Source organism: Aeromonas sp. 600479, from assembly GCF_049175515.1.
Lineage (GTDB): Bacteria > Pseudomonadota > Gammaproteobacteria > Enterobacterales > Aeromonadaceae > Aeromonas > Aeromonas veronii_A.
Map to the genome: position 1 here is coordinate 228,027 of NZ_JAAKVF010000002.1, position 56,146 is coordinate 284,172.

At 59.5% G+C, this 56,146-nt stretch carries 55 protein-coding genes, 1 tRNA gene and 1 riboswitch (1 of these 57 running past the window's edge); of the genes, 39 read left to right on the top strand and 17 right to left on the bottom strand.

Going from position 1 to position 56,146, the window contains the following annotated elements; translation table 11 throughout:
• The 11 genes from napH to G5149_RS03815 form a co-directional block, all read left to right on the top strand.
• Positions 1-654: the 3' portion of a quinol dehydrogenase ferredoxin subunit NapH gene (napH, locus tag G5149_RS03765; RefSeq protein ID WP_421211640.1), read on the top strand. 222 nt of this gene lie to the left of the window's left edge; 654 of the gene's 876 nt are visible here — the last part of the coding sequence; the start codon falls outside the window, past its left edge; its stop codon occupies positions 652-654.
• Positions 654-1,109 (top strand): nitrate reductase cytochrome c-type subunit, encoded by a 456-nt coding sequence (locus G5149_RS03770; RefSeq protein WP_421211642.1) that lies wholly within the window; start codon positions 654-656, stop codon positions 1,107-1,109. The genes napH and G5149_RS03770 overlap by 1 nt, the downstream gene beginning before the upstream one ends.
• A gap of 11 nt (positions 1,110-1,120) precedes the next feature.
• A complete protein-coding gene (locus G5149_RS03775; protein WP_421211643.1) occupies positions 1,121-1,711 on the top strand; it encodes a cytochrome c3 family protein in 591 nt (196 codons plus the stop codon).
• A 241-nt stretch (positions 1,712-1,952) separates the two neighbouring features.
• On the top strand, positions 1,953-2,459 hold the full coding sequence (moaB, locus tag G5149_RS03780) for a molybdenum cofactor biosynthesis protein B (RefSeq protein ID WP_064340970.1): 507 nt from the start codon (positions 1,953-1,955) through the stop codon (positions 2,457-2,459).
• Between the two features lie 9 nt (positions 2,460-2,468).
• Positions 2,469-2,993: a cyclic pyranopterin monophosphate synthase MoaC gene (moaC, locus tag G5149_RS03785; RefSeq protein WP_139463724.1), complete on the top strand. Its 525-nt coding sequence runs from the start codon at positions 2,469-2,471 to the stop codon at positions 2,991-2,993.
• A complete protein-coding gene (moaD, locus tag G5149_RS03790; RefSeq protein ID WP_245131258.1) occupies positions 2,990-3,235 on the top strand; it encodes a molybdopterin synthase sulfur carrier subunit in 246 nt (81 codons plus the stop codon). The genes moaC and moaD overlap by 4 nt, the downstream gene beginning before the upstream one ends.
• Before the next feature lie 2 nt (positions 3,236-3,237).
• Complete coding sequence (gene moaE, locus G5149_RS03795; protein ID WP_042020353.1) at positions 3,238-3,711, top strand: molybdopterin synthase catalytic subunit MoaE; 474 nt, start codon at positions 3,238-3,240, stop codon at positions 3,709-3,711.
• An 87-nt stretch (positions 3,712-3,798) separates the two neighbouring features.
• Positions 3,799-4,527 (top strand): molybdate ABC transporter substrate-binding protein, encoded by a 729-nt coding sequence (gene modA, locus G5149_RS03800; protein WP_421211646.1) that lies wholly within the window; start codon positions 3,799-3,801, stop codon positions 4,525-4,527.
• Between the two features lie 111 nt (positions 4,528-4,638).
• Positions 4,639-5,319 (top strand): molybdate ABC transporter permease subunit, encoded by a 681-nt coding sequence (modB, locus tag G5149_RS03805; protein WP_005334429.1) that lies wholly within the window; start codon positions 4,639-4,641, stop codon positions 5,317-5,319.
• On the top strand, positions 5,316-6,416 hold the full coding sequence (modC, locus tag G5149_RS03810; protein WP_421211647.1) for a molybdenum ABC transporter ATP-binding protein: 1,101 nt from the start codon (positions 5,316-5,318) through the stop codon (positions 6,414-6,416). Before modB ends, modC begins: the two co-directional genes overlap by 4 nt.
• Before the next feature lie 91 nt (positions 6,417-6,507).
• The gene (locus G5149_RS03815; RefSeq protein WP_421211648.1) at positions 6,508-7,284 is read left to right on the top strand and encodes an alpha/beta fold hydrolase; all 777 of its coding nucleotides are present in this window, start codon (positions 6,508-6,510) and stop codon (positions 7,282-7,284) included.
• Positions 7,285-7,354: 70 nt separating this feature from the next.
• On the opposite strand, the gene moeB is transcribed toward G5149_RS03815, so the two are convergent.
• Both moeB and moeA read right to left on the bottom strand, forming a co-directional pair.
• Positions 7,355-8,110, bottom strand: a complete 756-nt coding sequence (moeB, locus tag G5149_RS03820; RefSeq protein ID WP_337072682.1) for a molybdopterin-synthase adenylyltransferase MoeB — start codon at positions 8,108-8,110, stop codon at positions 7,355-7,357.
• On the bottom strand, positions 8,107-9,333 hold the full coding sequence (moeA, locus tag G5149_RS03825; protein WP_421211650.1) for a molybdopterin molybdotransferase MoeA: 1,227 nt from the start codon (positions 9,331-9,333) through the stop codon (positions 8,107-8,109). Before moeA ends, moeB begins: the two co-directional genes overlap by 4 nt.
• A gap of 309 nt (positions 9,334-9,642) precedes the next feature.
• Between moeA and folE the strand changes: the two genes are divergently transcribed.
• Positions 9,643-10,299 carry a GTP cyclohydrolase I FolE gene (gene folE, locus G5149_RS03830; RefSeq protein WP_421211652.1) on the top strand — a complete coding sequence of 219 codons (657 nt, stop codon included), beginning with the start codon at positions 9,643-9,645 and terminating at the stop codon, positions 10,297-10,299.
• A 411-nt stretch (positions 10,300-10,710) separates the two neighbouring features.
• Positions 10,711-12,366, top strand: a complete 1,656-nt coding sequence (locus G5149_RS03835; RefSeq protein ID WP_421211654.1) for a methyl-accepting chemotaxis protein — start codon at positions 10,711-10,713, stop codon at positions 12,364-12,366.
• Between the two features lie 72 nt (positions 12,367-12,438).
• On the opposite strand, the gene G5149_RS03840 is transcribed toward G5149_RS03835, so the two are convergent.
• Complete coding sequence (locus G5149_RS03840) at positions 12,439-14,169, bottom strand: formate--tetrahydrofolate ligase (RefSeq protein ID WP_421211656.1); 1,731 nt, start codon at positions 14,167-14,169, stop codon at positions 12,439-12,441.
• Between the two features lie 67 nt (positions 14,170-14,236).
• Here G5149_RS03840 and G5149_RS03845 point away from each other — a divergent pair, with 67 nt between their 5' ends.
• Entirely contained in the window at positions 14,237-14,665 is a 429-nt protein-coding gene (locus tag G5149_RS03845) for a hypothetical protein (protein ID WP_118853584.1), read from the top strand.
• 58 nt (positions 14,666-14,723) lie between these two features.
• Here G5149_RS03845 and G5149_RS03850 read toward each other — a convergent pair whose 3' ends face one another.
• The gene (locus G5149_RS03850; protein ID WP_337072687.1) at positions 14,724-15,623 is read right to left on the bottom strand and encodes a LysR family transcriptional regulator; all 900 of its coding nucleotides are present in this window, start codon (positions 15,621-15,623) and stop codon (positions 14,724-14,726) included.
• A gap of 109 nt (positions 15,624-15,732) precedes the next feature.
• On the opposite strand from G5149_RS03850, the gene G5149_RS03855 reads away from it, so the two are divergent.
• From G5149_RS03855 to G5149_RS03870, 4 genes are all read left to right on the top strand, one after another.
• Complete coding sequence (locus G5149_RS03855) at positions 15,733-16,293, top strand: YceI family protein (RefSeq protein ID WP_005334411.1); 561 nt, start codon at positions 15,733-15,735, stop codon at positions 16,291-16,293.
• On the top strand, positions 16,293-17,030 hold the full coding sequence (locus G5149_RS03860) for a hypothetical protein (RefSeq protein ID WP_421211660.1): 738 nt from the start codon (positions 16,293-16,295) through the stop codon (positions 17,028-17,030). Before G5149_RS03855 ends, G5149_RS03860 begins: the two co-directional genes overlap by 1 nt.
• 182 nt (positions 17,031-17,212) lie before the next feature.
• Positions 17,213-18,337: an adenosylhomocysteinase gene (locus G5149_RS03865; RefSeq protein ID WP_421211662.1), complete on the top strand. Its 1,125-nt coding sequence runs from the start codon at positions 17,213-17,215 to the stop codon at positions 18,335-18,337.
• 76 nt (positions 18,338-18,413) lie between these two features.
• Positions 18,414-18,722 (top strand): SelT/SelW/SelH family protein, encoded by a 309-nt coding sequence (locus G5149_RS03870; RefSeq protein WP_421211664.1) that lies wholly within the window; start codon positions 18,414-18,416, stop codon positions 18,720-18,722.
• A 114-nt stretch (positions 18,723-18,836) separates the two neighbouring features.
• Here the strand turns inward: G5149_RS03870 and G5149_RS03875 are convergent, their stop codons facing one another.
• Both G5149_RS03875 and pepT read right to left on the bottom strand, forming a co-directional pair.
• A complete protein-coding gene (locus tag G5149_RS03875; RefSeq protein ID WP_421211666.1) occupies positions 18,837-20,546 on the bottom strand; it encodes a lysophospholipid acyltransferase family protein in 1,710 nt (569 codons plus the stop codon).
• 204 nt (positions 20,547-20,750) lie between these two features.
• Positions 20,751-21,974 (bottom strand): peptidase T, encoded by a 1,224-nt coding sequence (gene pepT / locus G5149_RS03880; RefSeq protein ID WP_216961791.1) that lies wholly within the window; start codon positions 21,972-21,974, stop codon positions 20,751-20,753.
• 1,014 nt (positions 21,975-22,988) lie between these two features.
• Between pepT and speA the strand changes: the two genes are divergently transcribed.
• Positions 22,989-24,890, top strand: coding sequence for a biosynthetic arginine decarboxylase (gene speA / locus G5149_RS03885; RefSeq protein ID WP_421211668.1), 1,902 nt, complete (start codon positions 22,989-22,991; stop codon positions 24,888-24,890).
• A gap of 271 nt (positions 24,891-25,161) precedes the next feature.
• Positions 25,162-25,350, top strand: coding sequence for a hypothetical protein (locus tag G5149_RS03890; RefSeq protein ID WP_005334402.1), 189 nt, complete (start codon positions 25,162-25,164; stop codon positions 25,348-25,350).
• Positions 25,351-25,430: 80 nt separating this feature from the next.
• Here the strand turns inward: G5149_RS03890 and G5149_RS03895 are convergent, their stop codons facing one another.
• From G5149_RS03895 to G5149_RS03905, 3 genes are all read right to left on the bottom strand, one after another.
• The gene (locus tag G5149_RS03895) at positions 25,431-25,718 is read right to left on the bottom strand and encodes a hypothetical protein (RefSeq protein ID WP_107685105.1); all 288 of its coding nucleotides are present in this window, start codon (positions 25,716-25,718) and stop codon (positions 25,431-25,433) included.
• 268 nt (positions 25,719-25,986) lie between these two features.
• Entirely contained in the window at positions 25,987-27,993 is a 2,007-nt protein-coding gene (locus G5149_RS03900; protein ID WP_236344458.1) for a methyl-accepting chemotaxis protein, read from the bottom strand.
• Positions 27,994-28,193: 200 nt separating this feature from the next.
• Positions 28,194-29,489 (bottom strand): amino acid permease, encoded by a 1,296-nt coding sequence (locus G5149_RS03905; RefSeq protein WP_021229327.1) that lies wholly within the window; start codon positions 29,487-29,489, stop codon positions 28,194-28,196.
• Positions 29,490-29,740: 251 nt separating this feature from the next.
• Here G5149_RS03905 and G5149_RS03910 point away from each other — a divergent pair, with 251 nt between their 5' ends.
• The 6 genes from G5149_RS03910 (at position 29,741) to G5149_RS03935 (ending at position 35,878) form a co-directional block, all read left to right on the top strand.
• Positions 29,741-30,124 (top strand): Rid family detoxifying hydrolase, encoded by a 384-nt coding sequence (locus G5149_RS03910; RefSeq protein WP_005344164.1) that lies wholly within the window; start codon positions 29,741-29,743, stop codon positions 30,122-30,124.
• Positions 30,125-30,146: 22 nt separating this feature from the next.
• A complete protein-coding gene (locus G5149_RS03915; RefSeq protein WP_236344456.1) occupies positions 30,147-31,436 on the top strand; it encodes a serine dehydratase subunit alpha family protein in 1,290 nt (429 codons plus the stop codon).
• Positions 31,437-31,500: 64 nt separating this feature from the next.
• On the top strand, positions 31,501-32,154 hold the full coding sequence (locus G5149_RS03920; protein ID WP_005334376.1) for a helix-turn-helix transcriptional regulator: 654 nt from the start codon (positions 31,501-31,503) through the stop codon (positions 32,152-32,154).
• Positions 32,155-32,308: 154 nt separating this feature from the next.
• Positions 32,309-32,896 (top strand): histidine phosphatase family protein, encoded by a 588-nt coding sequence (locus G5149_RS03925; protein WP_236344455.1) that lies wholly within the window; start codon positions 32,309-32,311, stop codon positions 32,894-32,896.
• Positions 32,897-33,046: 150 nt separating this feature from the next.
• A complete protein-coding gene (gene fabV, locus G5149_RS03930) occupies positions 33,047-34,240 on the top strand; it encodes an enoyl-ACP reductase FabV (RefSeq protein WP_236344453.1) in 1,194 nt (397 codons plus the stop codon).
• A 162-nt stretch (positions 34,241-34,402) separates the two neighbouring features.
• Positions 34,403-35,878: a YfcC family protein gene (locus G5149_RS03935; protein ID WP_236344451.1), complete on the top strand. Its 1,476-nt coding sequence runs from the start codon at positions 34,403-34,405 to the stop codon at positions 35,876-35,878.
• Positions 35,879-35,941: 63 nt separating this feature from the next.
• Here the strand turns inward: G5149_RS03935 and G5149_RS03940 are convergent, their stop codons facing one another.
• Positions 35,942-37,156, bottom strand: coding sequence for a pyridoxal phosphate-dependent aminotransferase (locus tag G5149_RS03940; RefSeq protein ID WP_042058000.1), 1,215 nt, complete (start codon positions 37,154-37,156; stop codon positions 35,942-35,944).
• A gap of 381 nt (positions 37,157-37,537) precedes the next feature.
• Here G5149_RS03940 and G5149_RS03945 point away from each other — a divergent pair, with 381 nt between their 5' ends.
• Both G5149_RS03945 and aqpZ read left to right on the top strand, forming a co-directional pair.
• Positions 37,538-37,750, top strand: a complete 213-nt coding sequence (locus G5149_RS03945; RefSeq protein WP_005334366.1) for a DUF1653 domain-containing protein — start codon at positions 37,538-37,540, stop codon at positions 37,748-37,750.
• A gap of 270 nt (positions 37,751-38,020) precedes the next feature.
• Positions 38,021-38,710, top strand: coding sequence for an aquaporin Z (aqpZ, locus tag G5149_RS03950; RefSeq protein WP_005334357.1), 690 nt, complete (start codon positions 38,021-38,023; stop codon positions 38,708-38,710).
• Positions 38,711-38,802: 92 nt separating this feature from the next.
• On the opposite strand, the gene G5149_RS03955 is transcribed toward aqpZ, so the two are convergent.
• Positions 38,803-39,552: a lytic transglycosylase domain-containing protein gene (locus G5149_RS03955; RefSeq protein ID WP_419772928.1), complete on the bottom strand. Its 750-nt coding sequence runs from the start codon at positions 39,550-39,552 to the stop codon at positions 38,803-38,805.
• Between the two features lie 324 nt (positions 39,553-39,876).
• On the opposite strand from G5149_RS03955, the gene G5149_RS03960 reads away from it, so the two are divergent.
• A complete protein-coding gene (locus G5149_RS03960) occupies positions 39,877-40,317 on the top strand; it encodes a GNAT family N-acetyltransferase (RefSeq protein WP_005344181.1) in 441 nt (146 codons plus the stop codon).
• A 5-nt stretch (positions 40,318-40,322) separates the two neighbouring features.
• On the opposite strand, the gene G5149_RS03965 is transcribed toward G5149_RS03960, so the two are convergent.
• Positions 40,323-40,865, bottom strand: coding sequence for a DUF1439 domain-containing protein (locus G5149_RS03965; RefSeq protein WP_005344183.1), 543 nt, complete (start codon positions 40,863-40,865; stop codon positions 40,323-40,325).
• Positions 40,866-40,960: 95 nt separating this feature from the next.
• On the opposite strand from G5149_RS03965, the gene cls reads away from it, so the two are divergent.
• On the top strand, positions 40,961-42,442 hold the full coding sequence (gene cls, locus G5149_RS03970) for a cardiolipin synthase (RefSeq protein WP_421211674.1): 1,482 nt from the start codon (positions 40,961-40,963) through the stop codon (positions 42,440-42,442).
• A gap of 107 nt (positions 42,443-42,549) precedes the next feature.
• Positions 42,550-43,812, top strand: coding sequence for a DUF945 family protein (locus G5149_RS03975; RefSeq protein WP_337072700.1), 1,263 nt, complete (start codon positions 42,550-42,552; stop codon positions 43,810-43,812).
• A gap of 79 nt (positions 43,813-43,891) precedes the next feature.
• Here G5149_RS03975 and purU read toward each other — a convergent pair whose 3' ends face one another.
• Positions 43,892-44,728, bottom strand: a complete 837-nt coding sequence (gene purU / locus G5149_RS03980) for a formyltetrahydrofolate deformylase (protein WP_115544112.1) — start codon at positions 44,726-44,728, stop codon at positions 43,892-43,894.
• Positions 44,729-44,992: 264 nt separating this feature from the next.
• Positions 44,993-45,149, top strand: a riboswitch (FMN riboswitch).
• Positions 45,150-45,253: 104 nt separating this feature from the next.
• Here purU and ribB point away from each other — a divergent pair.
• Together ribB and G5149_RS03990 are read left to right on the top strand one after the other, a co-directional pair.
• A complete protein-coding gene (gene ribB / locus G5149_RS03985; RefSeq protein WP_005344189.1) occupies positions 45,254-45,907 on the top strand; it encodes a 3,4-dihydroxy-2-butanone-4-phosphate synthase in 654 nt (217 codons plus the stop codon).
• Between the two features lie 226 nt (positions 45,908-46,133).
• Positions 46,134-46,376: an Lpp/OprI family alanine-zipper lipoprotein gene (locus tag G5149_RS03990; RefSeq protein WP_005334342.1), complete on the top strand. Its 243-nt coding sequence runs from the start codon at positions 46,134-46,136 to the stop codon at positions 46,374-46,376.
• A 156-nt stretch (positions 46,377-46,532) separates the two neighbouring features.
• Here G5149_RS03990 and G5149_RS03995 read toward each other — a convergent pair whose 3' ends face one another.
• Positions 46,533-47,381: a tetratricopeptide repeat protein gene (locus G5149_RS03995; protein ID WP_337072701.1), complete on the bottom strand. Its 849-nt coding sequence runs from the start codon at positions 47,379-47,381 to the stop codon at positions 46,533-46,535.
• Complete coding sequence (locus G5149_RS04000) at positions 47,378-48,100, bottom strand: 4'-phosphopantetheinyl transferase family protein (RefSeq protein ID WP_337072702.1); 723 nt, start codon at positions 48,098-48,100, stop codon at positions 47,378-47,380. The genes G5149_RS03995 and G5149_RS04000 overlap by 4 nt, the downstream gene beginning before the upstream one ends.
• A gap of 275 nt (positions 48,101-48,375) precedes the next feature.
• Here G5149_RS04000 and G5149_RS04005 point away from each other — a divergent pair, with 275 nt between their 5' ends.
• The 4 genes from G5149_RS04005 (at position 48,376) to G5149_RS04020 (ending at position 52,615) form a co-directional block, all read left to right on the top strand.
• A complete protein-coding gene (locus G5149_RS04005; protein WP_005334331.1) occupies positions 48,376-48,864 on the top strand; it encodes a C40 family peptidase in 489 nt (162 codons plus the stop codon).
• A 148-nt stretch (positions 48,865-49,012) separates the two neighbouring features.
• On the top strand, positions 49,013-49,984 hold the full coding sequence (rlmF, locus tag G5149_RS04010; protein WP_337072703.1) for a 23S rRNA (adenine(1618)-N(6))-methyltransferase RlmF: 972 nt from the start codon (positions 49,013-49,015) through the stop codon (positions 49,982-49,984).
• Positions 49,985-50,229: 245 nt separating this feature from the next.
• A complete protein-coding gene (locus G5149_RS04015) occupies positions 50,230-50,955 on the top strand; it encodes a MaoC family dehydratase (protein ID WP_337072704.1) in 726 nt (241 codons plus the stop codon).
• Positions 50,956-51,199: 244 nt separating this feature from the next.
• The gene (locus G5149_RS04020; RefSeq protein ID WP_337072705.1) at positions 51,200-52,615 is read left to right on the top strand and encodes a DASS family sodium-coupled anion symporter; all 1,416 of its coding nucleotides are present in this window, start codon (positions 51,200-51,202) and stop codon (positions 52,613-52,615) included.
• A 66-nt stretch (positions 52,616-52,681) separates the two neighbouring features.
• On the opposite strand, the gene G5149_RS04025 is transcribed toward G5149_RS04020, so the two are convergent.
• Together G5149_RS04025 and G5149_RS04030 are read right to left on the bottom strand one after the other, a co-directional pair.
• A complete protein-coding gene (locus G5149_RS04025; protein ID WP_323913161.1) occupies positions 52,682-53,671 on the bottom strand; it encodes a DUF481 domain-containing protein in 990 nt (329 codons plus the stop codon).
• 39 nt (positions 53,672-53,710) lie between these two features.
• Positions 53,711-54,667 carry a L,D-transpeptidase family protein gene (locus G5149_RS04030; protein ID WP_216979181.1) on the bottom strand — a complete coding sequence of 319 codons (957 nt, stop codon included), beginning with the start codon at positions 54,665-54,667 and terminating at the stop codon, positions 53,711-53,713.
• A gap of 391 nt (positions 54,668-55,058) precedes the next feature.
• Between G5149_RS04030 and G5149_RS04035 the strand changes: the two genes are divergently transcribed.
• A tRNA-Ser gene (locus tag G5149_RS04035) sits at positions 55,059-55,148 on the top strand.
• Positions 55,149-55,513: 365 nt separating this feature from the next.
• Positions 55,514-56,095 (top strand): DUF1349 domain-containing protein, encoded by a 582-nt coding sequence (locus tag G5149_RS04040; protein WP_421172007.1) that lies wholly within the window; start codon positions 55,514-55,516, stop codon positions 56,093-56,095.
• Positions 56,096-56,146: the final 51 nt, after the last annotated feature.

Below are 56,146 nucleotides of genomic sequence, written 5' to 3' on the forward strand. Positions count from 1 at the left end.
GGCCACTGGCCCCTCACCACCCTCTGGCTGGGTGCTGCCATTGTGTTGGCCGGTTACTGGCTGGTCGGGGGGAGGGTGTTCTGCTCCTGGGTCTGTCCGGTCAACCTCATCACGGATGCCGCAGCTTGGCTCAGGGGGCGACTTGGCCTCAAGGGCAATGGCCAGTTCAGCCGTGCGACCCGCTACTGGCTGCTGGCCATGGTGCTGGTGGTGCCAGCGGTGGTCGGGGTGATGGCGTGGGAGTTGGTCAATCCTGTGTCCTTGGCCATGCGCGGTCTGCTGTTTGGCATGGGGGCGGGCTGGGCTCTGCTGGTGGCGCTGTTCCTGTTCGATCTTTTCGTGGTTGAGCGGGGCTGGTGTGGTCATCTCTGTCCAGTGGGGGCTTTCTATGCCCTGGTCAATCGGGTCGGATTTATCAAGATTTCTGCCAAGGGGCGCGAGCGGTGCAACAACTGCATGGATTGTTATGCGGTCTGCCCGGAGCGTCCCATCCTGCGCGGGCCTGTTCATGGTGCCAAGCGAGGTCACGAGCCCTTGATTGCGGCTCAGGAGTGTACCAACTGTGGCCGCTGCATCGATGTCTGCGCGGAACAAGTTTTTGAAATCACTGTAGGTTTTGCCGTCAAGGCAGAAAAAACGTCGGAGAACAAATAATGAAAAAGCTGATTGGAGCAATGCTGGCCTGCCTGATGGCGGGATCCTTGATGGCAGCGGCCCCCGAGATCACCAACAGTACCGGTGGCCTCAAGTCCGAGCGGGGCGCCACCGATCTGGTGACCGATTCCACCGCTGCGCCGCTGAAAAACTTCCGCAAGGATGGCGCGCCCTACGACCGCCAGTACATGCATCAGCCGCCGCTGATCCCCCACGACATTCGCAACTACGAAGTGGATACCAAGGTCAACAAGTGCCTGGCCTGCCACAGCTTCAAGAATGCCAGCGCCATGAAGGCACCCAAGATCAGCCCGACTCACTTCGAGACCCGCGATGGCATGACGCTGGGTGAAGTCTCCCCCCGTCGTTACTTCTGCTTGCAGTGCCACGTGCCGCAAACAGATGCCAAGCCCTTGGTGGAAAATACCTTCAAGCCTGTTGAAGCGCTGAACTAAGGAGCCCATAGATGAAATTACCCGGTTTTGTGCAGCGTCTGTGGACCACCTTCAAGTCACCGTCGAAGGCGGCTCTCTGGGTCATTCTGCTGATGGGCTTCTTCGGCGGCGTGATTTTCTGGGGTGGTTTCAACACCGCCATGGAAGCGTCTAATACCGAGGCCTTCTGTACCAGCTGTCACGAGATGAAAGACAATGTGTTCGAGGAGTATCGCGATACCATCCACTACGCCAACCGCTCCGGTGTACGGGCCAGCTGCCCGGATTGCCACGTGCCCCATGAGTGGACCTACAAGATCATCCGCAAGGTTCAGGCTTCCAAGGAGCTGTGGGGCATGATCACCGGCAAGGTGGATACCCGTGAGAAGTTCGAGTCGCACCGGCGCGAGATGGCGGAGCGGGAGTGGCAGCGGATGAAAGAGACTGATTCGCGCGAGTGCCGCAACTGCCACAACTTCGAGTACATGGACTTCTCCCTGCAGGGGCAGCGTGCTGCCAAGATGCACTCTACCAATCTGGCCAGTGGTGAAAGTACCTGTATCGACTGTCACAAGGGGATTGCTCACCAGTTGCCCGACATGACCGGGGTGAAAGGGTTCTGATCCTGCGACGACAGGCCGGGTTTACCCGGCCTGCGTTTTGTTCATATATGGGACAAGCATCAGATTTGTGTGTCTTTTAAATCCCATATCTCGTGAAACCTTTGATAGAATCAGCCCGCCGTCACACGCTTGAGCAAGTTGGTCCCCCTGTCTGCGTCCGTTTTTGCGTCCTGACAGCTGGCCTCTCATACCCCTTCTATTCCTGCCTCGTTGACGGCCCATAGCCACAAGGAGCTGCCCGATGGGACAGAAACACAACGCATTTATTCCCCTCAAGATCGCCGTGCTGACGGTCTCCGACAGCCGCACCGCCGCCGATGACAGCTCGGGCGACTATCTGGTCTCGGCCCTTACCGACGCGGGCCATCAGCTGGCCGATCGGGCGCTCTGCCCCGACAACCTGTTTCGCATTCGAGCCCAGGTGAGCGAGTGGATCGCCGATGAAGGGGTGCAGGTGGTGCTGATTAACGGCGGTACCGGCTTCAATGAACAGAACCGGGTACCGGAAGCGGTCGGTGTGCTGTTCGAGCGCACCGTACAGGGTTTTGGCGAGATGTTCCGTCAACTCTCTTTTGCCGAGATTAAAGGCTCCGCCATGCAGAGCCGTGCGCTGGCGGGACTCGCCAATCGCACCCTGATCTGCTGCCTGCCCGGCTCCACCGGCGCCTGTCAGCTGGGTTGGGAGCAACTGATCCGCGATCAGCTCGATGCCCGCACCAAGCCGTGCAACTTTGTCTCCCACCTCTGAGAGCAAACGATGAACCAGACCGATCCCAAGCAGACCCAGCCCAACCTGACGCATCTGAACCAGAGCGGTGAAGCCCATATGGTGGATGTGACCGACAAGCAGGTGACCGAGCGCGAGGCTCGTGCCGAAGCGTTTGTTGCCATGGCCCCCGAGACCCTGGCGCTGATCCTGAGCGGCCAGCACCACAAGGGTGACGTGTTCGCCACCGCCCGCATCGCCGGCATCATGGCCGCCAAGAAGACCGCCGATCTCATCCCCCTCTGCCATCCGCTGGCCTTGACCAAAGTCGAGGTGGAGATAGTGCCGCTGGCCGAGCAGAATCGGGTACATATCCGCACTCTCTGCAAGCTCTCCGGCAAGACTGGTGTCGAGATGGAGGCGCTGACCGCCGCGTCGGTAGCGGCGTTGACCATCTACGACATGTGCAAGGCGGTACAAAAGGACATGGTGATCGAACAGGTGCGGCTGGTAGAGAAAAAGGGCGGCAAGTCCGGCCATTTTCAGTTGGGGTCAAATAGCGGGGAGCAAGCATGATCAAGGTACTGTTTTTTGCGCAAGTAAGAGAGCTGGTGGCCTGCGATGAGCTGAGCCTGCCGTGCGACTATGCCACCGCCGAAGCGCTGCGCGCGGCGCTCTGTGAACGCGGCGACAAGTGGGCGCTGGCGCTGGAAGCTGGCAAGCTGCTGGTGGCGGTCAACCAGACCCTGGTGCCCCTCGATACCCCTATCAATGATTGCGATGAGGTGGCCTTCTTCCCACCGGTGACCGGAGGCTGATGATGAGCGAGGCAACCATCACAGATCGCATTGTGGTGCAGCGGGAGGATTTCTCGCTGGCGGACGAATATGCCCGCCTCGCCACCCGCCCCGACAGTGGCGCCATCGTCACTTTTGTTGGCAAGGTGCGCGACTTCAATCAGGGGGAGGAGGTTAAAGGGCTGGCCCTCGAGCACTACCCCGGCATGACCGAGAAGGCGCTGGCCGATATTGTGCAGGAGGCCCGCCGCCGCTGGCCGCTGCAGGAGTGTACCCTCATTCATCGTATCGGCGAGCTGTGGCTTGGCGATCAAATCGTGCTGGTGGCGGTGAGCAGTGCCCACCGCGACGCCGCCTTTGACGCCTGTCACTTCATCATGGATTTCTTGAAAACCCGGGCGCCGTTCTGGAAAAAAGAGCTGACCGCCGAGGGTGTGCAACGCTGGGTCGAGGCCAAGGAGAGCGACAACGCCGCCGCTGCCCGCTGGCAAGCCTGACCTGTTCATCACGAGGGGCGCAGGTTCAACGGGAACCACGGCCCCGCCAAGGGGCGCGGATGTGCGGGCCCCATCAGGAGAAAGGGAATGAAACCGCTGTTATCTGTTGTCATCGTAGGAGTCTGCGCCGCCACCTTGCATACCGGTGTCGTGCAGGCCGATGAAGTGAAAGTGGCCGTGGCGGCCAACTTCAAGGGAACCATCGAGCGTATCGGCAAGGAGTTCACCGCCAAGACCGGCCACACCCTGGCCATCTCGTCTGCCGCCACCGGCGTGCTCTATACCCAGATCAGTCACGGCGCACCGTTCGATCTCTTCCTCTCCGCCGATGCGGCGACCCCCGAGAAGCTGGAAAAAGAGGGCAAGGGGAGCGATCGCTTCACCTACGCCATCGGCCAGCTGGGGCTGTGGAAGAAGGGGGGGCCGGCCCCTGACGAGGCGACCCTGCGCAGCTGGAAAGGCAACCTCGCCATCGCCAATGCCCGCACCGCACCCTATGGTGCTGCCGCCATGGCGACCCTCACCCATCTCAAGATCGATCCCAAGCAGTACCGGTTGCTGACCGGCGCCAACATCGGCCAGACCTGGCAATTTGTCGACACCGGCAATGCCGATCTGGGCTTTGTCGCCTGGGCCAATCTGGTGGAAGCGGGCAAGACTGGTGAAGCCTGGGCAGTGCCTGCGAGCTTCTATCCCCCCATAGAGCAGCAGGGGCTGGTATTGAAAAAAGGTGCCGCGGTCGAGGCTCTGGTGGCCTGGCTCAAGGGGCCGGGTCAGGCACAGATCAAGGCTGCTGGTTATGCCTTGCCCCAATAAGGGGATGGGCCTGATGCGATTCCCTGAGTGGTCGGCCTTCGGGTCGGCCACTCTTTGCAATAAGGATGGATACCATGCCGTTGGGGGCATTTATCAACCGGGAGGTCGGCAATGAGTGAAGGGGATCTGCTGGCGGTCTGGCTCACCCTGAAGCTTGCGGCCTGCACCACAGCGATTTTGCTGTTGCTGGCACCGCCGCTGGCCTGGTGGCTGTCGCGCAGTCAGAACCGGCTGCGGCCACTGGTTGAGGCGCTGGTGGCGCTACCGCTGGTGCTCCCCCCCACTGTGCTGGGTTTTTATCTGCTGCTCGCCTTCTCCCCTGAATATGGCTTCGGCGCCTGGTGGCGCGACACCTTTGGTGCCCCGCTTGCCTTCAGCTTTCTCGGCCTGCTGTTTGCCTCCATCCTCTATTCGCTGCCGTTCGTGGTGCAGCCGCTCACCTCCGCCTTCGTCAACATGGGCAACAAGGAGCTGGAAGCTGCCGCCACCTTGGGGCTCGGCCCGCTGGAACGCTTCTTCCACATCATCTTGCCGATGACTCTGCCCAGCTTTGTGATGGCGGCGGCCCTCGGCTTTGCCCATACATTGGGGGAGTTTGGCGTGGTGCTGATGATTGGCGGCAATATTCCGGGCGAGACCCAGGTGCTCTCCATCGCCCTGTTTGATCATGTGGAGGCGATGGATTACCGACAAGCCCACTATCTGGCGGGCGGCCTGATGGCCTTCTCGCTGGTGATGCTGGTGCTGGTCTACGGGGTGTTGCAGCGTAGACAGCGGAGAGTGTTTGGATGAACCAGCCCGCCACTATGCCGCCAGTGAACGAGCCGCACCGCCATGCCCTGAACCTCCATGTTCGGCGTGAGTTTGGCCCTTTTACCCTCGACTGCGCACTGACCCTCGAATTGGGTGGGATCCTCGGCCTGTTTGGCCCCTCCGGCTGCGGCAAGAGTACACTGCTGCGCATTATCGCCGGGCTCGATCGCCAAAAAGGGGATCGCTTGCGGTGGCGCGATCGGGAGTGCGCCGCGCTGCTGCCTGAAGCGCGCCGGATCGGGCTGGTGTTTCAGGACGCGCGCCTCTTCCCCCATCTGACGGTGCTCGGCAATCTGCAACTGGCGGCCCGCAAGGGGCGAGGACGCTGGCAGCCTGAAGCGCTGGCGGCTCGGCTCGGTTTTGCCGATCTGCTGGGGCTGCCTGCCCATGCCCTCTCTGGCGGTCAACGCCAGCGGGTAGCATTGGGGCGGGCGCTGCTTGCCGAGCCTGATCTGCTGCTGCTTGATGAGCCTTTTTCTGCGCTCGATCGGCGCAGCCGCATCCATCAGGCCCATGTGCTCAAGGGCTTGCAGCAGGAGAGCGGCATCCCGATGATCTTCGTCAGCCACGCCATGGAGGAGGTGAGCCTGCTCTGCGATCAGCTGGTGCTGCTGGAAGGTGGCAGGGTGGAGGCGCAAGGCCGGCCGAGCGAGATTTTCGCCCGTACCGACCTGTCACTCGCCAGCCGTGACGATGCCGGGGTGATGCTGGCGGCGACCCTCTCTCACTACGATGAAGAGGAGCAGATGGCGACCCTGCAGCTCGGTGAGCAGCAGCTGCGGGTCACCATGACCCAGGTGCCGGACGAGAGCGGCCCCTTGCAGATCAAGGTGGCGGGGCGGGATGTGGTGATTGCCACCGCCCCCATCGAGCACTCCAGCCTTTCCAACTGTCTCGTCACCCGTCTGCTGGCGGTGCGCGAGGTGCGCCCCGGACAGACCCTGTTGCAGTTGGCGCTGGGTGAGCAGATACTGCTGGCCCGGATCACCAGCCGCTCCGCCAGGCGGCTGGCACTGGCGCCGGAGCAGCAGATCTACGCTTATATCAAGGCGGTGAGTCTGGTCAGCGAAGGCTGATTGGGCGCCGTGCTGATAACGTGGCAGGATGGCCACGGGCAACATAACAACAAGAGATGGTTCAGGTGATGAGTCGAGAGGCAATACACTGATGCGCCGCAATAAGGTGATGAAATTCAACGGTCTTGCCCTGCGCAGTGCGGGGGAGGGCCCCTTGCTGTTGCTGCTGCACGGGCTGGGCTCCTCCAGCCTCGACTGGCAGGCGCAGATCGAACGGTTTTCCGAACACTACCGGGTGGTAGCGCTGGACTTGCGCGGCCACGGCCAGAGCATGCAGGAGGGGCCGTTCGATGTGGCGACCCTGGCAGCAGATGTGGTGAACTGGCTCGATGCACAGCCAGAACCCGCCTGGGTGGTGGGATTGTCGCTGGGGGCCATGGTCGCGCTGGAGCTGGCGCTGCAACTGCCCCACAAGGTGCAGGGGCTGGTGCTGGTCAACGGTTTTAGCGAGTTTCTGCTGGAAACACCCAAAGAGCAGGAGCGTTACGCCCAGCGCCTCAAGTGGCTGCGCTGGTTTGGCATGCGCCCGCTCGCCTGGTGGCTGGGACGCGAGCTCTTCCCAGGCCCGGATCTGGCGCAGGTGCGCCATACCTTCCGGCTGCGTTTCGTGCGCAATAAAAAGAAAACCTACAAGGCGCTGCTGGAGGCACTACCCGGCTGGTCGGTACGCGCCCGGCTCGGCGCCATCTGGCAGCCGGTGGCCATCATCTCCACCAGTCACGACTACCTGCCGCTGGCCAAACGAGTGGAGCAGTTTGCCGCCTTGCCCAACGCCACCATCCACACCCCCAACGGCCACCACGCTTGGCCCGCTGAAGACCCCTCGGGCTTTAACCACCTGTTGCAACGGATCCTCACGACCCATTAAAGAAGGGGTTGTTAGGTGCAGATACCAAAAAGCCGAACCACAGGGTTCGGCTTTTTTGATCCCGTTTGCGTCAAGGATGGGAGCAGACCGGGCAGTCGGGGCGCTTGGGCAGCTTCATCTCGCGGAAAGTGCCGCTCAGGCCGTCGATCATCAGCAGGCGGCCGCTGTAGCTCTTGCCCATGCTGGCCAGTAGCTTGATGGCTTCCAGTGCCTGCAGGCTACCCACCAATCCCACCACGGGGGCGAGTACGCCCGCCTCGACGCAGGTGAGGGCCTGCTCGCCAAACAGGGCGCTGAGGCAGGCGTAGCAGGGCTCATCTTCCTGCCAGGTGAAGCTGCAGAGCTGGCCCTCCAGCCGGATGGCGGCGCCACTGACCAGCGGCACCCTGTGCTGGCGTGCTTTTTGATTCAGCAGGTTGCGAATGGTCAGGTTGTCGGTGCAATCGAGCACCAGCTGATGCCGTGGCAGTAGGGTATCGAGCAGTGCCTCATCGGCCACGGCTGCGTGGGTCTCGATGTTGAGCCAGGGATTGAGGGCACGTAGCGACTGGGCGGCAGAGTCTACTTTGTAGTGGCCAATGCGCTCATCGTTGTGCAGCACCTGACGCTGCAGGTTGGAGAGCTCCACCTTGTCGAAATCGACCAGGGTGAGCTGGCCAACCCCGGCCACCGCCAGATACTGGCTGGCGGCGCAGCCAAGGCCACCGGCGCCGATCACCAGCACACGGGCCTGCTTGAGCGCCTCCTGTCCCTCGAAGTCGAAGGATTTGAGGATGATCTGGCGGTTGTAGCGCAGCAGTTCGGCGTCGCTGAGGATCTCGCTCACAGCAGCAATCCCCCGAATGGCTCCACGGTTACCGTCTCGCCTGCGGCGACGCGGCCCCGTTCCCGTTCAAGAACGATGTAGCAGTTGGCTCGCGACAGGGAGCTGAACACGGCAGAGTCCTGCGAGCCGGTGCTGCGCACCTCGAGGCCGTTCGGTCCCTGACTCAGAATGCCGCGCTGGAAGTCGAGTCGGCCCGGGCTCTTTTTGAGTGGCTCGGCCGCAAGGGCTTGCAGCTGGAGCGGGCGCTCGAACTGCTGGCCCGCCAGCTTGGCCAGCGCCGGTTGCACCAGCTGATCGAAGGTGACCATGGCGGAGACGGGGTTGCCCGGCAGGCCGAAGAACCAGGCGCGGGGCAGGCGGCCAAAGGCAAACGGCTTGCCCGGCTTGATGGCGAGCTTCCAGAAGCCAATCTCGCCGAGCTCGTCCAGCAGCTGTTTGGTGAAGTCCGCTTCCCCTACCGAAACGCCGCCGGTGGTGATCAGCACATCGGCCTCGTCATCGGCACGGATAAAGGCGGCACGCAGCTGGGCGGGATCGTCCGGGATGATGCCAAGGTCGAGGCAGTCGCAGCCCAGCCGTGCCAGCATGGCCCGCACGCCGTAGCGGTTGGAGTCATAGATATCGCCGTGGGCAAGCGGGGTGCCGACCGGTTTGAGCTCGTCACCAGTGCTGAAAATAGCCACTTTCAGCGGGCGGCGCACCGCGACGGTAGCTACGCCAAGGGAGGCCAGCAGTGGCATTTCGCGCGGGGTGAGGCGAGTACCGGCTGGTAGCACGCAGGCGCCTTTGCCGATATCGCTGCCGGCGCGGCGGATATTCTGGCCCGGTTCGGGTTGTGCCAGAAAAGTGATCCGATCGCCATCGGCCTGCGTTTCTTCCTGCATCACCACTGCATCTGTCCCTTCGGGAACCGGGGCGCCGGTCATGATCCGCACGCAGTGGCCAGCGGGCCACTCGCCCTGATAGGGCTGACCGGCAAACGCCTTGCCCGCCATGATGAGCGGGGTGCCGCTGGCGAGATCCGAAAGGCGCACTGCATAACCGTCCATGGCAGAGTTGTCGAAGGGGGGCACGGCGAGGGGAGAGGCGATATCACAGGCCAGTACCCGGCCAAGGGCCTCTGGCAGGGGCAGCTGCTCGCTGTCGCAGCAGCAGGCGAGTTGTTCCAGCATCCCTTGCAGGGCATCGCTTAAGGGGAGTAGTCCGCTGGTATCAAATCCCATCGTCATGACCTCTTTCTATGATTGAAGGCGGGATTATCACAAAATTCCCCGGGGATGGGCAGGTTATCTCGAGGGAATCTCGGGGTAATCGGCGCTGAAACGGGGGTAGATGGCCATAAAGTATGAGGTGACGTACAAGTTGACTTGAATCTTGGCGGTAATGGCCGTTTACTATGCCGCCATAACAGCTGGTCGTCACATCCTGTGTGGCGACCATTACAGCGATACCGTCGGCCCTGTGCGCCGCCATAACATAGGGGGTTGCTCCTTGAGCAGCCCTCACAGTCCCTGAGCGTGGGAGAAAAGACAATGACAACCTTAAGTCCGGAAGCCTTGCTGGTCAGGGCGGCCCTCGAGGCCCAGGGACTGGAAACCCCCCTGGTTGCCAACGAGCTGAACAGCCAGCAGAAGCGGGAGAAGATCGAAGGCCATATGCGCTCCATCATGGAGACGCTGGGGCTCGATCTGACCGATGACAGTCTGGCTGAGACGCCGCACCGCATCGCCAAGATGTACGTCAACGAGATTTTCTCCGGACTCGATTACTCCACCTTCCCCAAGGTGACGGTGATCGAGAACAAGATGCAGGTGGACGAGATGATCATGGTGCGGGACATCAGCCTCACCAGCACCTGCGAACACCACTTCGTCACCATCGACGGGATGGCCCATGTGGCCTATATCCCTCGTGGCAAGGTGATTGGCCTGTCGAAGATCAACCGCATCGTGCAGTTCTTCGCTCGCCGTCCCCAGGTGCAGGAGCGGCTGACCCAGCAGATCCTGCTGGCGCTGCAGACCCTGCTCGGCACCAAGGATGTGGCCATCAGCATCAAGGCGACCCACTACTGTGTCAAGGCGCGCGGAGTGATGGACTCCACTTCCTATACCACCACCACCTCCCTCGGCGGGGTGTTCAAGACCCAGCCCGATACCCGGACCGAATTTCTGGGTGGCCTGCGCGGATAAGATGGCGGTTGTTTTGTAACCGCCTTGCTGAATAAACGAGACGCCAGCAGCTATTGCTGGCGTTTTTCATTGGTTCCGGATGAGAGTGGCGGCCTGCAACGGCTTGACCTGCTCGGCTTGCCTTATGCAAACGTTATGCATTTTTTCGATTTATTCATCTGAGCGGTATATTTAATCGAACACGAAAAAAACCTCGTTTTCACCTTACAAAAAGTAACCGGGCAGACTCTTTCCGAACCATCACAATCCGGTTACTCTAGCGCCCCCTCACGGCTCTCGCTGCCGCTCATGGAATTCAGAGATATTCATCAAGGTTGGATGGTGCGCCACTGAACAGGTGGCCAGATAGTTCATGCCAGGAGGGCGTGAACCGGACGAGTGCTACGAATTTAACGACCACCAGGATATCCCATGAATACCAGTACCATGACCATAGGTAAAAAACTCACCGCCGGCTTTGCCGTGCTCGGTTTGATGGTCGCCTTTATCGGCGGTTTTGCCCTTGTCCAGTTTGGCAATATGAATGATGTTGCCATCCGGTTTACCGACAGTATCTTGCCAGCGGTTAATCGCACCAGTGCGATCGGGGATTCTCTCGGTGAGTTGCGTCGTTATGAGCTGGGTTATTTCGTGGTGGCCGCCGAGCCGCTGAAAAGGGCTGAATATCGGAATATTGCCAGTCAGCAGCTTAACTCGATCGCGCAGCAGCTGATTGCCCATGACAAGACGATCTGGCCTGAGGATGTGGCGGAGCGCCGTACCTTCGATACGGTGAAATCTGACTGGGATCGTTACGTCGCCCTGCACCAGCGAGTCCAACAGCTGCAAGACAGCGATCAGCTTGCCGAAGCCCAACGCATCTTCCTTGAGGAGGGGGTTCCCCTTTACACCGCGCTGAGCAAGTCAGTGGCCTCCCTTATTCAGATTAACCATGGTTATGCCTCTGAATCCCGCAGTGACATTGTCGCCTCTTACCAATCCGCCAACCTGAGCGTCACCATCGCACTGGTGATCGGTTTGATCCTTGTGGTGGTGCTCTCCGTGGTACTGACCCGCCAGATCCGCGACCCGCTGATCATGCTGGCCCGTCAGGCCCAACGTATTGCCAATGGCGATCTGGGTCAGGGCGAACTGCAGCAGTGGATCCGTGACAACCGTTTCAACCGTGATGAACTGGGTCAGCTGGGCTACGCCATCAACCGGATGCAGGGCTCCCTCTCCGATCTGGTGAGCGAGATCGCCGGCTCCGTGAGCCAACTCAGCAGCGCAGTGGAGGAGGTGAGCGCCATCTCCAGCCAGTCTGCTAGCGGCATGGCCATCCAGCAGAACGAAGTCTCCCAGGTGGCGACCGCCATGAACGAGATGCAGTCCACCGTCAATGAAGTGGCCCGCAACACCACGGATGCCATGAGCGCCGCCAAGGATGCCTCCCGCACCTCCGCTGCCGGCAGCGAAGTGGTACGCAGCTCCATTGCCAGCATCGAAGAGGTGTCGGTCAAGATTGAACAGGCGGGCACAGTAGTGCAGCAGCTGGAGGCCGACAGCGCCAACATCAGCGTGGTGCTGGATGTGATCCGCGATATCGCCGGCCAGACCAACCTGCTGGCCCTTAACGCCGCCATCGAAGCGGCCCGTGCCGGTGAGCAGGGTCGTGGTTTTGCGGTCGTTGCGGATGAAGTGCGTTCATTGGCCCAGCGTACCCAGGACTCGACCGCCGAGATCAGCAAGATGATCGAGCTCTTGCAGAGCCGCGCCGCCGAGGCGGGCAACGCCATGCAGCTGAGTCGTCACCAGATGCAGGAGAGTGTCGGTCTGGCGCGGGATGCCGGTACCAGTATCGAGACCATCAATGGTGCCGTGGTGCGCATCACCGACATGAACACCCTGATCGCCACCGCCACCGAAGAGCAGAATGCGGTGACCGAAGAGCTCAACCGCAGCATCGTCAACATTCACAATGCTGCTGACGAGAATGCCCAGGGTGCCCATCAGATCGCCCAGGCTTGCGTCGAGCTGAGCAAGCTGGCCAACACCCTGCACCATATGACCCAGCGCTTCACCCTCTAAGGGTTGATGCATGGATAACAGAAGGCCCCGCCAATTGGCGGGGCCTTGTTGTTTCTGGTGTTGTGGAAGGGCTCAGCTCAGGCCGACTATCTCGCCGTTCTCATCGATATCGATATGGCGATAGGCAGGCAGACTGCCCAGCCCCGGCATGGTCATGATGGGGCCCGCCAGCGCATAGACGAACCCGGCACCGGCGCAGAGCTTCACCTCGTCGATGGGCACCTCGAAATCGGTCGGCACTCCCTTGAGAGCAGGGTCATGGCTGATGGAGAGCGGCGTCTTGGCCACGCAGATGGGCAAGTGATCCCACCCTTCGGCGGAGAGCTGGGCCAGCTGCTGGCGGGCTTTGTCGGAGAGCTGCACTCCGCGGCCGCCGTAGCCGCACTCCACCAGGGTCGCCAGTTTGGCGTCGAGGCTCGCCTCGTCGGGGTAGAGCAGTTTCACCTTACCTGGTTGCTCGCAGGCGGTGACCACGGCGCGGGCCAGCTCGCTGGCACCGGCACCACCCTGGGTGAAGGCGTTGGAGATGGCCGCGCCACAGGCGCCGGCTTGCTGCGCTTCATGGGCCAGCAGCGCCAGCTCGGCCTCGCTGTCGGTGGGGAAGCGGTTGATGGCGACCACCACCGGCATCCCGTAGCGGCGGGCGTTCCGGATATGCCAGGCGAGGTTGGCGCAGCCTTGCTTGAGGGTTGGCAGATCCTCCCCCTGCAGGCTGGCTGGCAGCGGCTGGCCCGGTCGGATATCGAGCAGGCCGCTGTTGGCCTTGAGGCCGCGTACTGTGGCCACCAGTACCACGCAGGCGGGGGTAATGCCGGATTGGCGGCTCTTGATGTTGAAGAACTTCTCAAGCCCCATGTCGGAGCCAAAGCCAGCCTCGGTCACCACATAATCGGTGAGGCCAAGGGCCATGCGATCGGCGATCACCGAGGAGTTGCCGTGGGCGATATTGGCAAAGGGGCCAGCGTGCACCAGCACCGGGGTCTGCTCTGTGGTCTGCATCAGGGTCGGCTGCAGGGCGTCTTTCAGCAGCACCGTCATGGCGCCCGCCACTTCCAGTTGCTCGGCAGTGATGGGCTTGCCGTGGATATCACGGGCCAGCTGGATGCGGCCGATGCGCTGGCGCAGGTCTTTCAGATCGCTTGCCAGCGCCAGAATGGCCATCAGCTCGGAGGCGGCGGTGATGACGAAGCGATCGCTGCGCTCCACCCCGTCGGCGGCGCCACCCTGACCGATGGTGAGGTGGCGCAGGGCGCGATCGTTCATGTCGAGGGTGCGTGGCCAGAGAATGTTGTCTGCATCGATATCGAGTCGCGGCAGGCCGGTTTTGGCGCTGAACTGGTCACCGAGTTTGCGCTCATGGAACAGGCGAGCATCGAGGGCGGCCGCCGCCAGATTGTGGGCCGCCGTCAGGGCGTGAAAATCGCCGGTGAGGTGGAGGTTCATCTCCTCCATCGGCACCACCTGGGCATGACCGCCACCGGCAGCGCCCCCCTTGACCCCGAACACCGGGCCGAGGCTCGGCTGGCGGATGGTGGCGATGCTGGGTTGACCGATATGGTTGAGCCCCATGGAGAGGCCCAGTGTGGTCACTGTCTTGCCCTCGCCGAGCGGGGTGGGGGTGATGGCGCTCACCAGTACCAGCTTGCCGCTCTGTTCTGGCTGCGACTTGAGCAGGTCGAGGCTGAGCTTACCTTTGTAGTGGCCATGAGGGCTGAGCAGGTGCTGGGGGATGGCGAGGCGTTCGGCCAGCGCGTGGATTGAGAGACGGGGGGACTGGCGGGAGATCTCGATATCGCTTAGCATCAGCACCTCGTTGGCATATCGGGGTAAAATATGCGGCGAAGTCTAGTGGAATATAACGGGTAATCCAATGACGAAAACGATTTTATTTGGTGAGGGTGAGGTTCGTCAGAATCCTGTTCTGCTGGATCTCAACGCACTCTATCATCCCCCCAAGCAGCCGATGACGGCGCTGGGGATTGTCAGCGCGCTGGTGCCGTTGTTCGGTTTCGGCTGGCAGGCGATGACCCAGGACCCCGAAACCCAGCTGCGCCACGAGATCCGCAAACGGGTCAACAAGCACAAGACCGACGAGGCAAACCTCATTTTGATCCTGCAGCTGGCCGCCATGTTTGACTGCCCCGAGATTGAAGTGGCGCTCCCCTATGCCCTGAGTGAGCAGCAGTTGTCGGTTGTCCGCACCCGGCTGCCACGCTGGCAGTTAAGCCTCGAGCAGGAGCGTCTGCTAGCCAAGCTCACCCCTGTTGCCGCATCCACCACCGCATCCGGCCAGCGTTAGGTTTCAAGCCGGACCAGCAGGCCGGACAGTCAGGCCTTATCCTCTGCTCTGGCAATCATCACGGCTTATCCCACTGTTGCGGGGCGAGATAGCGCTCCTGCACGAATTCGATAAAGCAGCGCACCTTGGCCGAGACGAAGCGGCGGTGCGGATAGACAGCATAGAGTCCTACCTCACCCTTCTCCCACTCCGGCAGCAGGCTGACCAGCTGTCCTGACCGCAGGGCCTCCCCCACGATAAAGGTAGGCTGCAATATGATGCCCTGATCATCACAAGCGGCACGGGTCAGCGCCACCCCGTTGTTGGCCCGCAGTGGCCCCTGTGGCCGGATGCTCTGCTGCTCGCTTCCCCGTTTGAAGTGCCACTCCGGCTGGGTCAGGGTGTAGATCAGACAGTCGTGCTGTTTGAGATCCTCGGGTTTTTCCGGTCTGCCCTTGCGTGCCAGATAGGCGGGGCTGGCGCAAAGCTCGACCCGAATAGTGGCCAGTTGGCGCGCCACCAGCGAGGAGTCGCTGAGGTGGCCGATCCGCAGCGCCAGATCGAACCCCTCTTCCACCAGCGCGACCCGCCGGTCGCTGTACTCGATATCGAGCTTGAGATCGGGGAAGCGCTGGCGAAACAGCGGCAGGGCGGGGGAGAGGTGCAGATAGCCAAAATCCATCGGCACCGAGAGCTTGAGTGTGCCGTTGGGCTGCTGGTTGTGGTGGGTCAGCTGGCTGTGGGTCTCTTCCAGCTCCGCCAGCAGGGCGAGGGAGCGCTGGTAGTAAAATTGGCCCGCCTCGGTGGGATTGACCTGGCGGGTAGTGCGCGACAGCAGCCGCGTGGCGAGGGACTCCTCCAGCTGCTGCATCAGTTTGGAGGCCATGGCGACCGAGATGCCGAGCTGGTTGGCGGCCCTGGTAAAGCTCTGGCACTCCACCACCTTGATAAAGGTGCGCATGGCGGCGATCTGGTCCATTTTCCATCCTCAGTAAATAATGAATTTAATAAATCACTGATTATTCATCTTCAGAACGAGGTTAGCATTTTAACCACTGATGTGAACCCCAAGATGAAGGAACGAACGGATGAAAATGACCAAGGCTCTGCTGGCCTCCTGCCTGTTTATGGCGACCCCTCTGATGGCGGCGGATTACGATGTGGATGCGGCGCACACCACGGTGCAGTTCAAGGTGGGTCACCTGGGCTTCTCCGAGCTGGTGGGTCGCTTCAACACCTTCAGCGGCACCTTCAGCATGGATGACGCCAACCCGGCGGCGGCCAAGGCGAGCTTTGAAGTGGATGCCGCCAGCGTCGACTCCAATCACGAGGCCCGCGACAAGCACCTGCGCAGCCCTGACTTCCTCGACGTGAAGCAGTATCCCAAGATGACCTTCGTCAGCTCCGCTTACGAGGGCACCAAGGATAAAGGCGTGCTGAAAGGGACCCTGACCCTGCACGGCGTCTCCAAGGAAGTGGCCTTCGATCTGGTCAAGATCGGCGAAGGCAAGGATCCCTGGGGCGGCTACCGCAGCGGTTTCAACGCCTCCACCACCATCAAGCGCAGTGACTTTGGCGTGAGCTACATGCTGCCCGGCATTCCGGACGAGATGAACATCAACCTGTTTGTCGAAGGCGTGCGCAAGTAATGGGCGCGGAACTTCTGCTGCAAACCCTGGCGGCTCCTCTGGGAGCCGCTTTGCTATCGTGGCGCTGGCCGCGACTGGGTTATCTGTGGGGCGCGCTGGCGCTCTGGCTGGTGGGATCCTGGCTCGGTGGCCTCTATGGCATGCCGGAAAAGGCGTGGCAGTGGCTGCCGCTGACCCTGCTGGTGCCCGCCATTGCGGCTCAGGTGAACGATCTGCGCGGCTCGCTGCTGCTCTTTGCGGTGTTCAGTGCGCTGGTGTGGTGGCAGGGATTGGCCTCGGTACTGGCGAGCGAACCCGGGATCTGGCTGGCGCTACTGCCCGCCATCCTCTGGTTTGGTTGGAGCACCTTGCGCTGTGACAGCCGCGAAGGGCTCGGGTTTGCCCTCGGCTTTATCTGGCTGGCGCTGGTGATCGGCATCGATGGCAGCCTGCTGATTGCCCAGCTGGCCGGTGCGCTGGCCGCTTTCGCCGGTTTTCGCGCCCTGCTTGCCACCTTTGTTGGCATCAAGGTAGCACCCGCCGGTCTGGCGCTGGCCCTCGTCTTGGTCCAGATGCTCGCCTGGCAATATGTGGAGGTGCCGCTGGCGGTGTTGCTACCGGTCTGGCTGTTGCCGCTGCTGGAGTGGTTTTTGCGTGACAAGTCCTTGCCTGTGCGCTGGGGGGGGATACTCCTGCTCGCCGCTTCGGGAACCGGACTCAGCCTCTGGACGGTGTGGCCAGAAGTTTCGTTGTACTGATTTTTGCATGAAAAACAGTCGATTACGGTCATTTTTGCTTACCCGCTCATACTCTTGACAGATAATGATTGAGCCCCCTATGTGTTTCAGATAAAAAGGATTTTCATTTTATTTGGACACACACAGAACCCGGCCGCGCCGGGTTCTGTTTGCCTGCTTTGCGGCACATAAGGAGGCCACAGTTGCGCAGTCAAGGATCTGAGCATCTGTTTTTTCGCCATTTCACCGGACAGGGACGTATCGACGGTCTCTGCATTCTGCTGGTCACTCACCTGCTTCCCGATCGCCCCCGTTTTATCGATGCCCTCGGTCAGATTGGGCGGATTGGCGCGATTTTACCCAAACCGAAATCGGTACACGGACCTACCTTCGAGTGGGTATCCCAGCACTATCCGGTGCTGCCCCTTAACCGGCACTGGACCAATGATCCCGACAGTCTCATCCAGCAAATTGCACCGCTGGTGGCCCCCCACGAGCGGTTGCTGATCCTCGACATAGGCGGTTACTTTGCCAAAACCCAGGTGATCTTGAGTGAATACTTCGGCCCCCGTTTCCTCGGGGTGGTGGAGATGACCGAGAACGGCCATCAACGCTATGAGCAGGAGGTGCTGGCGACCCCGGTTGTGTCGGTGGCGCGCAGCCCCCTCAAGCAGGCCGAGGATATCCAGATTGGTTTGAGCGTGGTCTACTCCGCGGAGTCGCTGGCTCGCACCCTCAATCGCACCTTCAACGTCTGCGAAGCCGTGCTCTTTGGCTATGGCAAGGTGGGGCGCAGCATCGCCCGCGACCTGCGCTGTCGCAACCTCCATCTCGGGCTGGTGGAGACCGATGTGCTGCGACAGGTCGAAGCGCTCTCTCACGGTTTTCGCCTGATCACCAAGGCCGAGGCGTTGAGCCGTGCCGAGCTGGTGATCTGCTCTACCGGCAACGGCTCGCTGGACTTGGCGGATCTGCAAGCGCTGCGCCCCGGCACCATGGTCGCTTCGGTCACCTCGGCTGACGACGAGTTCGCCTTCTCGCTGGCCCAGTTGCCGTGGCCGAGCGAAGAGGTGTGCCCCCATGTGCTGGCCCTCAACCGGCCGGATGGTACCCAGATCTACCTGCTCAACCGGGGCGAGGCGGTTAACTTCGTCCATGGCGCCGTGATTGGTGAATATGTCTATCTGGTGCTGGCGGAGATCATGGAAGGGATCCGGATGCTGGCGGCAGGCCCTCTTGCACCCGGCCTGTTCGAGCTGCCAGAATCGGCGATGCGTACCATTGCCCGCCATTGGCTGGCCGATTTTCATGGGGTTGATCAGCACTGATTTGACCAAACCGGGATCGGCCATTGGGCAGCGGTACGCCACTTCCCGCCATTGTCGCTTTTTTATGGAGTCACTCATGACCGAGTCTGAAACCCTGATCAGCAAACCCCGCATCGAAATCCGCTACTGCACCCTCTGTCGCTGGATGCTGCGCGCCGCTTGGCTGGCGCAGGAGCTGCTATCCACCTTTGACAGCGATCTGGGGGAGGTGGCGCTGGTGCCGGCCAGCAAGGGGGAGTTCCGCATTCTGGTGAGCGGGGTGCAGGTGTGGGATCGGGTGGTCGATGACGGTTTCCCCGAGGCCAAGGAGATCAAGCAGCGGGTGCGCGATGTCATTGCCCCTGAGCGGAATCTTGGCCACTCGGATCGCAAGGCGGCCGAGTAACGCCAGATGGGCCGAGCGCCTCGAAAAGGTACTGAGCATGAGAGCGAAAGGAGAGGGAGGCGATGGCCTCTCTCTCCTTTTTTGCATTTGGCTGTTTGCCTGGCACCAGCAGGGTTATAAGCGCGGCTCGGCCAGATGACTGCCGATATAGCGGGCCCGCTTGTGGGACTTGATGCGACTCACATCGACCCACACCAGCCCGTCGATGCAGTGGTTGAAGTCGGGGTCGATGCCAAAATCCATGAACTGGACCCCGCCCGGCTCGCACAGCTCGGAGTACTGCTTGTAGAGGGTTGGGATGGCGCAGCCCAGATTGTCGAGACGGGCCTTGAGTGCTTTGAGATCGGCGCCGTAATCCATCCCCTCGAACAGAGGCTGCGTCTCGGGGTAGGGACGGCGGGAGGGGGCCAGCGCCAGCTCGGGGGCAAAGTGCTGGCGGTAGAAGCTCACCAGCAGATCCTTGGCCGCCGGCGGCAGGTTGCCGGAGAGCGACACCGGGCCAAACAGGTAGCGGTAGCGGGGATAGCGGGCCAGATAGGCTCCGATGCCGAACCAGAGATAATCGAGCCCCCGCTTGCCCCAGTAGGCGGGCTGGATAAAGCTGCGGCCAAGCTCGATGGCCTGCTCCAGCCGGGGCAGCAACTTATCCTCGAAGCCGAACAGGGTGTGGCTGTAGAGGCCATCCTTCCCCTTGCTGGCCAGCAGCTCCGCCACAGGGGCGAACCGGTAGGCACCGATAATATCGAGCCGGGCTGGATCCCAGAGGATCAGGTGGTGATAGTCGTTGTCAAAGCCATCGAGATCCCGCCGCTTGCCGGATCCTTCCCCCACAGCGCGAAAGGCGATCTCCCGCAGTCGCCCCAGCTCGCGCAGGATCACCGAGTGACTCAGTTCATGGCGGCGGTAGAGGTAGATCCCCTGACCATCCGGGGTGGTGCCGAGCTGTTCGCAGCTTTCGATGGCCTGTTTGAGCTGGCGGCGATCCTCCGGCAGGGCGATGGGGGCCTCGGTCTGCAGGCGCCCCGCCTTGCCACGGCCAATCCGGTAGAGGTGGTTGCGCACCAGCCGCGCCGCCGTCTTGGCGGGCAGCTCCTGAAAACTGCCGAGTGGAATGCGTGCCCCTATGGTCACCGGCAGGGCCTGCCCCTGCTGGCGAAACAGCTGGCGTACCAGCAACAGAGCGGAGGCGGGCTTGTTGAGCCAGGAGGCGAGATAGAACCAGAGGCTGTTGCGCCCCCCCAGATGGATGGGCACCAGCGGGGTGCGGGTGCGCTGGGCCAGTTTGATAAAGCCTGCCTGCCAGGGGCCATCTTTCACCCCCTTGAGGCCAAGCCGCGAGACTTCGCCTGCGGGGAAGATCACCAGTGCCCCTTCATGGGCGAGGTGTTCATTCATAGCGAGGATGGCCTGTCGATCGGTCTTGCCCTCCATATTGTCTACCGGCAATAGCAGAGGGCGCAGCGGCGCGAGCTGGGCCAGCAGCTGGTTGGCGACGATCTTCACATCGGGGCGGATGCGGCCGAGCAGTTGCAGCAGCGCCAGTCCATCCAGCGAGCCGATGGGATGGTTGGCAACAAGAATGACCCGGCCACTGGCGGGAATATGCTCCAGTTGCGCCTCGCTGACCCGATAGTCGAAATCGAGCTGGGTCAGCGCCTGCTCGACAAAGTCGAGGCCGCGCAGGTGCGGGTAGCGGGTGGCAAAGTCGGCAAAGGCACGTTCGTTGAGCAGCCAGCCCAACAGCCGCTTTAACAGCGGGGTGAGCAGGGGGTAGCCAAGCAGGCGGGGGAAGTGCTGGGTCAGCAGGGTATCGATAGTGAACATCTGGAGGGCTCCGGCGATCCGTTGCTCCCAGCATGATCTGGCACTGTTCCCGCGACATGTCAGCGGGATGACAGTTTGATGGCAGCGGCAGCCAGTAGCTCCTGAGCGACCCTCCCCCGGTTTCCCTTTCCTGATGGGGGGATGGCCAGATAGCAAGGGAGGAGCCGGTTAACCGGCTCCCCCCTTGGTTGTCATGGTAATCGATTAACCGCGCCAGGCTGCGGTGAGGCGCACCAGCTCCACCAGGGTGGCGACCGATTTCTCCATGGATTGCAGCGGGATGAACTCGTGCTTGCCGTGGAAGTTGTGACCACCGGTAAAGATGTTGGGGCAGGGCAGGCCCATAAAGGAGAGGCGGGCGCCATCGGTACCGCCGCGAATGGGCTTGATTTTCGGCACCACGTCGGCGGCCTCCATGGCGGCCTTGGCCAGCTCGACGATATGCATGTGCGGCTCGATCTGGCTGCGCATGTTGCGATAGCTGTCGGTCAGGGTCAGCTCGATGCGGGCCTTGGGATATTCGGCCTGCAGAGCGGCCACCCGGCTCTGCATCTCGGCCTTGCGTGCGGCGAAATGTTCGTCGTCGAAGTCACGGATGATGTAGTGCAGGGTGCTCTCCTCCACGGTGCCGCTCATCTGGGCCAGATGGAAGAAGCCCTCATACCCGTCGGTACACTCCGGGGTCTCTTCGGCCGGCATGGCAGCGTGGAAGCGGGCGGCCAGGGTTTGGCTGTTGATCATGCTCCCCTTGGCGGTGCCGGGGTGGACGTTATTGCCGATAAAACGCACCGTGGCGCTGGCGGCGTTGAAGTTTTCATACTCCAGCTCGCCCAGTTCGCCGCCATCCACGGTATAGGCCCACTTGGCCGGGAATCTCTCCAGCGGGAACAGGTTGGCGCCGCGGCCGATCTCCTCATCCGGAGTAAAGCCGACCCAGATATCGCCACGTGGGATCTCGGGGTGGGCCTGCAGGTGGTCGATGGTGGTGAGGATCTCGGCGATACCCGCCTTGTCATCGGCGCCAAGCAGGGTGGTGCCGTCGGTGGTGATGAGATCCTGACCCAGGTAGTTTTTCAGGAAGCGGTAGTCACGGATGGCGAGCACCTCGTCACCCTTGCCAAGGCAGATGTCGCCGCCCTGATAGTTCTCGATGATTTGCGGTACTACGTGCTCTGCCTCGTAGTCGGCGGTGTCCATGTGGGCAATCAGGCCGATGGCGGGGGCGTCCGGCTGGTTGCCCGGCAGGCAGCCGGTGAGGTAGCCGTGCTCATCCAGAGTGACCCGGGTTAGCCCCAGCGCCTTCATCTCTTCTTGCAGGGCGCGGGCAAAGATCAGTTGTCCCTCGCTGCTGGGGCAGGCTGGATTGGTCTCATCGGAGCGGGTATGAAAAGTTACGTAACGCAGAAAACGCTCAAGCAGGGTATCCATTAGTCAGCCTCTAACCGATTGTGAGCGGTCATTGTGGCCAATCCGTGCGGGGCACTCATTGCGTCAGCGCAGGTTTTTCCCATTTTTTGACGCAAGGGAAGAGCGGCGAATGTGCGGCGCGCGGGGCAACTTCGGCGAGGGGATGCGCATAAATGTGGCATTTATTGCAATATTTAGGCGCTGGCGGAGGCAGCCAAATTCCCCTCAGCGACCGCACAGCAAGGCGTCAGCCCAATCATGGCGTTTTCGCACACTTTTCAAGGGGGAATCGGGCTGTCGCATAACCTGCGCCATCCCAGAGCCCGCCTGCCCGCCAGCAAGATTTGATCGACTTATTAAAAGGGGATTTTGAACACTATTTTTTATTGTCACTGCCCGCGGTAAGTGTGTACACTCCGCGCCGATCCAAGGGTAACCCTGAAGCAGGCAGAGCCGCCAGAAACCCGACCGATCATACGCCTATAGGGCGAGGCACGCAGAAACGACAGACACTGCTGGGGAATGGTTTCTTTAATACCGGTTAGGCTCCGGTATCAGGGAGAACAACAGACTCTCATCCTTCATTTGACCGAGTGGGCCACCGGCTCATCATCTTCCCTTGTCATGGGCGGTCACTGACGGTGAGGTGGGCTGTGGTTGTTGTCGTCTATCAACACGCATGCGTGCTGGCGCCTTCGCTTCTCTTCCTTGGAACCCTCTCCTTCTGTCGGGATCGCTGCCGAATGATGAACTGACGGCGTGGCTGATGTCGTCTGTCATCAAAGTACCGCGGCGCCACGGCATAGTGGCACCGCATACCGTTGAGCTTGATGTAAAGCCACCAGCCCCACATCAAGACTCGTTACTTCCCCAAGATCCACCAGGCAGCCTCTGGCTTGCCGCGATGTGCAAAAGGTTGGTTTGGGTGGCTGCGTCTCGTGATGGCAGCGCTCGCCGTACTCTGCACTAGATGGTCTGGATGTGATTGAGGGTAACGAAGGCGACTTTGGGTCGCTCATTTGCGAGGCATAGCCCATGACTAACTGGTCCAGCAAGGACTCCTTGAAGGTCTACAACGTTCCCTACTGGGGTGCGGGTTTTTTCAATATCAATGACGCCGGTCATGTGACCGTCGCCCCCGACAAATCACGCCCTGACGCGCATATTGTGCTCTCTGACGCCATCGAACAGTTGCGTCAGTCCGGGCTGACCACCCCCGTGTTGCTGCGCTTCCCTGACATCCTCAAGAGTCGGGTCGATGCGCTGTTCAACGCCTTTGGTCAGGCCATCGAAAAGTCTGGCTATGAAGGGGACTACCTCTGCGTTTACCCGATCAAGGTAAACCAGCAGCGTCGTGTCATCGAGACCATCAGCCAGTCCTACAGCGACAAGCCCCGGCTTGGCCTGGAAGCTGGTTCCAAACCGGAACTGCTGGCCGTGCTGTCCCATCACCATGAGCAAGGCTCGGTGATCGTCTGCAACGGTTACAAAGACCGCGAATATATCCGCCACGCCCTCTTGGGCAACTTGATGGGCCACAAGGTCTACATCGTGGTGGAGAAGCCCTCCGAACTGGAAATGGTGCTGGACGAGTCAGCTCGTCTCAACATCAAGCCCAACATCGGGGTGCGTGCCAAGCTCGCTTCCACCGGCTCCGGCATGTGGGAATCGAGCGGTGGCGCCATGTCCAAATTTGGTCTCTCCGCCTCCCAGATCCTGGCGCTGATCGAGCGTCTGCGCGGGCTGGGCAAGCTGGATTGTCTGCAACTGCTGCACTTCCATCTGGGTTCCCAGATCGCCAATATCCGCGACATTCAGGGCGGCATCCGCGAGTGCGGCCGTTTCTACGCTGAACTGCGTCGCCTCGGTGCCAACATCGAAGTCGTGGACGTCGGTGGTGGCCTGGGCGTGGACTACGAGGGAACCCGTTCCCAGAGCCACTGTTCCGCCAACTACAGCCTCTCCGAGTACGCCAACAACGTGGTATGGGGCATCGGCGATGTCTGCCGCGAGTTCGACCTGCCGCACCCGACCATCATCAGCGAGTCTGGCCGTGCCCTGACCGCTCACCACGCCGTGTTGGTTACCAATATCATTGGTGCCGAAGGGGTGGAGATGAACGACATCAGCGCGCCGGACGAAGATGCACCGACCATTCTGCAGAACATGTGGAAAGGCTGGCTGGATCTGCGCAGCGAAGATCCCTCCCTGCTGGAGATCTTCCATGACTCGGTGGCCGATCTGGGTGACGTGAATACCCAGTACACCATGGGCCTCTTGAACCTTGAACAGCGTGCCTGGGCCGAGATGCTGCACCAGAACACCTGTCTGGCACTCAAAGAGATGCTCAACCCGGTCAACCGCAACCACCGTGCGCTGGCTGACGAACTGAGTGAAAAGCTGGCGGACAAGTGCTTTGCCAACTTCTCCCTGTTCCAGTCCCTGCCGGATGCCTGGGGTATCGGTCAGGTATTCCCGGTGATGCCGCTGGCTGGTCTCGATCGTCCGCTTAGCCGTCGCGGTATCCTGATGGATATCACCTGTGACTCCGACGGTCAGGTTGAGCACTATGTCGACGGTCTGGGGGTCGAGAGCACCCTGCCGATGCCGGTCTACGGCGAGAACGAAGAGTGCCACGTCGGCTTCTTCCTGGTCGGTGCCTATCAGGAGATCCTCGGCGATCTGCACAACCTGTTCGGTGACACCCACTGCGCGGAAGTGTGGCTGGACGAAGAGGGCAAGATGGACATTCGCAACGTGGTGCGTGGCGACACCGTCGACCAGCTGCTGCGTTACGTCAACATCGACCCGTCCGTGATCCGCGAAAACTACCAGCGGATCGCCGCTCACCCGGCGCTGGACGATGCCACTCGCAAAGCCCTGCTCGACGAGCTGGAGCTGGGCCTGCAAGGCTACGCCTATCTGGAAGACGAATAAACCTTCTGTTTGCCCCTCGCTTTTGAGGGAAAATCAAAAACGGCGCCTGCGGGCGCCGTTTTTGTTACCGGGGGCCATCCGGCGATATGACGGTGCGCTCGGTCCATCTTCATTTGGATAACCTATGATGGCTCGGGGCATCCGCAAGCCACAGATCTGGCAGATATCTGCCCCTTTCAGCCGCTTCCATTGATCTGCATCAAGCGTGAACCTCGGTGGTTATTTTACGGTCAGGAGTGATGTTGATGGGATGTAACAAAAGGATGTGCATATGGAACTGAAAAGGGACCCGAGATGCTATACCGACGTCTGTATCGACGGTAAGTGGTATCACTACGACCACTGCAGCACCAATGTCTACATGCTGATGGGAGGCGCCGCGCCGAGCCTTCAGCTGGCCTATGAGCCGAGCAGCGAAGAGGAGCTGATCGAGATGCTCCAGCAGCTGGGACGCTTCTAAATCACCGAATTGATGTCTTGCCATATGGCCATCGGGCGCGTTGCCACGATGGCCACCACTCTTCACCGCTGTACCTTATCTCAGCGGTTTTTATTGCCCAATAACCCCTTGCCAATTTCCAGCATGGCGACGGCCGCGGCGTAGCTGCTATCGGACTTGCCTATCTCATCCGCTATATAGAGAAAATTGGATTGGTACTTCTCGACGGCCTCCCGTGGGCTGGTCGCGTCAATAAAGTCCTCCTCCACCTCGAATCCTTGGGTCAGCAGTGCCGCCTTTTCACTCAGAAAAGTCGGAGATGCCATGTCGATAAAAGTGTATTGCTGCCGATTGGACGCCGGAATGGTAAAAAACTGGTATCTGGCCATGGGTAAATCCTCGCTTGACGCGGGTGATAGATGACGTGACGCTGGGTTTAATCTGTGGCTCGCAGGCGGCTTCGTTTCCCTCGACGTCGCAGGCAGTGCGTGTCGGGAATGCCGCATTTTGTTTTCGTTCGAGACCACTTTGTTGGCATCTGCCCGGCAAGTGGGTCGCAGAGATTTTCTGGATTATCCGAGCAACCGAGATGTTGTTGGCAGGGGCGAGACCGGGATAATGCCGGGCTCACGTTGAGCCCGGCTTGTCAGCGCTCTGTTATAGCACGAAGCTCTGTACCATGGCGCGCAGCTGTTCGGTGAGCTGGTGGATCTGGCGGGCTGCATCGCGGGCGGCGTTGGCCACTTGCAGCGCCTCGTCGCTGCCATCCGAGATGCGCACCACGTTGCGTTCGATCTCGTTGACCACGGCGCCCTGCTGTTCGATGGCACTGGCGATGATGGCATTGGTATCGACCATCCGATCCACCTTCTCGGTGATGGCGCCGAAGGCCTGTTGCGCCTCCTGCGCCAGACCAACCCCCTCCTGCGCTTCATGGCTGGCCGCCGACATGGCGGTGACCGAGGCGCGGGCGCCGGATTGCAGCTGTTCGATCATTTGCTGGATCTCGACGGTAGCCCCCTGGGTACGGTTGGCAAGGGAGCGCACCTCGTCGGCCACCACCGCAAAGCCGCGTCCCTGTTCACCGGCCCGGGCCGCTTCGATGGCGGCGTTGAGGGCCAGCAGGTTGGTCTGTTCGGCGATGCCGCGGATCACGCTGATGACGCCACCAATCTGGCTGCACTGCTGCTCCAGCTGGCCTATGGTCTCGGCGGTGTGTAGCACTTCGCGGTTGATATGGTCGATGGCCTTGATGGTGCGCTCCACCACATCCTCGCCCTGACCGACCACGTTCTGTGCCTCCTGGGTCATGCGGGCGGCTTGCAGGGCGTTGCCCGCCATGTCTTGTGAAGTGGCGGCCAGCTCCTTGATGGCGGTGGCGACCTGATGGGTCTCCCCTTGCTGATCGGCAATGACCTCCTGCGAGCGGCAGGTGCGCGCTTCGATCTCGGTAGCGCTCTCCACTACTGTGACGCCATTTTCACGCACCCGCAGCATCAGGGTGCGTAGGGTCTCCAGGGTCACGTTGTAATCCCGGCTGATGGCGGCCAGCTCGTCCTGACCGACGATCTCGATATGCTGGCTGAGATCCTGGGCGTTGACCCGGGCGGCGATATCACGCACCCGCCCTACGGTGTCGCGCAGGGAGAGATAGGCGCCGATCATCAGGTAGAGGTAGAGCAGCAAGCTGGCGGTCAGCGGCGCTGTGACCCACCAGAAGTGACGTTGGTTGGCGGCCAGCCGCTGATGCAAGTCGGCCTCCAGCCGCTGGCGTACCTGGCCTGCCAGTGCGGTGATGGCCTCGTCCATCTTATCCCCCAGCGCTTGCACCTCCTTGGTGGAGAGCTGCACCAGCTGATCCTTCATCATCTTGTTTTCCATGGTCTCGACCCCCTGACGCACCAGCTGTATCAGAGCATTGGTCTGCTGACCCAGCTCGGCGCGATAAGCCGGTTCAATCTGGTAGAGCAGGGTCAGGTCTGCTTCCAGCTCCTGCAGAGTGGCGCTGATAAGGTCGAGACGAAAACGCAGGCCGCTGTAGCCTTCGGCCTGAAACAGGCCGAAATCGGCGATGGTGGCGGCGCGATCCCGCACCTGAGCCAGCAGGTCGCGCAGTTGCGGCAACCGCTCACTGGCGAGGATCACCATATAGTAGGTACCGAGCGCCGGATCCTGGATCAGGCTGCTACTGGCGGTAATGTGCTTGTAGAGGTGGCGCACCTCGGTCAACAGCTTGTCGTGGCGCAGGTTGCTCTGCTCCACTTCCAGCTTGCCCGCTTCACTCTGCAGGGCGGCCCAGCCCTGCTGGATCACCTCAAAGGAGGGGTTGTTCTGGCGGGTGTCGGCAAAGGCTTGCAGGCTCTGATCAACGGCTTGTGCGGCTGCCTTGACCTGATCATCACCGACCGGATCCACTTCATAAGCGTGACGGGTCACCAGATTGCGATGGGTGAGCAGGGCTTGCTCGATAGCGGGCACGGGGGCGAGATTGACCACTCCCGCCAGCTCGCGGTTGGCCTGGACGTTGTCATCCTGCAGCCGCCCCAGCAGATTGGTCATGCTGTAGGCCAGTGGCAGCAGCATCAGACAGGACCAGAGCAGGAATTTGTATTTGAAGGAGAGCTGATTGCCCAGCCGGATGGCGGGGTTGAAAATCCATTTCATGTTAAGCCTCGATACCTGAGTGCGGGCGTGAGTCGTATTGCCTGAATAGTACTCCGAGCGGCCTCCCTTGGGTGATTGCCGGTTGCAAGTTGTGATCCCCTTGGCTTTTTACTTCCGGGCGGGACGCCGTCAGCCGAGCCAATAGAAAACGGGCCACCCGAAGGTGGCCCGAAGTCGATAAGGAGGGCGTTTGCAATCGATCAGTTGAACGCCAGGAAGGGCGAGACACAGAGCAGTAGGCCAGTGACGATGATGATGTAGAGGGAGGTGCCCTTGTACTTGTGCAGCGCCGGTACCTGATAGACCAGATAGGCCGGGATGAGGCAACCCACCATGCCGAAGATGGGGCTGCAGATGGAGGTGAAGCTCAGTACCGGTGCGTTGAGCACGATGGCACCCCAGGAGAGCATGACGGTAAAGACCATGATCCCTTTGCCTACCAATCCTTTGTTGATGCGGTTTTCCGGCAGCACCCGGCGCAGCAGGTTCATCGCCAGACCCTGACAGGCTTCACGGAAACCGAGGTAAACGCCGAAGTAGGCGGTCATCACCGCGAAGATGTTGAGGGTGAGGCTCAGGAGCTTGAGGGTCTGGCCGGGCATCCCCTGCGCCACCATCGCCAGTGCGGAGATATTCTCCTCGGAGGCTTTGACCGCCTGATCGTGGCCCATGGCCAGAGTGAAGGAGACCGCGTAGAAGAACACCACTACGAACAGGATGCCGAAGGCGATATTCATGGCGCGCATCGCCTTGAAGCGGGCCACTTCCAGCGATTTTTCCCGCGAGCGGTAGGAGATCACCATGGGACTCAGGCTCTGGATAAAGAGGATGGAGGTGAGGGTAAAGGGCAGCATGATGATGGCATCCTTCATCCAGTCACCGGCGGCGGGCATGGCGGTGATGTTGGCCGCATCCCACTTGTCCACCATCATCAGGCCGAGCACGGCCACCACGCTGATCTTGGTCAGCACCATAAAGGTGGAGATCTTGAACAGCAGGTTTTCGCCGCGCGAGGCCAGTGCCACCAGACCGCAGATCAGCACCAGACCGTAGAGCGGGTTTTCGGAGAGCAGGCCGTCGGTGACGCCGAAGCTCTGCAGGAAGGAGGCGCTGTCATTGGTGATGGCGGTGGAGTAGACGAAGACCCAGATCACCAGCATCACGAAGTAGAGCGCGCCGAGCAGCACACCCCAGTTCTTGCCAAGGTAGCCGGTGATGACGCTGGGGTAATCCTTGCACTCCGGCGAAGTGGCCAGGGTGTTGATAAAGAGGCGCTGGAACATGTACATGGCGGGGTAGCCGATCACGGCCGAGAGCAGAAAGACCCACAAGCCCATCAGACCCACCTGTACCGGCAGGAAGACGATCCCTGCGCCGATGGCCATGCCGATGCTCATGATGATCCAGCCCCAGTCGGTGCTGTCGAAGCGAACCGCTTCTTTCCATTCCAGCGTGCCCATCACGGGGCTGGCGAGTGTAGTGCTATGCGCGTCCATTAAAACCTTCTTTTTTGTAGGGATGTGGGAAAGCGGCGCAAATATAGTTGAATGAAACTATCATAAACAATGCCCATAAGAGTACTTTTGTTCAAATCAGGATGGTGATCACGGTTTATATTGAGGCCGAAAGGTGCCTTTAAACGCCATTTTTGTATCTTTTTGTTGAATGGATAAAATAAAAAGCAAATAATGTTGAACGGAATGAGATTCGTGATTGCAAAAAAAATTGCACAAACAGGAGTGGCTATATGAAACGCATCATCACAGCAGCAGCGGCACCTGACGCTATCGGTCCCTACAGCCACGGCACTGCCTATGGCGACCTTATCTTTACCTCCGGTCAGTTGCCGGTCTGCAAGCAGCAGGGTGGTGTGGTGGAAGGGGGGATTGCCGCCCAGACCCGCCAGTCACTGGAAAACCTGAAATCCGTGCTGGAAGCCGCAGGCGGCTCGCTGGATACCGTGCTCAAAACAACCTGCTACCTCGCCGAGATCAGCGATTTTGCCGCGTTCAACGAGGTCTATAAAGCCTATTTCCAGAAAGATTGTCCGGCGCGCAGCTGCTTCGCAGTGAAGGATCTGCCGATGGGCGTCAAGGTTGAAGTGGAAGCGATCGCCCATATCGCTCGTTAATGCTGATAAAAAGGTTCAAGTGATGAAACAAGCGTGGCAGCAGTATCTGCAGATTATTCAACAGGTTGTCAAACCAGCGCTGGGTTGTACCGAGCCAATCGCCGCCGCTTATGCCGCGGCTGTCGCCGCTCGGCAACTGGGGGGTGAGCCCGGTCGCCTCGAGGTTGCGGTGTCGGACAATCTCTATAAAAACTCGATGGGTGTCTATGTGCCGGGCACCGGCAAGATCGGTCTGGCCATTGCAGCCGCGGCCGGAGCCATCGGCGGCAACGCCGATGCCGGGCTGGAGGTGCTGGCCGCGATCCAGCCAGAACAGGTGGATCGTGCCCAGCAGCTGATCGATGCCGGCAAGGTGCAGGTGAGCCGCACCGCCGCCCCCGAGTTTATCTTCTGCCGCGTGACCGTTTATGGCACTGATGACAAGGGTGAAGAACACAGCGCCGAAGTGACCCTGTGCGGCGGTCATACCCGCATCGTCGAGCAGCGCCGCGATGGCGAGGTGACCTTCACCGCTGATCAGAGCCAGGGCGGTGCCACCGGTTCCATCTGCGATGGCGTCGATATCAGCATCGCCGCCATTTACGAGTTCGCCACCCAGGTGGAGTTCGAGCAGATCAGGTTCATCCTCAAAGCTTCCGAGCTCAACGGCAAGCTCTCTGCCGAGGGGATGAACAACCCCTATGGTCTCGAGATCGGCCGCACCATGCAGCAGAACATCGATGCCGGTCTTATCGGCGAGGATGTGATGAACCGCATCGTGATGATGACGGCGGCCGCTTCCGATGCCCGGATGGGGGGGGCGACCCTGCCAGCCATGAGCAACTTCGGCAGCGGCAACCAGGGCATTGCCGCCACCATTCCGGTGATGGTGATTGCCGAGCGCTTTGCGGCCAGCGAAGAGCAGCTGGCTCGCGCCCTCATCATGAGCCATCTGGGCGCCATCTATATCAAGTCCCACTATCCGCCTCTGTCGGCCTTCTGTGGCAATACCGTGACCAGCGCGGCCGCCTCAATGGCCATGGTCTATCTGGCGGGCGGCAGCTTCGAGCAATCCTGCTTCGCCATCCAGAACGTGCTGAGCGACAGTGCCGGCATGGTGTGCGACGGGGCGAAAGCCTCCTGCGCCATGAAGGTGAGTACCTCCTCCGGCGCGGCGGTGCGCGGCTTCCTGATGGCCCTCAACAGCCACTCGGTGTCGGGACAGGGGATCGTCGCCGGCGACGTGGATCAGACCATCCGCAACGTCGGCCAGATGGTGAAGGAGGGCATGTCTGCCACAGACAGCACCATTATTGATATCATGTCCGCCTGATGTCCCTGTCGGTTGCTGCCCGACACCCATTGCCCGGCAGCAACCCTTGCAAGAAGGTCCCATTGTGAAGCTGCAAGAGTTGAGTCCGAGCGATTTTGAGATCCTCAAGTCGATGGAGAACATTGTGGACGGCATCGCCGCCATGTATGGTCAGCACACCGAAGTGCTGCTCCACAGTCTGGATGCGCGCAATCCCTCGATCGTCAAGATTGCCAACGGCCATATCACCGGCCGCAGTGTCGGCGCCCCCATCACCAACCTGGCGATGATGAAGCTCAAGAGCGGGCAGGATATCTCCAGCCCCTACATGACCAAGTGCGCCACCGGCAAGACCCTGCGCTCTATCACGACCGTGATCCGCAACGGGGAGCACAGGGCCATCGGCTTGCTCTGCATCAACAGCGACATGGATGCTCCGCTGCAATCCGTGCTGCGCACCATGATGCCGGAGTGTATGCATCCCCACGAGAGCCATGCCACCCCGGAGGTGTTCGCCCGCAACATCGACGAAGCGCTCAACAGCACCATCGACACCGTCAGTGCCGAGGTGCGTGGCAACGAGGCGGTGCCCCCGTCCCAGAAGACCCGGGTCATCGTCAACCAGCTGCACGACATGGGGATCTTCGAACTGAAAGACAGTGCCCAGATTGCCGCGCGCCAGCTCGGGATCTCGGTCCACTCCATTTACCGCTATCTGCGGGAGATCAAGAAGGGCTGAGCCGGTTTAATCTGGCCTAATTGGCAATAAACGGGTCAGCCATGACCCGTTTTTTACGCCCGTTTTAGCCTCTCTGCTTGGGCCGTCCTTCGGGCTCATCTGCTATCATATTCCCCCTTCATTTTTCTATCTCTCTGAACGTACTGGAGAAATCATGTCTCGACTCATCTATCTGCTGCGCCACGGCCAGACCCGCTTCAATGCCGAGCAGCGTCTGCAGGGGCGTTGCAACTCCGATCTGACCGACAAGGGCGAGGCGCAAGCCATCGCCATGGGGCGGCGCCTTGCCGCCGAACTGGCGGATCCCGCCCGCTGGACCGTCTATGCCAGCCCGCTTGGCCGTGCCCGTCAGACTGCGCTGCTGGTGTGCGAGCAGCTGGGGCTGACGGCAGATCGCATCGTCTGGGACGATCGCTTGATGGAGCTGGGGATGGGGGAGTGGGAGAGTTGCCAGATCCCGGCGCTGCGTCTTGCCCACCCCGAGCTCGATACCGGCAAAGGGGACTGGTATCTGCAGGCACCGGGTGCCGAGAGCTTCGAGAGCATTCAGCGCCGGGCACACCAGTGGTTGCAGGATCCTGCCATCGCCGAGCGGGCCATCGTCATCTCCCACGGTCTGCTCGGCGCCATGCTGCGTGGCGTCTATGCCGATCTCGACTATAAGGCGACCTGGTCACAGGAGTTGCCGCAAGATGCCTTCTATAAGCTGCAGGATGGCCAGATTACCCGCATTGCCTGCTAGTTGCCGTGAGGTGGCACCATGGCATGGACCATGATGGCCACCTTCGGATGCCCATTTTTGCCGCAGTTCAACACATCAGAGCACCTTATCGCGGCAAGATGAGGTATCTTATGCCCCGATTTCATCCATTAAACGGATCCGAGACCCCATATGATCATCAAACCAAAGGTTCGCGGCTTTATCTGCACCACCACTCATCCGGTCGGTTGTGAAGCCAATGTTCGTCGCCAGATCGCTTATACCAAGGCCAAGGGCACCATCGAGAATGGCCCCAAGAAGGTGCTGGTGATCGGCGCTTCCACCGGTTATGGCCTGGCCTCCCGGATTGCGGCTGCCTTCGGTAGCGGTGCCGCCACCCTCGGCGTCTTCTTTGAAAAAGCAGGCACCGAGACCAAACCCGGTACCGCTGGCTGGTACAACTCTGCCGCCTTCGACAAGGCAGCCAAAGAGGCGGGCCTCTACGCCAAGAGCGTCAATGGCGATGCCTTCTCCAACGAGTGCCGCGCCAAGGTGATCGAGCTTATCAAGCAGGATCTGGGTCAAATCGATCTGGTTGTCTACTCCTTGGCCTCTCCGGTGCGCAAGATGCCGGACACCGGCGAAGTGGTACGCTCTGCCCTCAAACCCATCGGCGAGGTCTATACCACCACCGCCATCGATACCAACAAGGATCAGATCATCACCGCTACCGTCGAGCCGGCGAACGAGGAAGAGATCCAGAACACCATCACCGTCATGGGCGGTCAGGATTGGGAGCTGTGGATGGCTGCCCTGCGTGATGCAGGCGTGCTGGCTGACGGTGCCAAGTCCGTGGCTTACTCCTACATCGGCACCGATCTGACCTGGCCAATCTACTGGCACGGCACCTTGGGCCGCGCCAAGGAAGATCTGGACCGCGCCGCTGCCGCCATCCGTGGTGACCTGGCTGCCAAGGGCGGCACCGCTCATGTGGCTGTGCTGAAATCCGTGGTGACCCAGGCCTCCTCTGCCATTCCGGTGATGCCGCTCTATATCTCCATGGCTTTCAAGATCATGAAGGAGAAGGGCATTCACGAGGGCTGCATGGAGCAGGTAGATCGCATGATGCGCACCCGTCTCTACGCGTCCGACATGGCGCTGGACGATCAGGCTCGCATCCGCATGGATGACTGGGAGCTGCGTGAAGATGTGCAGCAGACCTGCCGTGACCTGTGGCCATCCATCACCAGCGAAAACCTCTCCGAATTGACTGATTACACCGGCTACAAGCAGGAGTTCCTGCGCCTGTTCGGTTTCGGTCTGGACGAGGTCGATTACGATGCGGATGTGAATCCGGATGTGAAATTCGACGTGGTCGAGCTCTGAGTCTGACTCAAGTGAAAACAGGGCCCCGCGGGGCCCTGTTTTTTTGGCAAAAATTCCGCCAAATTGCGGAATTTTATTATCAGCGATCACCTTTTTCCCATATCAAACCCGCTAGTCTTGCGCTGATCGGATCACAGACGGCATTGCCGAGGTACGGAAGCTATGACCACTCCAAACGAGGCGCCCAAGAAGCGCCAACTCCCCACGGTTTATACCCTGCTTTTTATCATCATCGCCCTGATGGCCGCCCTCACCTGGGTGCTGCCAGCGGGCAAATATGACTATGTCACCGCCAAGACCGAGCAGCCGGTGGCGGCAGCGGCCGTGGCCGAATACAGCGGCGACGAGCGGTTGTTGCCGGTGCCCGGTAGCTACACCGAGCTGCCCTCTCATCCGCAGGGGGTATTCGATGTGCTCAAGGCCCCCATTCAGGGCTTTCACAAGGCCGCTGATGTGGCGCTGTTCGTGCTCATCATCGGCGGTTTTCTCGCGGTGACCATGCAGAGCGGGGCGCTTGATGCCGGGGTGGGGGCCATAGTGCGCGGTTTTGCCGGTCGCGAGCGGCTGCTGATCCCGGTGCTGATCGCTCTCTTTGCCCTCGGCGGCTCCACTTTCGGCATGGCGGAGGAGACGGTGGCCTTCTGGGCACTCATCGTGCCGGTGATGATGGCGGCGGGCTTCGATCGCATGGTGGCGGCAGGGATCATCCTGCTTGGCTCCGGGGTCGGGGTGCTCGCCTCCACCGTCAACCCGTTTGCCACCGGTATCGCCTCGGGCTTTGCCGGTATCCCCATCGGTGAGGGGATTGGCCTGCGGGTCATCCAGTGGCTGCTGCTGGTGATCTTCGCCTCCTGGTTCGTGATGCGTTACGCCAAGCAGGTGCAGCAGGACAAGTCCCGCTCCGTGCTGGCTGATATTGTCTATGACGACGAGTTCTCCCAGATGAAGAGCGGCAACCTCGCCTTTACCGGCAAGCAGAAGCTCACCATGCTGGTCTTCTTCGGCACCTTCCTGCTGATGATCTATGCGGTGGTGCCCTGGTCGGATTTGGGGATCGACGTGCTGCCCACCTTTGGCTGGTGGTTTGATGAGCTATCCACCCTGTTCTTCAGCGCCTCCATCCTGATCGCGCTGATCAACCGGATGCCGGAGTCCAACTATGTGGCGACTTTCCTCAACGGGGCGCGGGATCTCATCGGGGTGGCACTGGTGGTGGCGGTGGCGCGCGGCATCTATGTGGTGATGGAGCAGGGTGTCATCATCGACACCATTTTGCACTGGGCCGAGGGGCTGGTAAGCGGACTGTCGTCGTCGGTATTCATCCTGATGGCCTATCTGGTGCACATCATTCTGAGCTTCTTCATCCCGTCCACCTCGGGGCTGGCGACTGTCTCCATGCCGCTGATGGGGCCGCTGGCTGACTTCTCAGGCATCTCGCGGGATCTGGTGATCACGGCCTATCAGTCCGCCTCCGGCTGGATCAATCTGTTTGCCCCCACCGCCGCCCATCTGGTGGCGGGGCTGGCGCTCGCCAAGATCCCCTACGATCGTTTCGTGCGCTGGGTGCTGCCCTTCATCATCGGGGTCGCTCTCATCACCATGGCGGTGCTGGTGGCTGGCGCACTGCTGCACGGCTGATGGCGCGGATAAAACCACAGATAACAAAAAGGCTCCCGCGGGAGCCTTTTTCATGAGCCTTGCTTACTGCTTGTAGCCCTTGAGGAAGCGGGCGAGGCGACCGATGGCATCCTCCAGCTCCTCTTCGCGGGGCAGGAACACCAGCCGGAAGTGATCCGGCGCCGGCCAGTTGAAGCCGGTGCCCTGCACCAGCAGCAATTTTTCTTGCTGCAGCAGATCGAACACCATCTTCTGGTCGTCGCGGATGTCATACACCTTGGGGTCAAGGCGGGGGAACATGTAGAGCGCCCCCCTTGGTTTGACGCAGGATACCCCGGGGATCTCGTTCAAGAGCTCCCATGCCTTGTCCCGCTGCTTGCGCAGGCGGCCACCCGGCAGGATCAGCTCGTTGATGCTCTGGTAGCCGCCAAGCGCAGTCTGGATGGCGTGCTGCATCGGCACGTTGGCACACAGCCGCATGGAGGCCAGCATCTCCAGCCCTTCGATGTAACCGCGGGCACGGCCTTTGGGGCCGGTGATGACCATCCAGCCTTGACGGAAGCCGCAGGCGCGGTAGGCCTTGGAGAGGCCGTTGAAGGTCACCACCATCACATCGTCACACAGGGTGCAGACGCTGGTGTGGGAGATGTCGTCGTAGAGGATCTTGTCGTAGATCTCGTCGGCGAAGATGATGAGGTTGTGCTGGCGGGCGATCTCGATCACCTCCAGCAGGAACTCGCTGCCGTAAACGGCACCGGTCGGGTTGTTGGGGTTGATCAGCACCAGGCCGCGGGTGCGCGGGGTGATGCGGGCGCGGATATCGTCGAGATCCGGGTACCAATCAGCCCCTTCGTCGCAGCGATAGTGCACCGCATGGCCACCGGAGAGAGTGACGGCGGCGGTCCAGAGCGGGTAGTCGGGGGAGGGCACCAGCATCTCGTCGCCATTGTTGAGCAGCGCCTGCATGGCCATCACGATCAGCTCGCTGGCGCCATTGCCGATGTAGATGTCGTCGATATCGACCTTGCGCATCCCTTTTTGCTGGTAGTACTGCATCACCGCTTTACGGGCAGAGAAGAGCCCCTTGGAGTCGCAGTAGCCCTGGCTCAGCGGCATGTTGAGGATCACATCCTTGATGATCTCTTCCGGCGCATCAAAGCCGAACGGGGCCGGGTTGCCGATGTTGAGCTTGAGAATGCGGTGGCCTTCGTCTTCGAGACGGCGAGCCTCTTTATGCACCGGGCCGCGGATGTCATAGCAGACATCGTCGAGCTTGTGCGACTTGTCGATTGTGAACATGGTGACAGTGATTCCTTCCCCACAGGGACGCGTTGGCGAAAAAGGCGATTTTTAGTATCAAATTTCTTTTCCCCTATTCTTCACAGAATTGAATGCTAGAACAATCCTCTTTTTAGAAGAATTCCCTGATTTTTAGCCCTAAAACAGGGTTGCTAGAACGTTAAATTCAGCACGATATTTGGTGCTAACCAAGGTTAACTAGTGAAACATGGGGAACGAATTAACAAAGCTGCCTGACTGTGTTGCAATATCCGGATCCTGTGGCACGATTGGCTTGTGTAAAAAATCGTCTTCGTCCCCCTTTTCGATGAGTTGACTGGCACTCATGGTGTCATCTTTATGTGGTTCGCTCATCGGTGTTCACTTCTGCGAGGTTTTCCCATGCAAGCACCCGTTCCAGGCCGCTATCGCCACTTCAAGGGGGGTTACTATCAAGTGCTTGCCTTGGCTCTGCATACCGAAACCCAGGAGCAGCTGGTCATTTATCAATCCGAGCAGGATGGTCAGGTCTATGCCCGACCCGTCGCCATGTTTATGGAGTGGATTGAGCATCAGGGGCAGGTTGTCAGCCGTTTTGCCCCTGCAGGAGACTGACCACGCCTCCGTTTATATCGTTCAAGGGATGAGCACTCGAGCTAAACGGTGTCACAAGTTGTCGCATGACGCCCTTGGGTATGAGATGTGCAGCCAGCTGTCTTAATGATAAATCCCTTATCTAATCAACTAATTGTGACGAATGTCACATTGAGTGAGCCCCGCCTGCCGGGTTCGCAATCTGGACTCACACTCCCATAATGCTGCGCTTGTTCAAGCATGGGCCTTTCTCGGGTCTTGTTCGGTGTTATCTCAAATGGGAGAAATAATGTGAAACCTGTTGCTGCTGAGTTTATGGGCACTTTCTGGCTGGTATTGGGCGGGTGCGGCAGTGCCGTGCTGGCTGCAGCCTTCCCTCACGTCGGGATTGGTCTGTTGGGGGTCTCGCTGGCTTTCGGTCTGACCGTGCTGACCATGGCGTTTGCCATCGGCCATATCTCCGGTTGCCACCTCAATCCGGCCGTGACCGTCGGTCTGTGGGCGGGTGGTCGTTTTCCGGCATCCGGTGTACTGCCTTATATCGTGGCGCAAGTGTTGGGTGGCATTGCCGCCGCTGCCGTGCTTTACGTGATTGCCAGCGGTCAGGCAGGGTTTGATCTCTCTGCCGGTTTTGCTTCCAACGGCTACGGTGAGCACTCTCCGGGTGGTTACAGTCTGACTGCTGCACTGGTATGCGAAATGGTGATGACCGGTTTCTTCCTGTTTGTCATCATGGGGGCCACTGATAGCCGTGCGCCTGCCGGTTTCGCGCCGATCGCCATCGGTCTGTGCCTGACCCTGATCCACCTCGTCAGCATTCCGGTGACCAATACCTCGGTCAACCCGGCCCGCAGTACCGGTGTTGCGCTGTTTGTCGGTGACTGGGCTATCAGCCAGCTATGGCTGTTCTGGGTTGCCCCGATTGTCGGTGCCATTCTGGGTGCGCTGGCTTATCGCCTGGTGGCGACTGAGCAGAAGTAATCATTTGCGAAACAAAGTGTGGTATCGACACGCCTGCGGGCGTGTTTTTTGTTTCTGGAAGGGTGAGATAAGAGAACTCACCAAGCCAAATGTCAGAGTCCCTTGGCCTGCAGCATCTCTTTGTAGCGTTGATGGAGCAACTGGACGCGCTCTACATAAGCGCGCGTTTCCGCATAGGGCGGAATGCCGCCATGTTTTTGCACTGCGCCAGCCCCGGCGTTGTAGGCCGCAGTTGCCAGCGCAATGTTGCCGTCATACTGTTTGAGCAGTCCTGCCAGGTATTTCACCCCGCCGAAAATATTCTGCTCCGCCAGCAAGGCATTGCCGACCCCCAGCTCCCGCGCTGTGGCTGGCATCAGCTGGGTCAGGCCCATCGCCCCCTTGCGGGAGACCGCCAGTGGATTGAAAGCGGATTCCGCATGGATCAGGGCTCTGATCAGCGCAGGCTCAACCTGATAGGTTTTCGCGGCAGCCTTGATGGTGCTGGCATAGTCATAGAGAAACAGTCCTGTGGTCTGCCAGTTGACGCTGGATTTGGGATCGCAGGCGAAGCAGTCGTTGAACAGCAGCAGTTCGTAATGGCCCTGTTCGGGCGCCATATCGGAGTAACGTACCACCCCGTTTTGCTGCACCGATTTATAGACCTGGATCTGCTTCTTGCCGCCAGCGGCGGTTGCCGCCGTTTGAGCGGTTTCGGGTTGTGGAGCGGGCGCAGCATGACCGACCGAGCGTAAGGGAGAGGGGGCTACGGTCAGGAAGACCACCTCCGCGGGAGGGGGCGTCTGGCTCCATCCGCTCAATGGGATCAACACCATCTGGCCTGCCAGCATCCATGCTTTCAACCGTCACACTCCTTCCAGGGATCATCATGTTGAGTAAAGCACCATGGCGAGTGCAGAACAAGCGTACAAACAGGGAGTTGTGAAGTTGAAGGGGGATTTGGCCGAGGGATGGGGGGATGCCAGAGTATGGCCAGGAGAGGAGCTAAACGGTGGAACTTTCCGGTAGCCAATGGTCATAATCGCCTTATGGAAGTGCTCTAGGATGTTCGCTTTTTTGTTAACAAAATGCGTGCTATCTTGCTTATGTCAGCTGGTCTGGCTAGTTAGTCTTTATCTATTTTTATAATTGATTATAAAGGTATTTTTGTGTCAGGAATGCTGGCGATGGAACTCATCTTCGAGGAGTACTGTGACGCCGATCTCTCCCTTATCAAGGACTATTACGAGACGACTTTTTCCCACTATGTGCCGGATCTGGCCGAGCGGGTCTTTGTCGTACGTGATGCTCACTGGCTGGTAGGGGCAGTTCGGTTGCGGGACGAGGAGGAGTTTTATCATCTGTGCGGCTTTCGTCTGTTGCCTCACTACCAGTCGCTGGGATTGGGTTCACGGCTGTTGCAGCACGCCTGTCACGGCCTGGAGGACAAACCGGTAGTCTGTCAGGTACTGCCTTTCGAGAAACCCTTCTATCTCAAGGCCGGTTTTGCCGATATATCCCTCACCCAATTGAGCGGGTCACTCTTCTCCCTTTATGAGCAACAGCAGCAGCAGGGTTATCAGGTGGAGCTGCTGGTACGGGATACCACCCAGCCCCTCCTGAATTGAGCGGGCTAGCGGGGTCTGGTCAGTAGGTGGATTTTACCCGGTGACAGCTCCAGCCCCAGCAGGTTCTCTTTCAGCCAGGCTTGTTGCGGATCCTTGTCATCCAGTCGGTAAACCGGTTTGCTCTCAAGACGCTTCTCCATGCTCTGCAGCAGCATGCCGAGCATCATGCCGAACTTTCTCTCTGCCGCCTCCGGTTCCAGCTTGTACTCCACCAGTTTCATGTTGTCGAGAAACAGCGCGCTCTGACTCTTGTCATAGCGGGGCCTCGCCTCATAGGTCATCTGCAGGCGGGCGTCATATTCGGTATTGTCGGGCAGGGCGATCTTGAGCTTGCCCTTGCCATAGACTCGGGCGGTGTCTGGTTGTTGACGGCCAATCTGGACATCGCTCTGCTCCAGCTTCACATGGGCCTTGATGATGCCCGGTAGTTCCAGCTGTTTGTCGACTTGCACTTGGGATTGCAGGTACTGATTGATCTGCTGCTCATTGATGTCATATGAGCCTTGACCTAGCATGGCCAGGCTGAGCAGCATGGATTGCAGAATCATGGGGGCAACCTGATAGAATGGATTTGCCTTACAGCATACCATTCCTGACTGGCAGGATCTGCCGACCACTGTTTGTTGATGAGAAGGAGTTACCGTTGCTAAACGGTCTGGAACATGATCTTCACCTGCTGTTCTCCCGCTTTCTGGGCTGGCTGCTACTGCTTTTTCATACCGTTATCGTCGCGGGTGTGTCGTTTCGGGTGGTGATGAAGCGCCGCCCCATCGGGGTGTCGCTGGCCTGGCTGGCGCTGATCTACGCCATTCCGTTTGCCGGTGTCGGCTTTTACTTGCTGTTTGGTGAAATCAAGTTGGGGCGTCGACGTGCCGAGCGGGCACAGGCCATGTACCGCCCTTATGCTATCTGGATCCGTCAGTTGGCCCGCCTTTTCCCCCAGCATTGCTGCGAGGTGGGGGAGAAGGCCCAACCATTGCACGATCTAATCCAGGGGCGGCTGGCTATGCCCATGCTCTCAGGCAACCGGATGACTCTGCTCAGCCAACCTGACCAGATCCTGCATGAGATTGCCCAGGATATTCGCCGTTCTACCCTCTCCTGCTATCTGGAGTTCTATATCTGGCACCCCGGCGGTGATGCCGACGAGGTGTGCGAGGCACTAATGGACGTCGCGCTACGCGGCGTGGATTGTCGTTTGTTGCTCGATTCGGTGGGTAGCAAGCACTTCTTCCGCTCCGGGTGGCCGAAAAAGCTGCGCAAGGCGGGGGTCAAGCTGGTGGAGGTGCTGCCGGTCGGCGCCTGGCGCATCCCGTTCCAGCGGCAGGATTTACGGATGCACCGCAAGCTGGTGGTGCTCGACGACAAGGTGGGCTATACCGGCTCCATGAACATGGTTGATCCGCGTTTCTTCAAGCAGGATGCCGGTGTTGGCCAGTGGGTCGACATCATGATCCGGGTGCAAGGTCCCATGGTACCGCTGATGTGGTCGATCTTCGTCTGGGACTGGGAGGTGGAGACCGGCGAGCGGCTGCTCGACAGTCTGCAGCATGAGCCGGAAGCCTGGCCCCAGACCAACTACCGCGCCCAGTTGATCCCGTCAGGCCCTTTCGTTGGTGGTGACTGTATTCAGCAGAGCCTGCTGCTGGCCATCTACCAGGCGCGCAGCCATCTGGTGCTGACGACCCCCTATTTTGTCCCGGACGATCCGCTGGCCGCCGCACTCAGTTCGGCTGCGGCGCGTGGGGTGCAGGTGCAGCTGGTATTGCCGGCACGTAACGACTCCATCATGGCCAACTATGCCTGCAACGCTTTTATGGAGGAGCTGCTGGAAGCGGGAGTGGAGATCTATCGCTACGATGCCGGCCTGCTCCATACCAAGAGCGTGCTGGTAGATGACGACTTTGCTTTGGTGGGCACGGTCAATCTCGACCGGCGCAGCCTCTGGCTCAACTTCGAGGTGACCTTGCTGGTGGACAACCCTTCTTTCGTGGCCCAGATGACCCGGCTGGTGCAGGGGTATATGGCGGAAGCCACCCCGATGACCCTGGCCCAATGGCAGGCGCGCCCCTGGTACAAGAAAGCGATGGAGAACATCTTCTATCTCTTCAGCCCCTTGCTGTGAGGTGATTACGAGCCACAAGAATGTTGGCTCGTCCTCTGATTGGACTTGCCTAGTCCCGAGTCCGCCCCGTAGAGTGCAGTGACAACTCCCTGGAGACACATGGATATATGAAAAAGATAGTGGCCCTCGCCGTGGGTACGGCACTGGTTGGTGGTGGTCTGGCCGCGTGCTGGTACACGGGCAGCAGTTTCGACAACATCATGGCGGAGCAGATCGCCAAGGTGGAGGACGAAACCGGCATCGACATGCAGTGGCTGCCGGGCAGCAGTAACCTCTTTACCCGTGATGGCATCCTGAAGGTGGTGATCACGCCCGAGGAGCTGGCCTCCATCGACAGCGAGCTGGAAGGCAGCCAGCCCATCGAGTTACAACTGCTGGTCAAGAGCCGGATCCTGCCGCTCTATATCAAGAGCCACTTCCAGCTTGATACCCATAATGGCACCCTGGCGCCAGTTTTCACCGCACTGGGCATGGAGCAGTGGCAACTTGGTCTGGAGTCGGCAACCAGCCTCTGGACCCAAGCCAACAGCAGCCGATTCTGGGCCAATGAGTTCAAGGTAAAACAGGGGCTGGACGAGTTCAGCTTCCTGCCTCTGAACGGCGAGTTTCACGGCAATCTGGAGGGCAGTGGTCACCTCACCATGACCTGGCAGGGGATGACGGTTCATGAAGAGCAGAGCAAGATGGACTTGGTGCTGGCCGACCTGAAAGGGAGTGCCGATGTTGCCGAGATCAGCGGCGTCTTTCTCTCTCCACAGAGCGAGATGAGTCTCTCCGCCCTCACGGTACAACTGCCTGACAGTGTTCGGGTTGCCCTGAAGGGGATGACGACCGAGACCCGTCTTACCGGCGATGATGCCCAGACTCTTTCCAGCAGCTATCAGATGAGCATTGCCAAGCTGGATCTGGAGAACGAGACCGACACCCTGGCGGTGACCGACAGCAAGTTGGCGCTCAACCTCAACGGTCTGGATCTGGAAGGGTATCAGGGGCTGCAGGCCGCTGGTGGCAAGGGAGTTGAAGATGCCGCTATTCAGCAGGCGCTGGATAAGATGCTCAAACGTGGCGCGACCCTTGAACTGGCCGATCTCAGCGCCAAGCTCAACGGTGAGGTGGTGACCATGAAGGGGGACGTGAAGCTGGCCTCCACCTCGCTGGAGCAGCTGTTCAACAGCGACACAGGGATGCAGGCCCTCAGCGGCGTGCTGCATGCCAGCCTCAGCGACAAGCTGGGCAAGGCGGTACCGCAATTGGCCCCCATGCTCGATCAGCTGACCCTCATGGGTTATCTGAAGGCCGACAAGCAAGCGCTGACCTCCGAGCTGAAGCTGGAGAAGGGCGCGGTGACGGTAAACAATCTGTCGCTCTGATGCATGGTGTAGAAACAACAACGGCTCCCGCGGGAGCCGTTGTTGTTGCTGGCGTTTGCATACGTGCCACGTGGACGGATTACTTGAAGACTACCGTCTTGTTGCCGTAGACGAACACCCGCTCGTTCAGTACCAGCTCCAGCGCGCGGCTCAGCACCGATTTCTCTACATCCCGGCCCGCCTTGGCCATGTCGTCCGCACTGAAGGCGTGACCGACGTGGATCACGTCCTGTTCGACGATGGGACCCTCATCCAGATCGTCAGTCACGAAGTGGGCGGTGGCACCGATCAGCTTGACCCCGCGATCGAATGCCTGCCGGTAGGGGCGGGCACCGATGAAAGCGGGCAGGAAGGAGTGGTGGATGTTGAGGATCTTGCGCGGGTAGGCCTCGACGAAGCTCGGTGTCAGCACCCGCATGTACTTGGCCAGGATCACATAGTCAGGCTCATAGCCGTCGATGATGGCACGAACCTGCTCCTCATGCTCTGTCCGGCTCAGACCCTCGTGACTGACGGTGTGGAACGGGATATCGAATTTACCGGTGAGCTCGGCCAGGGTGTCGTAGTTGCCGATCACCGCGACGATATCCATATCCAGCGCGCCCGCGTAGTTCTTCATTAGAATATCGCCGAGGCAGTGGGTCTCCTTGGTCACCAGGATAACGATACGCTTCTTGCCCGCCTTGACCAGACGGCGCTGGGCTCCGGTGGGCAGGGCATCATCAAGGTCGGCCAGCAGGGTCTCGTCGTTGAAGCGCCCTTCCAGCTCGGTACGCATAAAGAAGCGGCCATTCTCGTGATCCACAAACTCATCGTTCTTGATGATGTTGAGCTGATGCTTGTAGCAGATGTTGGTGATCTTGGCGATGAGCCCTTTGGCATCCGGGCAATCCGTGAGCAGTATTTTCTTTTCCATCTCTGTCATTTTCCGTTTGTGGTGTTGGCGCTACTGTCTGCGCCGGCAGCGTTGTTCAGGCTCTCTTTTCGGGCCCTGTTTTTTGTTTCGGGAACTATGCCATAAACCGATCCGCGCCATAAAGAAATTCGCCAGTCGCCAGTCACTGTCTTTCGCGCTGGCGAACGGGTTGAAGAGCGCGATCCTGGGCGCAATGTTGAAACACTTTTCAGCCAGCGGGGATTTTGGCTGGTATCTGCAACCGTTTTTCTTTAGGCTGTCTGCGCTTATTCTCAGGGCGGGGTGCAATTCCCCACCGGCGGTATCCTGATTGACTCGGGGAGCCCGCGAGCGCCCGACTTGGCTGATTGCCGGGTTGGGGTCAGCAGATCCGGTGAGATGCCGGAGCCGACGGTCATAGTCCGGATGAAAGAGGATAAGACAGACATTGCCGCGTTGGCCCTAGTGGGCTGGCCGCTGCATGCTCATCTCTGTCTGCCTTTCCATGCCCTGATTCTGGTCCTTGTCTTGTTTAGGAGTTTTACCATGAATCAGTCTCTACTCAGTGAATTCGGTGATCCCATTGCCCGCGTCGAAGCTGCCCTAACGGCTTTACGTGCCGGAGGCGGCGTGCTGGTGGCCGACGATGAAGATCGGGAGAATGAGGGTGACCTCATTTTCGCAGCAGAATCCATGACCAATGAACAGATGGCGCTGATGATCCGCGAGTGCTCCGGCATCGTCTGCCTCTGCCTGCCCGACGAGCGGGTTCGCCAGCTGGAACTACCGATGATGGTGGAGGCCAACTCCAGCCACTACCAGACCGCGTTTACTGTCACGATAGAAGCGGCGCAGGGGGTCACGACCGGCGTCTCGGCTGCTGATCGCATCACCACTATCCGCGCCGCCATTGCCGACGGCGCCAAGCCCGGTGATCTGCACCGCCCGGGTCACGTTTTCCCTCTGCGGGCGCGAACCGGTGGGGTGCTTACTCGCCGCGGTCACACCGAAGCCACGGTCGATCTGATGCAGCTGGCCGGCCTCAAACCGTTCGGTGTGCTGTGCGAACTGACCAAGGAAGATGGCTCGATGGCCCGTCTGCCGGACCTGGTGGCATTTGGCCGCAAACAGCGGATGCCAGTGCTGACCATCGAGGATCTGGTGCAATATCGTCAGTTGTTGTCAGAACGTACAGCCTGAGCTTCATACGAAATTGTAATAAGGCAAAAATTTGGTTAACCTTTGTCCGTGTCCTCACCATGTGGCACTCATTTTTTAGACGAGTCTGGACAAAAAATGTCCGCTCAAAAAAAAAATGAGGGTTTTAATGCATTTATCTGTGGTGAGGGCTATGCAAAGTATTATTTTTTTGTGCCATAATCACGCCGCTTGCTAAACGTCTGGCGAGTTCAAGGGAGCTTTAAAAATGAAAAAATTGTTGTTGGTAGGTGTTGTTGGTCTGTCCGCTCTGCTGGGTGGTTGTGCAAACACTAGCGAACTGGAAACTTCCGTTCAGAATCTGTCTAACAAAGTTGACCAGCTGGCTCAAGATGTTAGCGCAGTTCGTGCTGATCAGTCCAAAATCGCTGCTGATGTTGCCGAAGCCAAGCAAGAAGCTATGCGTGCTAACCAGCGCATCGACAACATGGCTACTTCCTACAAGAAGTAATCCATGCGAAAAAAATGGCGCAGTTTTGCGCCATTTTTTTTTGCCCAAAATTCACCGTTTCTACACTATACCCACAGCGCCTTCTTCGTACTTGACCCATGAGGTCATGCCGGTCTCCCGGCACTCCCCCATCATTACCAGACAGTTACTATCCGATCAGTAGAGCAGACTATAGAGTTTGCGACGATAGCTCTGCGCCGCCGGTGTGCTGCCCATGGTCGCCAGAATATCAAGATAGGTCTTTCTGGCATCGCCGAATGCCAAGTCCCGTTTGAGGATCGCCAGCAGCAGTTCTAATGCATCTTCCTGACGGCCAGCCTGGTTGTATTGCACAGCCAGTTCTTGTGCCAGGCCAAAATCATCGGGTTGTTCTGCATGGCGGGCTTCCAGCGCACGCAGTTCCGGGCTGTCTGCTGCTTGCAGGGCCAGCGCCAGCCGTGAGCTCAGGGCATGGAAGTGACCATCCTGCGCTACCATCGGGATGGTACCGAGGCGTTCCTGAGCTTCATCCAGCAGATTGAGATCGAGCGCGGCCTGAATGAGCCACAGGCTGATGTCGTGACGCTCCGGAGCGATCTGATGAGCTTTACCCAGATGAGCATAAGCCTCGCCGGGCTGCTCGTCAGCCAGTGCCCGCTGCCCCTTGGCCAGTAGTTCCTCTTCCTCTTTGGGGGCAAATGCTGCGAAATACTGGCGCAGGGTGGCTTCATCCTGCGGCCCTTCGATGATCCCCTGTTCGTCAGGGCGACCCTGATGGAACAACACCAGTGCGGGCAGGGCTCTCAGACCGAGTTGGCTGGCCAGTGGTTGCAACTGGGGATCGTTCATGTCCACCTTGGCCAGAGTGACCTGCTCATTGGTGGGCCCAATCAGCGACTCGATCAGTGGTGTCATCCCCTGACACTCCGGCATCTGCGGAGCATGGAAATAGATGACGACCGGCTTCTTCATGGACGCATCGATAAGTTCTGCATGAAAATTCTGGGGAGTAATGTCGACGATCATGAGTTGGACTCTTCAGAAAGGGTGTTGAGTAACATGGGGTTGAGTGACTGGCAATTCAAGCGCTCATCAAGCCGGTAAAAGGTCACGGGGGTTGCCGCCGCCGCGAGACTGAGCCAGCCGCTGGCAAAGGGCCAATCCTGCACCTGATAAGGGGTGTCATCCAACCGGTTGTCGAGTCGCCATCCTTGCTCCGGAATGAAGCGCACCTTCTCGAGCCCTGCTGCTATACCGCCACCATGGGCTTTCAGAACCGCCTCCTTGCGTGACCAGAGCCGATAGAAAGCACTCTCCTGCTCTTGAGCAGGCAGCGCGCAGAGCCATTCATATTCACTCTGTGCATAAAACCGACGGGCCAGGGGGAGGGGGTGATGCCGCCGTTTGCCCAGTTCGATATCCACCCCAAGCGGCCCCTGCGGGCAAAGCGCCAACACCAGCCAGCTGCCACTGTGGCTCAGATTGAACTGCCAAGCATCATCATGCAGTCGGGGCTTGCCCTGGGGGCCGTTGCAAAATTGCAGAGTGGCTGCAGGTTGTTGCAGCCGCTCGGCCAATAGCTGGCGCAGCAGGGCGCGGCTCACCAGATATTCCTGACGCCGTTCAGAATGGGTCATGGCTTGCCAGATATGCAGCTCATCGGTTGACAGCCATTCAGGCAATTGAGCAAGCAGTTCCTGGCATACCCTGGCCGGTTTTAACAAAAAAAGATCGGTTTCGATCATGATTTTTCACTTTAAAAAGGTGCTGAAGCAGGGATAAAAGCCAGTTATCTATGAGGCCCAAGGCTCTTTTTGCGATTGTATATTGTTTGGGCATGATCACATTAATTATGAAAAATCGTGCATTTCCTTGCAAAAATGTGAGCTTGATAGGGATTTTCACTTGCCTCGATAGAATTCTTGGATATAGTCGGGTGCTGTTGCCTTATAAATTGCCCTTTGGGGCCGTATTTTAACAAGATTTACTATTTAGCGGGGATAAAGGATTGCGCCACCTGATGCTACTGCTGGTCGCGCTCGGAATGGTGGGTTGTGCCTCGGCACCCCAACCCGAGGTCGCGAGCAAGATCGAAGTTTCCATGGTTGAACCTGTCATCGAACCGGAAGCTTCCCAGACACCCGATGTGAATGAAATCCTGACTGTATATAAAGAGTGGCGTGGTGTTCCTTACCGGATGGGTGGTAGCAGCCAGCGCGGTATCGACTGTTCCGCCTTTGCCCGTGAAGTGTTCCGCAATGCCGTCGGTATCGAATTACCCCGCGATACCCGCTCTCAAGTCCACGAAGGGACGCGCGTTTCCAAGCAGGATCTGGTCGAAGGTGATCTGGTCTTCTTCAAAATCAATCGTCGTCTCAACCACGTTGGCATCTATGTCGGCAATGGCGAATTCATCCATGCCTCGACCCGAGCCGGTGTGACGCGCTCCAAGCTGGATAGCCAATACTGGCGCAACAAGTTCTGGCAAGCTCGCCGGATCGATATCTGAGTCAGGCTGGACAAACGGCTCGCAGTACGGACTGTTTTTCCAACCTCACTTGAACCGGGCTCGATAGCCCGGTTTTTTATTGCCCTCGTTTAGACTTTCCCGAGTCAAATCACTATAGTGTGGGCCCGTTTTCTTCGGCAGGCTCAGCATGAAACCCCGCATCCCATCAGCCGGTGGCCCCAAGTCGGGCGACCGCAAATCCGGACTTCACTCCCGTAATCGCCATCAGACGGGTTACGACTTTGAGGCGCTTTGCCTGCGAACTCCCGAATTGGCCGCTCATGTCTTTATCAATGACTACGGCACCCGCACCATCGATTTTTCCAATCCCGATGCAGTGAAGACCCTCAATCGCGCCCTGCTGGCCCATCACTACGGGATTGCCCACTGGGACTTGCCTGCCGGTTACCTCTGCCCACCCATCCCGGGACGGGTGGACTACCTGCACTGGGCGGCCGACCTGCTGGCCGAGAGCGCAGGCCAGCTCCCTACCGGCAAGGGGGTGAGGGTGCTGGATATCGGGGTGGGGGCAAACTGCATCTATCCGCTGCTCGGCTGCCGCGAATATGGCTGGCGTTTTGTGGGATCGGATATCGATCCGGTCTCGGTCAAGGCTGCCACCCTGCTGGCCAAGAGCAACGGACTCGGCAACCTGATTGAGTGCCGCCTGCAGGGTAACCCCAACCATGTGTTTCGCGGCATCATAGGGCCGAAGGAGCGCTTCGCCCTGACGCTATGCAATCCGCCGTTCCATGCGTCGCTGGAGGAGGCAAGCAGGGGAACGGAGCGCAAGCTGCGCAATCTGGGCAAGGAGGTGACAGGCGCCCCTGTGCTCAACTTCGGCGGCCAGAAGGCCGAGCTCTGGTGCGAAGGGGGTGAGGCGGCGTTTCTGGCCAACATGATTGCCCAGAGCAAGGAGTTTGCTACTCAGTGCCTCTGGTTCAGCTCGCTGGTGTCGAAAAAAGAGAACCTGCCGGGGGCGAAAAAGGCGTTGAGCCGGGTGGGGGCGCGTCAGGTACGGGTGATCGACATGGCGCAGGGCAACAAGGTGAGCCGGATCCTCGCCTGGTCCTTTCTGGATGAGGAGGGATTGCGTAGCGGCTGGTCGAGCGCGCGCTGAGTCCCCACCACAAGGCCCGATGAGGGCCTTTTTTCATGATGAGCCCCGCGAATTTCCCCTGCTGGCGGCATCTTTGGCAATCGATTTCCTCATTGGTAGATCGTGCTGGTTTACATGGTGTAAGTAGTTACTTCCGCCTTGGTACAGGTGTACGCCGAGATTTTTTTGCACTTACAGCTGAAACTTTAATAAAATAGGACTGGTTAGACCTCTTTACAGGCATTGAATCAAATAGGGATCGGTAGATGAAAGTTGTCGATTTTCTGAAGCGCAAGCGCGAAATTCTGGCGCAGCACCCCTTTGAGCTCAAGGATTGGCTCTCTCCGGCGATCCGCGACTACTGGCGTGAGTTTCAGCAAAAGGCACATCTTCACCCTTTGCTGGGTCGTGTGCTGGACTTGCAAGCCGAGTCCCAGAGCGAGCAGCAACAGGATGCAGCAACCGTGGCACAAGTAGCCAACGGTCAGCCTGCCGTGGCTCAGGAACCCGCAGTTGAGCTGGGGGCCGAGGCGGCCGAGCTTTATGCTGCCCTGCAGGCCCGCATTGGTGAAGAGACCCATGTCGGCGAGTGGCTGCACGTCAGCCAGCAGATGATCGATCAGTTTGCTGCAGTGACTGGGGATCATCAGTGGATCCACACCGATCCGGAGCGCGCGGCCGCCGAGTCGCCCTTCAAGACCACCATCGCCCACGGCTTCCTGACCCTGGCGCTGCTGCCGCAGTTGACCGGCTCGGTCGATGAGGCCACCCCCGAGTTCCCGACCGCCCGCATGGTGGTGAACTTCGGGCTGGATCAGGTACGTTTCCCGTACCCCATCAAGGTGGACAGCAACATCCGCGCCCGAACCAAGCTGGCCCGGGTCACCCCCATCAAGGGTGGGCTGGAGCTGCTCAAAGAGATCAAGGTGGAGATCGAAGGGGTCCGCCGCCCGGGTTGCGTCATCGAGTCGGTGACCCGCATCTACTTCTGAGCCCCTCATCGGCATGAATGGTGAAACGGGCCCGCTGTCGTGTGCAACGAACAGCGGGCGCGTTTTTTTGCCTGTTTGTTGCAAGGGTTGAGGCGTCAGCCATAGCGCGCCGACCCCAGCTTGATATGACTCACAAAACTGTGCGCCCTGCAGTTAGCCAGCTCTCATTTTGGCGAGTTGGCCGCGTGAGGCGATAGCATGTTATGCCACTATTGGCTTCTTACTCCCGATCCTGGAGACAATAGTGCCCATCAATAACAAGATTATTCTGCCACTGCTGCTGAGCCTCACCATCCTGCTGATCCCGACCCACTGGATCCCGCTGGAGGGGATCACCGTCATCGAGCAGCGGGTCGTGGCCATTTTCGTGCTGGCCGCCCTCTGCTGGATCCTGGAGCCCATCCCTATCTTTGCTACCTCGGTGCTGATCATCGTGCTGGAGCTGCTGCTGCTCTCCGACAAGGGGCTCTGGTTCATGACTGCCGACAAGGCCGAACCGGGGTTTGGTGAGCTGCTCAAGTCCACCGAGGTGATGGCGACCTTTGCCTCGCCGGTCATCATGCTGTTTCTCGGCGGTTTTTTCCTCGCCATTGCGGCGACCAAATACCATCTGGACGTCAATCTGGCGCGGGTGTTGCTGCGCCCGTTTGGTCAGGATCCCCGGATCGTCATGCTGGGGCTGATGTTGATCACCGCCACCTTCTCCATGTTTATGAGCAATACCGCCACCACCGCCATGATGCTGGCCATCCTTACCCCTGTGCTGGCGGCATTTCCCGACAAGGACCCGGCCAAAGTCGGCTTTGTGCTGGCCATTCCGCTGGCGGCCAACCTCGGCGGGATCGGCACTCCCATCGGTACTCCGCCCAACGCAGTGGCCCTCAAATACCTGACCGGCGAGCATGCCATCTCGTTCGGTCAGTGGATGGGATTTGCGGTGCCCTTTGTGGTGTTGCTGTTGCTGCTTGGCTGGTTCCTGCTGGGGCGCTTCTTCCCGAGTTCCCTCAAGCGGATGGATCTCAAGATTGAGGGGCGCTTTATGCAGACCCCCCGCGCCTGGGTGGTCTACCTCACCTTTATCACCACCATAGTACTCTGGCTGCTGGGGGATCTGCACGGCATGAGCTCCTACGTGGTCGCCATGATCCCGGTGGCAGTGTTCCTGACCACCGGCATCATCACCAAGGACGATCTGCACAAGATCTCCCTCGATGTGCTCTGGCTGGTCTCGGGTGGTATCGCGCTGGGGCTGGCGCTGGAGGACTCCGGGTTGGCCGAGCGGCTCATCACCCACATTCCGTTCCACGAATACTCCACGCTGGCGGTGCTGATTGGTGCCTGTCTGCTGGCAGTGGTGATGGCCAACTTCATGTCCAACACCGCAACCGCCAATCTGTTGCTGCCACTGGTGGCGGCACTGGCGGTCAGCATGCCGGAGCTGGCCGAGTGGGGCGGCAGCCACACCTTGATCCTGGCGGTCACCATTTCGGTTTCGCTCGGGATGTCGCTGCCCATCAGTACCCCGCCCAATGCGCTGGCCCACGCCACCGGTCTGGTGGAGAGTCACCAGATGGTGCGCATCGGCGTCATCATGGGGTTGGTCGGCACCCTGCTGGCGATGGTATGGATCTACCAGATTGCCGCCTGGGGGCTGATCTAGCGAGCCTGTCTGCCTAAAGCAAAGAGGAGCCGAATTGGCTCCTCTTTGCGTGTTGGGGATCCGGGGCTAGAAACTGACGCCAAGGCTGAGCAGGTGTCTTAATTCGCTCTCGCGGGGTTCCGGGCTGCCTGTGTCGACAAGGATGTCAGCATCTTCCCAATTCAGCTCACTCGACCAGGAGAGACGCAGATGGTCATTGAAGTAGTAGCGCAACCCTATGCTGCCTTTCAGGTCCTGATTACGGGTGACATAGGGGGAGGGTTGTGCCAGATATTTCAGATAGCGCCCCTGGCTGAACAGTTCCATTTTCTCCTGCCAGAGGGAGAAAGGTTGGCGATAATCCCAGTTCAGGCCAGCGAAGGGGTAGTCTATGACCCGTTCACCCAGAAAAACGCCGGTGATCTTGCTATCTTCACGGAAGTAGAGCCGACTTAGCCCCCCTTGGGCCATCAGCTCCAGTCGGCGGCGCTTGTCGTTCCAAAAGCGATAGCCAGGCCCCGAGCCATAGTCCATGTAGAGATAGCGATCTTTATCCAGCATGTCATATTCGGCATCGAGTGAGGTACGCAAGAACCACTGCTGGTTGAAGAAGTAGTCCAGCGTAGGGTTGAGCTGATAATCATGGCTGTCGGTGACGTTGTCAGCGGTCTCATAGGTGTATTCACCGGAGAAGCTGTAACGCCAGTCCAGATTGGCCAGCTCGCTTTTCCACTTGAGGTTGACGTTGTTGGTCTGCTTGTCATTCTGTTTGAGTTTGACATTGAGATCGCCGCTGCCGGTCCAGAGCCAGGCGTTGCGTTCATCCTGGTCATCCTCGAACAGCTTGAGCCCACCCTTTGCCGTCGCCTTGGGTTTGTCCTCTTTATCGATACGCCAGCGTTTGATGGCCTCTCGCTGGACGGTGACTGCGCCGCTGTAGGGAAGGGCGATGCGCACCGACTGTTCGGTCACCTCCTCGATGTTGCCGGTCAGACGATCGCCATTGTTCATCCAGAGAATGTCCTTGGCCCACAAGGAGTGACAGACCAACAGGAGCAGGAGGGGCAGGAATTTCATGAGGTAAGGTGACTCCGGTGCGACTCGGGCGCTGGTGACTTAACCACTGACAAGTTGGCTGCTGATGGGGCGGGGCAGGCCATTTTTGCTCTCCAGCGCCGCCGTCACCTCATCCTGCATCACGTCAGGTGCACTGATAAAGCTCTCTATGGCCGGAGATAGCACCAGCGGGGCGCCATTTTCAAGCTCCTCTTCGGTGCGGGAGAGCGGGGAGTGCACCTCCAGCCAGCGCCTACCATCCGGTTCGATGGCGACCTTGACCGGTTGATTGATGACCCGCACCGGCGTGCCGATCGGCACAATCTTGAACAGGGCCTCAATATCGTCAGGTCGCAGCCGGATGCAGCCTGCACTTACCCGCAGGCCAACGCCAAAATCCTTGTTGGTGCCGTGGATCAGGTAGTCGCGCTTGCCATAGCCAAGGCGCATGGCGAACTTGCCGAGGGGATTCTCCGGGCCGGGGGGCACCACGGCGGGCAGGGTGATCCCTTTTTGCTCCAGCCAGGATTTGCGCACCATGGGGCCGGGAACCCAGGTCGGGTTGGGATTCTTCTCGATGACGGTGGTGGTCATCTCGGGTGTTTCGCGGCCGATATCGCCAATCCCGATGGGCAGCACGATGACCTCGTTCTTCCCTTTGGGGAAGTAGTAGAGGCGCAGTTCGGGCAGATTGATGACGATCCCCTCGCGAGGCACATCAGGCAGCAGCATCTGGGTGGGCAGCGTCAAGCGGGTGCCCGGCTTGGGTAAATAGGGGTCTACACCCGGATTTGCTTCAAGCAGCGCCAAAAATCCAATTTGTGTATTTTTGCCAACCAGCTCCAGATGTTCATTCTGCTGGATGATGTAATCCTCCAGCTCACCGATTAGGCGACTCCCGGCAGGTGGCAGCGGGTAGCGTTTGGCCTCTGCCGGCGTGGCGCAGAGCAGGATCGCTGCCAGCAGCAGGGAAAGGGCGGGCGTTATGGAGAGGGGTATGAGTTTCGGCAATCGCATAAGGAGATCCATCAGTTCAATCGGGGCGGAACATCATCAACACAGCCGCCAGGATGGCGCGATTGTTCCTCAATCAGCCCATGATTACCAGCTTGCCGCGCACCCGCAATGATTTGGGGATACATAGGAAACCAGCCAAAATCGGCATCACCCATAAATTTGAGTGCCAAGCAGGAAAAAGAGGCGCCTCATGGCAATGGGGGAATATCACGACGTGGATAATGGCCGGGTGTGCGAGCGGGTGGATACAGAGCCATACAAGAGTGGCCTCGCAACGCAGGCCGTGCGTGAAGCATTGTGAGCCTGCTCTCAGATAGCTGATTCAGCCATTTGATATATAAGAAATTTATGTTGCATCCTCGGCCCTGCTTGGGTAAAACTCTCTCCCCACGGAGAGATGCCGGAGTGGCCGAACGGGATTGACTCGAAATCAATTGTGGCAGCAATGCCACCCAGGGTTCGAATCCCTGTCTCTCCGCCACATACCAAGCCCAAGCAATTAAATTGCTTGGGCTTTTTCGTTTCGTGTGATGCCTGATATGCCATCTGATGTTGGCGGGCTTGAAGCGTCCCCTCTATCGACCACCTGTTAGTCGACTCGAGCCCATATCGAGATGTCTTATCGTCGTGCAATAGGGGCCCCCTTTTACTTGCCCGATCGCCTATCGGTTGCAAGGTTGGCCCCAACGGCTTGCTCGCCAGTCATGATGGCGACACAATGGAGTCCCTTTGGTTGGCCGCTCGCAGCTGGGGCTCGTGGCCGAATGGCCAGCGATAATATGAGCGCGCCCGAGTGTTATGGGCCGGTGACAACGGGAAACATGGCGAGAACAGGAGCAAAAGAGGATGAGGGAAGGGCTTGAATGGTGCTGGCTCAATGAACCGGCCGAATGGCACAAAACAAGCGACGGCTTGCTGGTGGTAACGGACAAACAGACCGATTTTTGGCGCAGCACCTGGTATGGTTTCGAGCGCCACAGTGGGCATCTCTATGGCTGTGAGGTCGAGGGGGAATTTACCTTTCAGGTCTGTGTCGAAGGGGAGTTCACCACCCTCTACGATCAGGCAGGGCTGATGTTGCTGCAAGACGAGGCGCACTGGCTCAAAGCGGGGATAGAGTACAACGATGCCCAGCCGATGATCGGCAGCGTGCTCACCAATCTGCGATCTGACTGGGCCACCGGTATTTTCAGCGGCAATCCGCGCCGTTTCTGGCTGCGCCTGACCCGGCTGGCCGATTGTCTGCGTCTGCAATACTCCACCGATGGCGAGGTGTGGCCACTGCTGCGGCTCGCTCCGTTCCCGCCAGGCGAGCGCTGCTTTATCGGAGTGATGTGCTGCACCCCCGAGCGACAGGGGTTGGCGGTGCGTTTTTCGGATCTGCGCCTCACGCAGCCCCTTGGCAAGGCACTGCATGATTTGAGCTAGCCAGCCCATGGCTGGCATTGCGTGTCAACCGGCAGAGTGAACAATGCCGTC

Bases quoted from the DNA above. Each gene is read 5' to 3' on its own strand.
- G5149_RS03770 (WP_421211642.1), top strand. From the start codon at position 654: ATGAAAAAGCTGATTGGAGCAATGCTGGCCTGCCTGATGGCGGGATCC.
- G5149_RS03775 (WP_421211643.1), top strand. From the start codon at position 1,121: ATGAAATTACCCGGTTTTGTGCAGCGTCTGTGGACCACCTTCAAGTCA.
- moaB (WP_064340970.1), top strand. From the start codon at position 1,953: ATGGGACAGAAACACAACGCATTTATTCCCCTCAAGATCGCCGTGCTG.
- moaC (WP_139463724.1), top strand. From the start codon at position 2,469: ATGAACCAGACCGATCCCAAGCAGACCCAGCCCAACCTGACGCATCTG.
- moaD (WP_245131258.1), top strand. From the start codon at position 2,990: ATGATCAAGGTACTGTTTTTTGCGCAAGTAAGAGAGCTGGTGGCCTGC.
- moaE (WP_042020353.1), top strand. From the start codon at position 3,238: ATGAGCGAGGCAACCATCACAGATCGCATTGTGGTGCAGCGGGAGGAT.
- modA (WP_421211646.1), top strand. From the start codon at position 3,799: ATGAAACCGCTGTTATCTGTTGTCATCGTAGGAGTCTGCGCCGCCACC.
- modB (WP_005334429.1), top strand. From the start codon at position 4,639: ATGAGTGAAGGGGATCTGCTGGCGGTCTGGCTCACCCTGAAGCTTGCG.
- modC (WP_421211647.1), top strand. From the start codon at position 5,316: ATGAACCAGCCCGCCACTATGCCGCCAGTGAACGAGCCGCACCGCCAT.
- G5149_RS03815 (WP_421211648.1), top strand. From the start codon at position 6,508: ATGCGCCGCAATAAGGTGATGAAATTCAACGGTCTTGCCCTGCGCAGT.
- moeA (WP_421211650.1), bottom strand. From the start codon at position 9,333: ATGGGATTTGATACCAGCGGACTACTCCCCTTAAGCGATGCCCTGCAA.
- folE (WP_421211652.1), top strand. From the start codon at position 9,643: ATGACAACCTTAAGTCCGGAAGCCTTGCTGGTCAGGGCGGCCCTCGAG.
- G5149_RS03835 (WP_421211654.1), top strand. From the start codon at position 10,711: ATGAATACCAGTACCATGACCATAGGTAAAAAACTCACCGCCGGCTTT.
- G5149_RS03840 (WP_421211656.1), bottom strand. From the start codon at position 14,169: ATGCTAAGCGATATCGAGATCTCCCGCCAGTCCCCCCGTCTCTCAATC.
- G5149_RS03845 (WP_118853584.1), top strand. From the start codon at position 14,237: ATGACGAAAACGATTTTATTTGGTGAGGGTGAGGTTCGTCAGAATCCT.
- G5149_RS03850 (WP_337072687.1), bottom strand. From the start codon at position 15,623: ATGGACCAGATCGCCGCCATGCGCACCTTTATCAAGGTGGTGGAGTGC.
- G5149_RS03855 (WP_005334411.1), top strand. From the start codon at position 15,733: ATGAAAATGACCAAGGCTCTGCTGGCCTCCTGCCTGTTTATGGCGACC.
- G5149_RS03860 (WP_421211660.1), top strand. From the start codon at position 16,293: ATGGGCGCGGAACTTCTGCTGCAAACCCTGGCGGCTCCTCTGGGAGCC.
- G5149_RS03870 (WP_421211664.1), top strand. From the start codon at position 18,414: ATGACCGAGTCTGAAACCCTGATCAGCAAACCCCGCATCGAAATCCGC.
- G5149_RS03875 (WP_421211666.1), bottom strand. From the start codon at position 20,546: ATGTTCACTATCGATACCCTGCTGACCCAGCACTTCCCCCGCCTGCTT.
- pepT (WP_216961791.1), bottom strand. From the start codon at position 21,974: ATGGATACCCTGCTTGAGCGTTTTCTGCGTTACGTAACTTTTCATACC.
- speA (WP_421211668.1), top strand. From the start codon at position 22,989: ATGACTAACTGGTCCAGCAAGGACTCCTTGAAGGTCTACAACGTTCCC.
- G5149_RS03890 (WP_005334402.1), top strand. From the start codon at position 25,162: ATGGAACTGAAAAGGGACCCGAGATGCTATACCGACGTCTGTATCGAC.
- G5149_RS03895 (WP_107685105.1), bottom strand. From the start codon at position 25,718: ATGGCCAGATACCAGTTTTTTACCATTCCGGCGTCCAATCGGCAGCAA.
- G5149_RS03900 (WP_236344458.1), bottom strand. From the start codon at position 27,993: ATGAAATGGATTTTCAACCCCGCCATCCGGCTGGGCAATCAGCTCTCC.
- G5149_RS03905 (WP_021229327.1), bottom strand. From the start codon at position 29,489: ATGGACGCGCATAGCACTACACTCGCCAGCCCCGTGATGGGCACGCTG.
- G5149_RS03910 (WP_005344164.1), top strand. From the start codon at position 29,741: ATGAAACGCATCATCACAGCAGCAGCGGCACCTGACGCTATCGGTCCC.
- G5149_RS03915 (WP_236344456.1), top strand. From the start codon at position 30,147: ATGAAACAAGCGTGGCAGCAGTATCTGCAGATTATTCAACAGGTTGTC.
- G5149_RS03925 (WP_236344455.1), top strand. From the start codon at position 32,309: ATGTCTCGACTCATCTATCTGCTGCGCCACGGCCAGACCCGCTTCAAT.
- fabV (WP_236344453.1), top strand. From the start codon at position 33,047: ATGATCATCAAACCAAAGGTTCGCGGCTTTATCTGCACCACCACTCAT.
- G5149_RS03935 (WP_236344451.1), top strand. From the start codon at position 34,403: ATGACCACTCCAAACGAGGCGCCCAAGAAGCGCCAACTCCCCACGGTT.
- G5149_RS03940 (WP_042058000.1), bottom strand. From the start codon at position 37,156: ATGTTCACAATCGACAAGTCGCACAAGCTCGACGATGTCTGCTATGAC.
- G5149_RS03945 (WP_005334366.1), top strand. From the start codon at position 37,538: ATGCAAGCACCCGTTCCAGGCCGCTATCGCCACTTCAAGGGGGGTTAC.
- G5149_RS03960 (WP_005344181.1), top strand. From the start codon at position 39,877: ATGGAACTCATCTTCGAGGAGTACTGTGACGCCGATCTCTCCCTTATC.
- G5149_RS03965 (WP_005344183.1), bottom strand. From the start codon at position 40,865: ATGATTCTGCAATCCATGCTGCTCAGCCTGGCCATGCTAGGTCAAGGC.
- G5149_RS03975 (WP_337072700.1), top strand. From the start codon at position 42,550: ATGAAAAAGATAGTGGCCCTCGCCGTGGGTACGGCACTGGTTGGTGGT.
- purU (WP_115544112.1), bottom strand. From the start codon at position 44,728: ATGGAAAAGAAAATACTGCTCACGGATTGCCCGGATGCCAAAGGGCTC.
- ribB (WP_005344189.1), top strand. From the start codon at position 45,254: ATGAATCAGTCTCTACTCAGTGAATTCGGTGATCCCATTGCCCGCGTC.
- G5149_RS03990 (WP_005334342.1), top strand. From the start codon at position 46,134: ATGAAAAAATTGTTGTTGGTAGGTGTTGTTGGTCTGTCCGCTCTGCTG.
- G5149_RS03995 (WP_337072701.1), bottom strand. From the start codon at position 47,381: ATGATCGTCGACATTACTCCCCAGAATTTTCATGCAGAACTTATCGAT.
- G5149_RS04000 (WP_337072702.1), bottom strand. From the start codon at position 48,100: ATGATCGAAACCGATCTTTTTTTGTTAAAACCGGCCAGGGTATGCCAG.
- G5149_RS04005 (WP_005334331.1), top strand. From the start codon at position 48,376: ATGCTACTGCTGGTCGCGCTCGGAATGGTGGGTTGTGCCTCGGCACCC.
- rlmF (WP_337072703.1), top strand. From the start codon at position 49,013: ATGAAACCCCGCATCCCATCAGCCGGTGGCCCCAAGTCGGGCGACCGC.
- G5149_RS04015 (WP_337072704.1), top strand. From the start codon at position 50,230: ATGAAAGTTGTCGATTTTCTGAAGCGCAAGCGCGAAATTCTGGCGCAG.
- G5149_RS04025 (WP_323913161.1), bottom strand. From the start codon at position 53,671: ATGAAATTCCTGCCCCTCCTGCTCCTGTTGGTCTGTCACTCCTTGTGG.
- G5149_RS04030 (WP_216979181.1), bottom strand. From the start codon at position 54,667: ATGCGATTGCCGAAACTCATACCCCTCTCCATAACGCCCGCCCTTTCC.
- G5149_RS04040 (WP_421172007.1), top strand. From the start codon at position 55,514: ATGAGGGAAGGGCTTGAATGGTGCTGGCTCAATGAACCGGCCGAATGG.